We start from the raw sequence: 56475 nt of genomic DNA, 5'->3' as shown, positions 1-56475 counted from the left end.
ACGGGTTTCCGGCGGAATCACCAGCACGTCTCGGCGACCGTCGGGCAGGGAGAGGGTCAGTCTGTGCGGATCCTGGGTCTCGGTGGACCAGCCCACCTGCACGGTACGCCCGGCGACGGACACCCAGTGCGGGATGACGGGCCAGTGGGTCGGGTGCACGGTGACACCTGTGATGCGGCCCCACTGTTCGACCAGCGCGGCCGTCAGGGCGGGCAGCTCACGGGTGAGGGCACGGGAACGCGGCCACCACATGCCGTCCAGGCCGCCCGGTGCGGGCGTGAGGGACAGCCGGGCCGGCTGGGGCGGCGCGCGCCTACTCGATGTCGTACGGTCAATGGTCACGGGCATGGCGCGGACCTGTCCCCGGGCTCGTGGGTGCGGCCCGGCGTTGTCGATCACCGGAAACGGCACCCGCAGCGGAGCCGGTACGCGAAGAACTCCCGGTGCTTTCACACTACTCCGCTCACCGGCCCGAGAAGCCGGGGGTGACCAGGTATTTCCTGCCTTCGGCCTGGTCACCCGCGCCCGGCACTGGGCCGGTCAGAGCCAGTCCTTGCGCTTGAACGTCAGGTACAGCACTGCGGACAGGATCACGATGACGGCCGCCGATGTGATGAATCCGGACTGCCGGCCGAAACCGGGGTAGGGAAGATTCTGGCCGTAGTAGCCGGTGATCGCGGTGGGTACGGCGATGATCGCGGCCCAGCTCGTCACCTTCTTCATGATCAGGTTCATGCGATTGGCCTGGACCGAGAGGTTCGTCTCCATGACCGAGGCCACCAGGTCCCGCAGTGATTCCGTCCATTCGGTGGCACGCAGCACATGGTCGTAGACGTCCTGGTAGTACGGGACGAGAGGGTCGGTGATCACGTGCAGGCCGGGCCGCATGAGTCCGTTGACCACCTCACGCATCGGGAGCACGACGCGGCGCAACCGGACCAGCGATTTGCGCAGTGCGAAAACCCGGTGCTGTACAGCTTCGATCTCACGGCGCCCGGCCGCGAAGAGCAGGCCCTCCAGCTCCTCGATGCCGTCGTCCAGCTGCTGGACCGCGGCGAAGTGGCCGTCCACGAGATGGTCGAGCAGACCGTGCAGCAGGAATCCGACGCCATGGCCGGCCAGGTCCGGGCTCTCGTCCCAGCGGGCGACGACGTCCTCGATGTCGAGACCGTCGTCCTTTCGGACGGTGATCATGGCCTGACCGGTGAGGAACACGGCGATCTCGCTGTATGACAGTTCCGCACTGTCCGGGCTCACGGTCACGGAATAGGCGCTGAGGAACTCGTGGGTGCGATAGCGGTCGAGCTTCGGCCGCTGCCCACGCTGTGCGGCGTCCTCCAGAGCCAGTTCGTGGATGCCGAACTCCTGGCCGAGCATGGTCAACTCGGCAGGCCCGGGCCGGTACAGGTCCAGCCACAGTACCGACGCCGGATCGGCGAGATGCGCGGAAACGTCACTGGCGGGAAAGTCCTCCAGGACGAGAGTGCCGTCGTGATACAGCCGGGTGCGCGTCACCATGGCCCGAGGCTAGTGTCTTACACCTGGATCATGGCGCTTCGCCCGCATTGATCCTGACCGGCAATGACCGCCCCGACTTCCCGCGCCGCCGGGTCCTCACCGCACCCTGGGCGGCCTGTGCACCCCTGCGCGAGGGATCTGGCACGGGAGGGGTGGGCGGGAGCGGATCAGGCGTCCAGACGGCGTTCGGCGAGCCAGGTGACGATCTCGGGGTCGCGGTGGTCGAAGAACAGGGAACGTCCGGTGTCCAGGGTGGCGATCCGGGCCATCTGCTGGTCGGTGAGCTGGAAGTCGAAGACGCCGGCGTTCTCGGCCATGCGCTCGGGACGCACCGACTTGGGGATGGCGACGACGCCGCGCTGGATCAGCCAGCGCAGCACGACCTGCGCGACCGACTTGCCGTACTCCGTGCCGATCTCGGCCAGCAGCGGGTTGGTGAACAAGTCGTTCCGGCCTTCGGCGAAGCCGCCCCAGGACTGGATCTGCACCCCGTGCTGCCGCATGAGGTCCTGGTAGTCGGCGCGCTGGAAGAACGGGTGGGTCTCGATCTGGTTGACCGCCGGCACGATCTCGTTGTTCACGATCAGGTCGATCAGCCGGTCCGGATAGAAGTTAGCGACGCCGATCGCTTTGGCCACGCCCTCGCGGTTGAGCGCCTCCATGGCGCGCCACTGGCCGTAGACGTCGCCGAAGGGCTGGTGCATCAGGTACAGGTCGAGGTGGTCCAGGCCCAGCTTGTGCAGGGACGTCTCGAAGGCGCGGCGGGTGTTCTCCTCGGCGGGGGCGTCCTGGACCCACAGCTTGGTGGTGACGAACAGGTCCTGGCGGGCGATGCCGCTGGACTTGATGGCGCGGCCGACGGCCTCTTCGTTGCCGTAGGCGGCGGCCGTGTCCAGCAGGCGGTAGCCGGCGGCCAGCGCCTCGGAGACGGCGCGCTCGGTGTCCTCGGCGGGGATCTGGTAGACGCCGAAGCCGAGGAGCGGCATCTCGACACCGTTGTTCAAGGTCACGTACTGGATGAGGGGGATGTCCTTCGCTGTGCGGGCGTGAGCAGGGGTCAGGGGCGGATGAGGGCCTTGAGGACCTGGCGGTCGGCCATGGCCCGGTAGGCGTCCGGCGCCTGGTCGAGGGTGAAGGTCTGGTCGAAGACGCGGCCGGGGGCGATGGTGCCGTCCAGGACGTCGGGCAGCAGCTGCTCGACGTAGGCGCGGGCGGGGCTGGCGCCGCCGGTCAGGGTGACGTTGCGCATGAAGTCGGCCGGACCGATCGGCCCCTGCTCGTACTGGGGGACGCCCAGGCGACTGATGGTGCCGCCGTCCCTGACCGCGCCCAGAGCGGTACCGAGGGCCTGGCGGGTGCCGACGGCCTCGATCACCTTCTCCACGCCACCGGTCACCTCGCGGATGCGGGCGATGCCCTCCTCGCCGCGTTCGGCGACCACGTCGGTGGCGCCGAACTCACGTCCCAGGTCGGTGCGCGCCTCGTGACGGCCGGCGAGCACGATCCGCTCGGCGCCCAGCCGCTTCGCGGCGATCACCGCGCACAGACCGACCGCGCCGTCGCCGACCACGAGCACCGCGTCGCCGCGTGCGACGCCGGCGGTGACGGCGCCGTGGTGGCCGGTGGTCATCACGTCCGACAGCGCCAGCAGCGACGGCAGCAGCGCGGAGTCGGCGGACACCGGCAGCTTGACCAGGGTGCCGTCCGCGTACGGGACGCGGACGGCTTCGCCCTGCCCGCCATCCACGCCGTCGAAGCCGTACCGGCCGCCGTTGCGGCACGAGATGGGCAGGCCCTTGGCACAGTAGTCGCACGTGTTGTCGCTGTACGTGAAGGGCGCGACGACCAGGTCGCCCGGCTTGAGCCCGGTCACGTCCGCGCCGGTCTCCTCGACGACGCCGAGGAACTCGTGCCCCATGGGGCGGCCGGCGTCGGTGGCGGGCATCGACTGGTAGGGCCACAGGTCGCTGCCGCACACGCACGCGGCCAGCGTGCGCACCACGGCGTCGGTCGGCTGGACGATCTTCGGGTCGAGCCGGTTCTCGACGCGGACGTCGCCGGCTCCGTACATCACTGCTGCACGCATGAAAGGTGTTACTCCGAACGAGGGCGGGAGGGTGCCACGACAAGCGCGGCATGGCGGGGCTGGGTCAGCGTTCGAGCATCTGCGCCTGGGCCGCGTTGTGGGTGTCGCCGGCGGCGGGCGGCAGACTGCTCAGCCGGTGGAGCTGCTCGGCGGTCAGCGTGACCGTGTCGGCGGCGGTGTTCTCCTCGACCCGGGCCACGCGCTTGGTGCCGGGGATCGGGGCGATGTCGTCGCCCTGGGCGAGCAGCCAGGCCAGCGCCACCTGCGCGGGCGTGGCACCGACCTCGGCGGCCAGTGCCTGCACCTCGTCGGCGAGCGCGAGGTTGCGCCGGAAGTTCTCGCCGGTGAAGCGCGGGTTGCCACGCCGGAAGTCGTCCTCGCCGAACTGATCGGTGGAACGCACGGTGCCCGTCAGGAAACCGCGTCCCAGCGGGGAGAACGGCACCAGCCCGATGTGCAGCTCGCGCAGGACCGGCAGGATGCGCTCCTCGATGCCGCGCGTCCACAGCGAGTACTCGGACTGCACCGCGGTGACCGGCTGGACAACGTGCGCGCGGCGGATCGTTTCCGGGCCTGCCTCGGAGAGCCCGAAGGCGCGGACCTTGCCCTCGGTGATCAGCTCCTTGACAGCGCCGGCGGTCTCCTCGATCGGCGTGTTCGGGTCCACCCGGTGCTGGTAGTACAGGTCGATGTGGTCGGTGCCCAGCCGCTTCAGGGAGCCCTCGACCGCGGTGCGGATGTTGGCCGGGCCGGAGTCCAGGTTCCACGCGCCGTCGCCGCCGTGGGAGACCAGGCCGAACTTGGTGGCCAGCACCACCTTGTCCCGGCGGCCCTTCAGCGCCCGGCCCAGCAGTTCCTCGTTGGTGTAGGGGCCGTAGATCTCGGCGGTGTCGATCAGCGTGACGCCCAGCTCCAGCGCCCGGTGCACGGTCCTGATCGACTCGGCGTCGTCGGTACCCGAGCCGGTGTAACCGTGGGACATGCCCATCGCGCCCAGCCCGATCCGGGAAACCTCCAGGTCACGCAGCTTGATGTACCGCATTTCGCCCTCTCCGCATCGTGGCGTCGCCCGGCGCCCGTCGCCCGGTCTGCCACGTCGTACCGGTGGTGGCGGTGGCCGGGGCGCCGGCGCATCTTGCTCATTCACCCTCGCCCGGATCGCGTCGGTGTGGCAGGGCGGGCTCTTCCGGGGTAATGACAGGACCCCCCTCACCCCCGTGCGGCATGCACTCAGCGGGTGAGACTGGAGACATGCCATCCGAGAGCGCGAACAGCGAGGGAGCCGAGCTGGGCCGCTACCTGCGCGCCCGCCGCACCCAGACCAGCCCCGAACACGTCGGCCTCACCGTCGGCGCCGGCATACGCCGCACCCCCGGGCTGCGCCGCGAGGAGCTGGCCACCCTCGCCGGCATCAGCATCGACTACTACGTACGCCTCGAGCGCGGCAAGGAGACCCGCCCCAGCCCCACCGTCCTCGACTCCCTCGCCCGCGCCATGCACATGGACGACCAGGAACACCAGCACCTGCGTGAGCTCGCCGCCCGAGCCGCCCGCTACGCCCCCGAACCGGCGCCCGCCCCCAGCCGGACCGTGCGCCCCCACCTGAAGCTGCTGCTCGAATCACTCCGCCCCAACCCGGCGTACGTCATCAGCCGCAGCATGGACCTGCTGGCCTGGAACCCCGGCGGCCTCGCCCTCTACACGGGCCTGGACGACTGGCCCGCCAAACAGCGCAACCTCGCCCGCTACCTGTTCCTCCACCCCGCGGCCCGCGGCCTCTTCACCGACTGGGACCGGCAGATCACCGCATGCGTCGCCCGCCTGCGCGCCATCGCCGGCACCGCCCCCGACCTGACCAACCTCGTCGGCGAACTCCTCCTCAAGAGCCCCGATTTCGCCGGCCTCTGGGAACGCTACGAAGTCACCGGACGCAGACCCGCCCACAAGACCTTCCACCACCCCCAGGTCGGCACGGTCACCCTCACCTCGCAGTCCCTGCACGTGGAAGGCACACCCGGCCAGCGCATCGGCGTCTACATCGCCGAACCCGGCACCCCCGACCACGACGCCCTTCTCCTGCTCGACATGACCGCGCCGCGGCCGCCGCAACGCCCCGCACACACCCCGAGGGCCACCGGTCAACAGCCGTAAGCCGCCGTACCCGTCCCAGACCTTGCACCGCGTCGCGCGCAGGGCTGCGCCGGAAGAAGCCTCGCCCGCAGCCAGCCGGCGTCCACCCACGAACCGAGCGCATCCTCGCCGGATGTGCCTGCCCGTGCCGCCGGACGGGCCGGACCCACGCACTCAGCTCGCGAAGTGACCCTGCTCCGGCGTCAGTCCCACTGCGGACACGAGCGATTGTGCGGCCTGCTCGGTGGCCTCCGGTGGCACGACCAGCAGATCCCGGCGCCCATGGGCGGGGGCCATCAGCACGATGGTGCTGGGCGTGCGCGCCGTGGCGGTCCTGCGCAGCCGGACGACCTGGTTGCAGACGAGCATGCGGCCCGGGACCCCGGCCCACCCTGTGCCGTTCACCAGGACACTGACGATCTGGCCCCAGGCGCGGGGCAGGCCGGAGAGCAGTGACGGGAGTTCCGCCAGGAGGTCGTAGGTTCGCGGCCACCAGGCCCCGTCGATACGGCGTGGCACGGTGCTCTCGGGCGCGAGGTACAGGCGAAGGAGGGGCGGGGCCGGTGGCGGGCGCCGCAGCTGGTCGCTCATGAGGTGTCCTGTCGGGTGGTTCGGCGCGGCATGTGGTCCCCGGCCGGGCGGTGCGTCCCGGCGGCCGGCAGTGCGCTCGCGGGGAGGCGGGAGTGCGGCGTCGGCCGTTCGTCCCTCCCAGGCGTCCTGTGCGCTCGCGTAGGCGGGGAAGCGCTCGAGCAGGCCGGTGTGGCGGAAGACCAGGTCGGTCATGTGGTTGCCGTACACGATGCGTACCCAGCCGCGCCGGGCGCGGCAGTCGGACCACGCCTCGCACAGCGCAGACAGGACGCTGGAGTCGGAGAAGGTCACCTCGCTCAGGTCCACGATCAGGAAGAGCCGTCCGGGCCGGGCCGCTCGGGCCTCGGCCAGGGCGCGGACCAGTGGGGCCGCGGATTGCGTGTCCAGTTCGCCGTGCGTGCGGACGATGCGGCACTCCTCGAAGAGCGCAGAAGTGTCATTCAGAGTGGGCAACGGCTCACGCGAGGATGGTGGTTGAGGCCGGCCGGTCGTCCCTGTCGCGGGCTTCCAGGGGGCCCCGTGCCTCATTCCGCCTCCCCGGCCGCGCCCACCGGGCGACCCGCATCGGCGAGCGCCAGCATGCTCGCGGCGGTCAGTGGGTTCTCCGGGTCTGCAGCGGCGGCCAGCAGCCGGACGGCTGTTCCGGCGGGCTCCTCGGGCGGGACGACCAGGAGTACCCAGCGTCCCACGGTGCCGCAGTCCAGGGTGATGACGTGCGCGTCGCTTCCGGGTCCGGTCGGTTCCACGGCGATCACCCGGCCTGGGGCCATGACCGTGTGCGGAGCGCCGGGCCACCCGGCGGGGTCCACGGTGACCCGTATCACGGCCCCCGACTCCGGCTCCAACAAGTCGACGAGCGAGGGAAGTTCGAGCTCCAGCGCGTCGCAGCGCGGCCACCAGGCACCGTCCAGCGGGCCGTGGCTGACGTCCGAGGTGAGGGTCAGGCGGGGCAGGGGCATGCGGTACGTGTGCGCGTCGGCACCGGACACGCCTTCGGCCGGCGTACTGCTGGGTTCCATGGTCCGGTCCCGTCCGGGAGCCGTAGGACGACTGCCCGTTTCGTCCCTCGCCGGGAACGGCACCGCCGGAAGCGCTGCGCGAAAAGCTCTCGGTACGGTCAGGCTACACCTGCGCCCAGGAGAAGCGGCCTTGTCAGCCGTCCGGCGCCGTCTTCTCTGCCCTCCGCTATTCCTCTTGTTCTTCCTCCAGCTCCTCCATCAGGCAGATGCCCTCGTGCGTCAGCGAGACGGCCGCGGGGGTCCGGTGCGAGGTCCAGTCCACGCTGATCAGTCCCTCGTCGGCCAGATAGGCGCAGGCGGCGGAGAGGTCCTCGTCGGGCAGGCCCAGCTCGGCGCGGAGTACCGATCCGCTTACCTCGGGGCGATTGCGTTCGACGGCACCGTAGAGGGATCGCAGGACCGCCTCCCGGTTGTTCTTGCGTTCGCGGAGTCCTGTCATGGCTGTCGTTCTCCGGCGTCACGGCCGCGGGGGACGGACACGCCGGCGGATCCTCGTAGCCTCGCGGATCCGGGTCGTACCTCGTCGGCGTGAGCGTGCGCGTGCTCTGTCGATTTGCTGGTCGCGAGCCGGAGCGTGCGGGTTCCACGGCGTGCGCGGTGTCGAGGGTGAGATGGAGCCGGGTTCCTCCTTCGCGACCGGCGGGGTAGCTGCTCCATACGGAGCTCCGGACGGGAGACGAGTACGAGACGTACGGACCACGATTCGGGTCACTGCCCGACGCAAGCGGGCGACGGTGTGGGGGCCTGCGTCGCGTTTCCACGGCAGCCCCCTCTGCAGGGTATGCCGGGTACGGGTGGCCGTGCGTCCCATGACCGGCCGGGCGGCCGGCCGCCTGACATTCGCCCGGCCGAGCCCGGTGACCACGTGAGCCGGCCTGGACCGGAGGACAGCGACCGCACGCGGACGGTCGGCGCCGTTCCCGGTGCCGGCGACCACCGGGCCGCCGGGGCGGGCCCGGCCCGGAGTACGGTGGACACACCGAGGGCACGCCGCGCACCGCCTCAGGCACCGGTGCCGTTCTCGGGGATCGACGATGCCGGGGCGGCTTTCGTCCGTGCCCGGGGGCAGGGTTGGCGATGACCGCGCAGGTGCTCCCCCCGACGACCTTGGCCCTCCCCGCTCTCCGGCCCGCACGGGGCAGGCCGCGTACCCGCGCACAGGGCCCGCCGCAGAGGGAGCGCACGTCCTCGCCCCAGATTGCAGATCGGATCCATCGGCTGACGCGTGGTCAGGTCGCGGACCGTCTGCAGGAGCTGGGCGACCTGTACGCGGAAACCTCCGGTGGCGACCCGTGGGCGTGGAACCAGGCACGTGGCCCCTTCCTGGGCCATCTCACGGCCGACGCACGACGGCCGGGGTTCTCGCTGCTGATCGCGGAGACCACCGCCCTGACCGGTTACGCCTATGGCTTCCCCACAGGCGGCTCGGGTCCATGGTGGGCGGGCTTCGACGGGCACGTCCGGGGAGGTCTGCTCCGCCGCGCCGCCTCCGGGCGGCTCTTCGTCGTCTCCGGCATCGTCGTCCCGCCTCGCGTGCGCCGGGAGTACCGGGACCACGTCTGGAACCTCGCCCGGCGCCTGCAGCGGCGACTGCTCGCCGACCACGGCGCCGCGCTCGGCGTCGCACTGGTGGACGCCCGGGACGGCAGGACCGTCGAGACAATGCGGTCCTGGGGCTGGCGGTACGCCGGAGACGACGGCCTTCAGTCCGTGTCGCCCGGTCCGTTCCGCATTCTGGCGCTTGCTCCGGGGACGTGAACAGCCGCGCCCCGTCATGGATCACGCCTCGGCCCGGTCAGGGCACGGGCAGGCGCAGGGCGAGAAGGGCGACGTCGTCCGTGCTGCCCAGGGGCATGCGGGCCGCCAGCTGGTCGCACAAGATGTCCAGAGGTTCGTGGGCGAGGGCGAGAGCGTGGCGACGCAGTCGGCTGAGCCCTCTGGTCAAGTCGCTGCCGGGGACTTCGATCAGGCCGTCGGTGTAGAGCAGGAGCGTGGACCGCGGCGGCAGCGCGTGGGCGGCGCTCGGGCGAGGATCGCCGGCGCACGGGTCGGTTCCGAGGATGAGTCCCTGCCCGGCTTCGAGGTACTGCGCGTTCCCGTCGGGGGTCAGCAGCAGGGGCGGCGGGTGCCCCGCACTGGTCCAGTGCAGCGTCCAGGGGCCGTTGTCCGGACCTTCGACCCGGGCGAGGACGAGGGTGGCCATCCGCACGATGGTGATGGCGTGCATGGCGTCGTCGAGGCGGTCCACGACGGCACCGGTCGGCTCGGCATGGTCCCAGGCGAGGGAGCGCAGGATGCCGTGCAGCTGGGCCATGCCGGCCGCGGCGGTCAGATCGTGCCCGACGACGTCGCCGATGACGAGGGCGAGCGTGCCGTCCCTCAGCGCGAAGGCGTCGTACCAGTCACCACCGACCTGGGAGCCGGGCGGAGCGGGCTGGTACCGGGCGGCCAGCTGGAACCGGCCGTGCGCGGGCAGCGGGGGAAGGAGGTTGCGCTGCATGGCCTCGGCGACCGCGCGCTGCCGGCCGAACCGGCGCGCGTTGTCGATGACCAGACCGACCCGGCGGCCGATGTCGCCGGCCACGTCGAGATCGCCGGTGTCGAAGGGCCGGGCCGGGTCGGTGCGGACCAGCGTCAGGGCACCGGTGACCTGCCGTCTACTGCCGAGCGGCACCGTGATGGCGGATGCCGCGCCGATCGCTCCGAGGAAGGCGTCGTGCACGCTGGCCAGCGGGGAGTCGGGCGGTGCGTTCAGGTCCACCCGCTTCTGAAGCACGGGAGCGCCTTCGTTCAGTACCTGGACCAGGGGCGAGTGGGTCGCCTCCCCGACCGGGGGCAGATGACCGCGCCAGTCCTCCTTCCCGGCTGCACGGCCCTCCGGACCGGTCACGGCCACTCGGTGCACCTGACGGGAGCCGACCCGCAGGTCCACCGCTGCCCAGTCGGCGAGGCGGGGGACGAGGACGCGGCTCAACCGGGCGAGGGCCTCGTCCACATCCAAGGTCTGACCGAGCACGTCGGTGATCTCCGCGACGAGTGTCAATCGCTCGGCGAGACTCTCCAGAGCGCTCCTGTGAGCGGCTCGTTCCGCCCGTTCCACCCGTTCAGACTGCTCGGCGCGTTCCGCTCGTTCCCTACCGGCACGGCGGTCCGCCGCGGTCTCGACGATCAGCACGACCATGCCCAGGCAGACGCCGGACACGCCGTCCGCCAGGGGGGTGGCCAACCAGGAGATCGGGACCAGCCGCCCGTCACCACGCAGGCACCTGTCGTCGTCCCCGCGTGCCGCACGCCTCTCGGCCAGTGCCCGCAGCAGCGGGCAGCGCTCCCGCGGGATGAGGGCACCTCCTGGGTCGCGATGGCACAGGTCGTGCAGATCCCGCCCGTACACCGACCCTGCTGCGCGCTGCAGAAGCCGCTCGGCGGCCTGGTTGACAGCGACGATCCGCCCGGCCGGATCGATCACGGCGAGGGCCGTGCCCAGCTGCTCGACCACCTGCTGCCACAGAGCCGGCTCCACCGCGGACAGCCGCTGCTCGTGCCCTGCGCCGGACTTCAGGCCCTCCGCCACGTCGCCGCCGTCCTTTCCGCACGGACCCACCGCGGTGCGCGGCCCCCGGGCCGGCGGGTCACAGAGACCTCGGCACCCCGATGGGTTCCTCTTCCAGTACCCCGCACCCGCGAGTAGGTCGCCGCCCTCGCCCGACCGGCTTCGTCAGCCCGTGGCAGGCGAAGCGCTCGACCGCGACCGCGCACGGGTGACCCCCGGGACGAGAAGTCTGCGGCCGGCCTCCCATGCGTGGTCGCCGTCTGAACGCCCACCCACATCCAGTCGGAACTGGCCGTCGCCACCCGCCACACCATCGGCGACGCCATGGGCATCGTCGTCGGTCGCCACCACTGCGATCCTGTCAGCGGCTCCCCCGGCTCATTGGCTGAACCGGAGGAGCCTGAGTCGAGCCAGCCCCATGGATACGCTGCTGAACGCGGCCCAACCCCTGGGTGCCCCCTCCCGAGTCCCCCACACCCGAATGCCCTGCCGCGATGTACGACAGGCGCTCGATCGTATGGTCGTGAGCCGTGATCCGCTCCCGCAGGATCCTTGCAGTCCATCGGGCAGCCGCGACCATCAACCGAGCATCCGCGACCCGAGTGGTGCCGATCGTCCGAAGGGCAGGTGCACCACCGCCCGGGCCGCGTTGAACCCTGAGTCAGGTCCACACCACCGGCCGCTGCGCGCCGTGGAACGGGATGCACGAAGACAGCATCCGGGGTAAGAGTCGAATTGTCGTCTTCGCAATTCCGTACGGCACGGCGACCCGGGCGGGAGACCCGCGGTCTGGGATGTGATCATGATGGAGAACTCTCGAAACGGCACCCTCACGCGGCTCGAGGAGCACTTGCTTCCGGGACGGACACCGCTCCTGAACAAGATCAGCGAGTTGCAGACGGAAATCAGTCAGCTGCAGGAGGCCGTCGTCTCCCACACCGTGGTCGACCAGGCGATCGGCGTGGTCATCACCCTCGGTGGCCTGCATCCCGAGCAGGGATTCCAAGTGCTGCGAGAGGTCTCACAGCACACCAACACGAAACTGCGGCAGGTATCCGACTGATCGTGGACTGGGTGCACGGCGAACAGCTGCCGGACGAGATCCGCACCGCTCTGATCAAGGCACTGGCCAGGGCACGGCCATCTGAACGCAGCACAGCTCTGCCGCCCGCGTTCTGAGCCGGACGGCAGGGCGGGCGGACGAATGGAATGCCAGCTCACTTCCGAACCCGCACGCGACACGACCTCCGCCCGACGTGTCCCCGAACCCACCTGGCCAAAACGTCCCACCCCAGACTTCCGGCGGTCGCTGACCACGCCCTGGAGCTCTTGATTTCGTTCGAGTGGGTCGCGGAAGGGTTCGGGTTGCCTCTGACCCGGACGGGCAGGCCCGGACGAGCGAGCACCTGGAGCGAGATGCCGTACGTGTACGTACGCGGGCCGGTGCCGCCGAGGCCGCGTACGAGCACCGGGCGGCAGGCCGGAACGATCAGCCGCTCAGGATCCCTGGGACGCTGTGCGCTGGAGATCCTCCAGGGCGTCCAGGATGACGGTCCGTCGGTGCCATGCCAGCCAGCGGCCCACCACGTCGGCGGTTTCGTGCAGGGCCGCGAGCTGGCTGCGGGTGAATCCGGCGATTGGCCGGGCGTGGTGCGACGAGACCACTCCCAGCAACGCGCCACGCTCGTCGAGCAGCGGAACGCTGTGACAAGCGCGGCTGCCGGCGTGCAGGATCACGTGCCGGGAGTCCTCGTCGAAGACGGTTGCGGTGGCGACGTCGCGAATGGTCACCTGCCGGCGGTCCCGGGCGACCTGCGCGCATGCGGTGCCGGAGTCGTCGACGAAGGCGAAGAAGTCCGTGAACCGCCGACCGAGCCCCGAGTGCTTCTCCAGGCGCAGCAGTCCGCCCTCGGCGAGCTGCACATTGCCCATGGCGGTCTCGGTGATCTCCAGTACGCGGCGCAGCCCCGCGCCGAGGACCGCGCCCTGCGGAGCCGTCGAGCTCGTGCTGCCGGACAGCCGGAGCCCGGGAAGCCGGGGAGCGCCGGCCCGGGCGCGGTGGGGAAACCAGGCGCCGGTGTGCTCGTCCGGCCCGGCGATGCGGTTGACCGCGTCCGCGAGAGTATGGAGCTTGACGTTGTGCCGCTGGGAAGTACGGCGCAGCAGCTCGAACCCCTCCTCCAGGGAGGCTAGACGGTATCGCTCCTTGAGGATCCCCTGGGCGGCGGCCACGGCCGCGTGCGCGAGCATCCGATTGCGCAGTGCGACGTTCTCCTGCCGAAGCCGCTCGACCGGATCCGCCTGGCCGGACGGACTCGGATGCGTGCTGACGTGAATGTCGATCTCCTGGCCCACGAGTCCTCGCCCTCCTCGCTGCTCGGGCAGGCCGCCCCACATGCTCCCGGGTCTTGCATCGTCTCCTTGCCGGCGCGCGCCCACGTAGGCGTCACGGTCTCAGGAACATCGCGTACGGCGGGCATTCGACGTGGCCTCAGGGCGAGACGCCGTCGTCCGACTGTGGCAGTCGCAGGGCGAGCAGGGCGATGTCGTCGTGGGCCCCTGCCACGAGTGCGTTCATCAGCTCGTCGCTCAGCTCGTCGATGTCCTGGTCGACCAGGGCGGCAGCGTGCTGCCGGAGCCGGGTCATGCCGTGATCCATGGATTCGCCGCGCCGTTCGATCAAGCCGTCCGTGTACAACAGCAGGGTGCTGCCCTCGGGCAGGGGCAGGCAGGCACTGGGCCGTTCGGCGTGCGGGTCGACGCCCAGCAGCAGGCCGTGTGCTTCCCAGAGGTAGGTGGTGTCGCCGTCCGCGGTGACCAGCAGGGGTGGTGGATGTCCGGCACTCGCCCACTCCAGCTGGTACGGCCCTCCTTCCTGGCCCTTGAGCAGTGCGTACACGCAGGTGGCGGTGCGGTGGCTGTAGAGGGCGTCGACTGCGAGGTCCAAGCGGCGCAGGATCATGCCGGGGGGCTCCCGGCGGTCGCAGGCGATGCCACGCAGCATGTTCCGGATCTGGCTCATGGTCACGGCGGCATGCAGATCGTGGCCGGTGACGTCGCCGATGATCAGAGTGGTGTCACCGCTTTCCGTCAGGACGAAGCTGTCGTACCAGTCACCGCCGATCTGCGCGGTGGCGAGCGCCGGGGAGTAGCGGGCGGTGATGCGCAGACCCGGTACGACGGGCAGGTCCGGCAGCAAGGAGCGCTGGAGGCGCTCGGCGACGGCCTGGGTCTCGGCGTAGAGCCTGGCGTTGTCGAGGGCCAGCGCGATGCGGTGGGTCAGGTCCTCGACCAGCGCCAGGTCCGCCTCGCCCCACGGCGGGTGTCCCTCGCCCCGGACCAGGGTCAGCGCGCCCAGCACTCGCCGGCGTGCCCGCAAGGGGGCCACGATCGCGGAGTCTCCCCCGAGTCGGGCGAACGGTCGCATGGTTGCCGTGTGCAGCGGATCGGACGCCTCCTGCGCGGTCGGCAGCCGCCCGGCCGACAACAGCAGGGGGCCGGCGCCGCGAAGCACCCGGGACAGCGGCCCTCCTGGCGTCTCCGGCGCCGGCGGCAACGGTCCCGTCAGGCCGCCGGTCAGGGCGGTGTTGGGGTCACGGTGTGAGACACAGACCCGCTCGACGGCGCCGTTCTCGTCCATCAGATCGGCCGCGGCCCAGTCGGCCAGCCCCGGCACCAGCACCCGGCACACCCGCCTGAGCCCCTCGACCGCATCCAGCGTGCTCGACAGCGCCGCCGCGCTCCGGGTGGCGAACGCCAGCTGGTCGAGCGCCGCTCGCAGCGCCGCGGCCGCGTCATCCTCGTCCATGGCGACCACCTACCCGCCTGAGGGCTCTACGGCCGCTTCCGTCCTGGGAAACCACTCCTCGGGTAGTGCACTGAAGCCGTGCACGGCAGAAGGGCCCAGGCAGGTACTTACCGAGGTCCTACCGACCCTCGTGGCTTGTCTGTCGGGCACCCTCTGGACGCCTCCCGGCCCCGTTGCAGTTCAGGTCTCGGGCCTGACCGACGTCCAGTCGGCACGGCCACCCGCCCCGAGGACTTCGACATCGGCACCGAGCTCGTCGGTCGATCCCTCCCGCAGTTCGCGCCGGGTGATGCGGCCGACCACGAACGGGAAGAGCGGCCGCAAGGGCTGGCACCAGCGCAGCCACGGGGGCGCGTAGATGTTGCGGACGCGATGCGTGATGCCGGTGGCGAGCCAGTCGGCCACCTGCGCCGGACTGTGGACCCGCCGAGCGAAGGACGGCTGGTGCCGACGGAGGGCTCGCAGCACCGGGTGCTCGTCCATTCCGGCGATCATGTCGGTGCCGGTCCAGTGCAGATAGGCGATGCCGACGGCGACCCCCTCCGGGGCGACCTCACCCCGTAGGGCCAAGGCGAAGGACTCCGCACCTGTTTTGGACGCACAGTACGCGCTCATCATCGGAGCGGAGCCGAACGCTGCGGTCGAGGCGATCTGGAGGAAGTAACCTCCGGTCCGCGTGAGTTGAGGAAGGAAGGCCCTGGCGGTGTTCGCCGCCCCGACCAGGTTGACGTCGACGACGCGTCGCCACAGCTCGGCATCGGTGCGGCTGAAAGGCCCGCCTACAGCGATGCCGGCGTTGGCCACCACGACACCGGCCGCTCCGAGCCGCTCCTCGACCTGCCGCGCGGCACGGTCGAGCGCGGCCTGATCGGTCACGTCCGCCTCGATGCAGACGGTCAGGGTGGCCAGCGACGCCGCCACCTGGGACAGTGTCTCCTTCTCACGACCGAGCAGGGCGATCCGCATGCCCTCCGCGGCCAGGCGCCGCACCAGTGCCTCGCCCACGCCGCGCGCCGCCCCCGTGACCACGGCGACCCGGCCCCGCAGTGGGCTGCCGCGCAGGGCGGTAGGCGGGCGGCTGCCGACAGTACGCATGCGAACCTCATCTCTCCTGCTGCCGTGGTCGGCCGCTTCCCCGCGTACCCGAAACTCACAGCTGGTCACCCTCACACGTGGACCGGGCCACGACCACCCAGGTCTGGCGTAGTCGAACCGGGGCAATCGTGCTGGTGCAGACGACGCACAACCACGCTTCACGGGCCGCCCACACGCTGCGGCACTGCCTCCCCGCTGTCCCGGAGAACCGGGTCGGCCTCCGCGGGCAGCCGGAAGTCGACGATCTCCGTTGCTGCTGGAGAGGATGCACCCCTCGCACGGACGAGTGAGTTGGTGCGTCTGCAAATCAAGCACCCGGGAGAGCCGCAGGCACACGGACCGCACGAGGCACCGACCGCGGCGTGCGAGCCATCGCACTCGATCCCACGGCGAAGCCGCATCGGAGTGCTCCGGTGCGGCTTCGCCGTCTCACGCATCCGCGCAGAACTCCTGCCAGGGACGGACCTCGGTGGGGCTTCGCCGTATCACCCGCGTATCACACAACCATCACCAACTGGCCAGACTCTCCCGGACCAAGAGGCTCCGACCTGCAATTCTGTGCCCGCGTTGGACTGGCGTAGACGTCCCTGGACGGTCTCTGCAACCTGTGCCATGTCGTGCCCAGTGAGGGACCCAGGATCAGGACCGGAGCGTCTTCTGGCCCGTCAAAGCGGTATTGCAGGGTGTTCGGGGGTGTCTCACTCACGCCCCAGCCCCTCTCACGTCTCGCGACCGCCCCTATAACGAGGGTTGCAAGTGCACAGGTCTGACCAGGTGAAAGACCTCTCGGTCCGCGTAACGCTTCAGACTTCGGACGATTTCACGTCGGGTCTTGCCCTCCTTGCTGCGGCGTTCGTAGTAGTCCTGGGTACGTGGGTCGACGCGCAGGCGGGTCTGAACGATCCGGTGCAGGGCGGCGTTCGCCTGACGGTCGCCGCCGCGGTTGAGGCGGCGCGTGCTCCGACGGCCCGACGAATACTCGACGGGGCTGACTCCGCAAAGGGCAGCAAAGGATGCTTCAGTGTTCAGCCGCTCGGGGTTGTCTCCCATGGGGCTGGCCGGTGTCGCTGTCCAAGACCTCGCACGTCAGCACCCGGTGCTGGATGAGCCGCAGGCGGCTGGGGTCCGGCATTCTGCCCACTTATGATGAAATCATCAGATAAAGCAGCTCCATCGTCAAGTGCCTCAAGACTGATTGAATGATCACTTGATGTTGACGCGCGGGTTTCGCCGTTGCGTGGGTCACGGAGCAGTCATTCACGGTCGCCGGACCCGTCGGCGTTCTCGGGGCTGTTGTCTGCGCTCATCGGCAACCGAAGCGGCCGACCCTTGCGGTGGGCCCAGAGGTCACCGAGGACGACCTGGATGACGCCGGTGACCGGAATGGCCAGCAGGGCACCGAGGATCCCGGCGACCTCGGCGGCGATCAGGATGGCCAGCAGCACGGTGAGGGGGTTGAGTTTCACCGTCCGGGACAGGATGAGCGGTTGCAGCAGGTGGTTCTCTGCCTGCTGATAGACGATGAAGAAGACGATGGCTCCGATGCCGGCCGGCAAGGAGTGGACGAACGCCACCGCGGAGGCGACGACAGCCCCTATGGTGGCGCCCACCAGGGGAATGAGGTCGGTCACGGCGACAAAGAGGGCCAGCAGGCCGGCGAACGGCACTCCGGAAACGAGCAGCATGACGTAGGTCAGGAGCCCGCAGATCAAGCTGATCAGCAAGTTTCCGGTCAGGTAGCCGTTGACGGTACGGGCGCACGCGGCTCCGACGCTGCGTATCCGGGCCGCGGACGCCGTGTCCACCAGGGCCAAGGACCGCTCTATGGCCTTGGGGCCCTCCAGGACCATCAGATAGGCCAGGACGAAAATGGTGAGAGCGCCTGTCACTGTGGTCGCGGCACCGCGAATGAACTTCAGGGCGGGCGTACTCAGCCCGGTGACGAACGCGCGGATCTGTGCCTGATGCCGCTGGACGTACTGCAGAGCGTGCGTCCGCTGAAGCAAGTTACCGACAGGCCCGCGACCGGCCTGGGCGTCCCTGATCATGGCGGGCAGGCGACCGGCGAGCCGGCTTCCCTCCTGAGCCAGGGGGATGACGAACAGAGCGACCACCGCGCCGACGGCCACGGCGGCAGCCAGGAAGACCAGCAAGGTCGCCACCGACCGTCGGCATCGCGGCATCCGACGCTGCAGCGCCTCGACCGCCGGATGAAGGGAGACGGCCAACAACAACGCGATGACCGCCCAGATCAAGACCCGACGCGCATGCACCGCCAGTTCTAGTACGACGTAGGTGGCGAGCACCAGGCCGATGGTGGCGAGGATGGTTCGCACCGGAACCGGACGCGACGCCATGGGCACTGGGTGCCCCGCCCCAGTCACCGGAAACGGGTGAGCTCCTCGTCCGTGAGCCCTGGTGTCCTGCGCTCTCGCCACTGCCCCCCTCTGCCACTGGCGGCGGCGAGTCGGCTGTGGCGGCTGGCGACGATCACGTCCCGGGCATCGCCCCCCTCCGACCACGGCACACGCAGGTTGCGGGAACGGTGTGGCCAAGCGGTGATGGAGGCGCTGCGCAGACCGGTCCGCAGGGCGGTGGGCGTGCACGGCGATGACGGGGCCACGCCCGTCCCAGGTGCGGATGCCCAGACAGAGCTGCAGGCTGGTGCCGCAAGCCGTAACTGCCGAAGGAAGTGTCATGGTGACGCTGGCCGCAGGTGCAATCGCAGGTCCGTCGGCCCGGTGGGAGACGGCGCCGTCAGCCGCAGGCGTGATCGCTACAGTCCTGCTGTCGCCGGTGATGTGCGCCGAGCTGATGCATGCGGCCTGGCGGTACGTGCCATGAGCGAGAGCGCGTCGCGGCCGGCGACCGGCGCGCGGCGGCCCTACCTGATCGTGAATCCGCGTTCGGGGGGAGGGAAAGCCGGCCGCTTCCGGATCGCGGAACGAGCCCGGGCGTTCGGGGCTCAGGTTTTCCTGATCGATCCTTCCCTGCGCCAGGACCTGGCGGCTGTCGCCCGACGCGCGGTGGATGACGGTGCGGATCTGCTGGGGGTGGCCGGCGGAGACGGCACGCAGGCGCTTGTCGCCGCGGTGGCCGCGGAGAGCGGCCTGCCCTTCGTCGTCGTTCCGGCGGGTACCCGCAACCACTTCGCGATGGATCTCGGCCTGAACCGTGAGGACCCTTCGGCCGCGCTGGAGGCCCTCACGGACGGCGTCGAGCTGCGCGTGGACCTCGGGTACGCGGGCGACCGGGCGTTCGTCGACAACGTGTCGTTCGGAGCGTACGCCGCTCTGGTGCAGGACCCGGCCTACCGGGAGGACAAGATCGGCACCATGGTGAGGATCCTCCCGGAGTACCTGGCCCGCCACGAGGGTCCGGAGCTGGTGGTAGGCGCAGGACTGCTCACGGTGGACCGGCCGGATGCCGTGCTGGTGAGCAACAACCCCTACCAGGTCGACGACCCGGCCGGACTCGGCAGGCGGGCGCAGCTCGACTCCGGGCTCCTGGGAGTACTGGCCGCCAGGGCGGAGACGCCCGCAGAGACGGCCGCCAGGCTGCGAGGCGGGCAGACGCATGGCCTGACCCGTCTGGCGACACCCGACGACGTCGTCATCCACGCCGACGCCCCGGTCGTCCCCGTCGGGCTCGACGGCGAAGCAGTCACCCTGCCCACTCCCGTACGGTGCCGGATCAGTCCCCGGACGCTACGGGTATGGGTTCCCCGCCATCGACCGGGCGCCGTGCCCACCGGATGGCGGCCGCCGGGATGGGCCGTCGTCCGGCGGGCGGTCTCATTCGTCGGACGGTCTCACTCGTCGGACGGTCTCATGGCCGTCACACCGACTGACCCGAACGCCGCTCACCGCTGCCAGCCGGTCAGTGCTGAGGGTGCGGACGCGCGTGGAACAGAGGACGCCGCTGGGCGGCCGTGCCCGAAGCGAGATGACCGATCTCGACGCGCGTCCTGATGGCGCGGACCACCTCGGTCAGGCCCACGATGATGGCCATGACGCCCACCACCAGGGTGAGTGTCGCGATCGAGGCGAACGGCATGACGATCATCACGATGCCGGCCAGAGCTCCGACGATCCCGAAGGCGACGTGCCAGCCGCGCCCCGGCATGGCCGGGGCTGAGGCCGCCGCGGCCATCTCCGTGGTGCCGCGCAGCAGCCAGCTGAAGCCGATCCACAGGGCGAGCAGCAGAATCGACTCAAGGGTGCCCCGGAAGCAGATCAGTCCCAGCAGGATGGAGGCCGCGCCGGTGATGAAGTGCAGCACGCGAAGGTGCCGTGGGACGTGGGTGCCGAAGGCGGCGGCGAGTTGGAAGACACCGGTGACCAGTAGGTAGACACCGAAGAGAATGCCGAGGACGCGCAGCGTCGCGCCCGGCCAGACCAGGGCGATGACGCCCAGGGCGACGGTGGCGAGGCCCATCGTGAGCAGGATCTGCCAGCCCATGTTCGCCAGGGCGGCCATCCCTTCTGCCACGGGCCTCTCTTCTGGCTCGGTGCCGCGCGGGGGAACGGGGCCCGGGGAATCGGTGGGGGATGTCATGGCGCCTGCCTCCTCCTTGGAGCAGCGTTGTCGTGTCAGTGCATGTCCGTCGTCACCCGGCCACGACGCATGTGCGTGTCGGTCGCGCTGGTGTCGGTACTCATGCGTGGGGGGTGATGACGGCGCGTCCTTGAACCTGGCCGTCGTGCAGGAGCTGGTATGCCTCGTCGGCGCGTTCCAAAGGGAAGTGCTCGACCAGCATCCTGATCTTTTCCTGCTGGGCCAGGGTGATCACTTCCATCAGTTCGGGGAGGGTGCCCCAGTAGGGCGAGGCGACCGAGCACTCGTGCGGCGGGCTGGTGAAGTTGACGGGCAGGGCTCCGCCGCCGAGGCCGACCATGGTCAGGTGGCCGAGCACCCTGGCCACCTGAGCAGCCATCCGCAGAGTCGGGTCTATCCCGACCATGTCCAGCACGAGTTCAGCGCCCAGCTGTCCCGTCAGGTCCTTGATGCGCGTGATCGCCTCGTCGCCCGAGAGAAGCGCCTCGTCGGCGCCCATGTGCTTGGCGGTTTTCAGCTTGCCCGTGTCGGTGTCCACGGCGACTACGGTGGTTGCCGTGGTGAGCGCGCGCAGGATCTGGATGGTCATCTGACCCAGACCGCCCGCCCCGATCACGACCGCGGTCGACCCCGGCCCCAGCAGGTGCAGCGACCGTTTGACGGCGTGATAGCTGGTCAGTCCGGCGTCGCTGAGCGGGGCGGCCTGGCGGGGGTCGAGGGTGCCGAGCGGAATCAGGTACCGCGGCGCCGGGACGAGCAGGTACTCGGCCATGCCGCCGTCGTGACCGCCTCCAAGGCCGGGGCCCTGACCGCCGAGGTTCTGGCAGTAGTTCTCCATGCCCTGGCGGCAGTTGGCACACACCCCGCAGCCCCAGCAGCCATAGACGATCACAGGGTCCCCGGGCGTGTACCCGGTGACGCCCGCTCCCAGCCGTTCCACCCATCCCGCGTTCTCGTGGCCGAGGGTGAAGGGCAGTTCGGTGACGAGCCCGGGTGGTGGCCCGGGTGCCTCCATGATGTGCAGATCGGAGTGGCACGCACCGGCACCCGCGACCTTCACCAGCACCTGTCCCGGTCCGGGCTCGGGAACCGGCACCTCGCGCAGCTCCGGCGGATGCCGCCACCCGACCAGTCGAAAGGCCCGCATTGCGATCCCTCACACACACGCGCTCAGTCGCGGATGCCGTCGATGTCGACCAGGACGTGGCGCGGTCCGCGGAAGATCTGGTTGTGCCGGTACGGCGGCGGGTCCTCGACGAGCCGGGGGTTCTCCACCCGGCGGACGAAGTCGCCGACGGCGATCTGGACCTCGAGTCGCGCGAGCGGAGCGCCGAAGCAGAAGTGGATGCCCTGGCTGAATCCGAGGTGCTGGTTGTCGCGGCGTTCGAGGTCGAGTGCGTCGGGGTCGGTGAACCGTTGCGGGTCGCGGTTCGCCGAGCCGTACGCCAGGAAGATCGGCGCCCCCTTCGGGATGGTGGTGCCGGCGATGTCGATGTCCTCCACGGCGGAGCGGGTGTGCCAGAACTGCACCGACGACTCGAAGCGCAGCAGTTCCTCCACCCCCGGCACGATCAGCTCGGGCCGGCGGCGCAGCTTCTCGAGCGCGGCGGGGTGGCGCAGCAGGGTGAGCACGCTGTGGGCGATGAGGTTGACCGTGGTTTCGTGTCCCGCGAAGATCAGGAGCAGGGCGTTGCTCGCGAGCACACCCTTGGACATCCGTTCCTCCGGGCCGTCCTCGTTCACCATGGCCGAAAGCATGCCCGGGCCGGGCTGCCGGGCGTACCGGTCGAGCAGATCCGCTGCGAACTGCTCGAACTCCTGCACGGCCTGGCGACCCCCGGCCAGCCGGTTCTGCATCTCCTCAGAGGCGGCCTCGGGGCCGAAGTCCAAAGCGTCTAGGGCCGTCTCGATCCAGTGGTGGAAGCGTCGCTCGTCCTCCAGCGGCACGCCCAGGACCTTGCAGATCACGGTCACCGGCAGGGGGTAGGCGAAGTCGTCGACGGCGTCGATCCGGCTATTGCCTCGCATGTCGTCCAGGAGCCCGGCCACGATGCGATGGACCTCGGGTTCAAGGTCGGAGATCAGGTGAGGGGAATGGGCAGGGCCGACGAAATGCGGCATCATCATCCGACGATCTCGATCGTGCTCGGGTGGATCCTGGGTGATGATGTTCGGCTCCAAAGAGATGACCGCCTCCGTGATCGGCTCCGCCTCCGCCGCTCCCTCGGCCGGGGCTGCGGCCGGGACGGGACACTTCCGTGGATCCGAGCTGACCCGGGGGTCGTGCAGCAGCGTGACGATCTCCCGGTAGGTGCTCACGACATAGGTACCGTCCGGCTGCCGCGCCACCGGTGTCTTGCGCAGTTCCTCGTAGAAGGGGTACGGGTTGGCGCGGTTGGTGTAGCGGAGGGCCTGCTGCCAGGGGGTTTCCTCGACCACGAGGCTCCCCTCCTTCTTCATGTCGATGCTGTCCGCCTACAGGCTTGGCCCGGCGAGCGCGTCAGTGATGGCGCATCCGGAACTCGGCCGTCCGCTCGCTCGGGGCGTGGCCGGTCAGGACGACGTCGGGGATCGCCGTCGGGACCCTCGGATCCGGAAACTCGGCCGGCACCGGCTTGGCGTCGGGCGGTTGGTCCCAGCCCGGCGGCGGAGGCGGGAACGGACCGGAATGCTCGATCAGCTTCCCGTAGTACTCCAGCCACTTGCCGTGATCGAAGGTGACGGCCGCGACGATGCGGCCCCGGTGACCGTAGGCGGCGGCGAAACGGCGCTCCTCGACGGACCCCTGGGTGAAGACGATCTCGTCGCCGAAAGGCGGCACGCCGACGGACTTGATGTTCACGCCGAACTGACCGGACCAGAAGCCGGGCAGCAGCAGATGCGGGCGGTAGTGGGGCTCGAGGTTCACCATGTTGTGGGCCGCGGCCTCCGCGCCGAGCACCGCGTTGTCCCAGTGCTCCATCGCCAGGAACTGATACTCGTAGAGCACATGCGGCGCACGTGCCACATCCCCTGCCACGAAGATGCTGTCGGTGACCACGCCGTTGATGTCGAAGGCCCGTCCGCCGGCATCGCATCCGACGCCCCAGAAACCGGCCGCCAGCCCGGAGCCCTCCAACCATTCCACGTTGCGGATCGACCCCAGCGAAGCCACCACCACATCGGCGTCGACGGTCGAACCGTCCGAAAGCTGAGCACGCCGCACGTGCCCGCCGGAGTCGCCCTCCAGCGACGACACGCCCAGACCGCAGCGCAGGTCCACGCCGTGATCGCGCTGCAGCTGCGCGGCGATCTCCCCGATCACCCCGCCGAGCGCGCCGACCAGCGGCGCCGAACCCCGCTCGACGACGGTCACCGGGATGTCCAGTTCCCGGCAGACAGAGGCCACTTCCGAGCCGATGAACCCGGCGCCGATGACCAACACCCGCGACGGCGGCTCGGCCAGCTCCTTCTGCAACCGCTCCGCATCATCGCGCGAGCGAATCGTGTGGACCCCGTGCAGGGCGGCCTCGGCCGGGTTGGGCCACTGCCGCGCGCGGGTGCCCGTGGCGATCAGCAACCGGTCGTACGGGACCTGCTCGCCGTCGGCCAGGCGCACCTGCTTGGCGGCCCGATCCAGCCCGATGGCAGCCACCCCGAGTCGCCAGTCGGCATCCGCTTCCCGCATGCGGGGCAGCTTGGTGTGGTCGGCCGGCACCCAGCCCTTGAGCACCTGCTTGGACAGCGGCGGACGGTCATACGGCTCGTACGGCTCGTCCCCGATGATGGTCAGAGAACCGGTGAAGCCCTCCTCGCGCAGAGTCTCCGCGGCCCGCAGCCCGGCCAGAGAAGCACCCACGATGACGATCCGGCCGCTGGCCCGGAACGCGCGCACCAGCTCCGCGACCGTTGCCCGCAAGGTCATGACGTCTCGCCCCGCTCCTCGCCGTCCAAGCGGTCGATCACGATCGCCTGCACCGGGCACGCCGCAGCGGCTCGCTCGACCTGCAGGCGCCGCTGGTCATCAGGGTTCGGCTCGTAGGTGAGCGCCTCCTGACCGTTCATCCTGAAGACCTCGTGCGCCAGATACACGCACTGTGCGTATCCCTGGCAGCGATTCAGGTCCACGACGATCCGCATGGCCAGACTCCTTCCGCTCTGCCGACCGCCCTACGGCGGCGACCACCGACGCGGTCATGCGGCTGTGACGGAGCCCAGGCCGTCTGCAAGGTGAGCCGACCGCAGGTGTTACCCGTCAGCCCGGAACACCGGCTGAGCGGGTCCGGTCTTGTTCGCTGCGCCGCCGCTTCACAGGTGACGTCTGTCGGAGTGTCGCAGCGCGAGGGCGCGTCCCTCCTCCCATGGCGCCGGCATTCAGGGCTTGGCCCGGCCGTTGCGCCCCTAAGAAAATGCTCGCGCCGTCTTCCGACGATCGCAAACCGCCGTTCGGGGCGCAGCGCGTCTCGAGGACGGGGCAGCTCTTGGTCATTGACGGGGTGCCTGCGGGTCAGGGGCTGCCGGAGAGCAGGTCCGCGAGCAAACTGCCACCTGATCACGATGGTCTGCGGATACAACACGGGCCTCGGCCGACCGATCCCGACCCAAGCCGCTGATCACACCGGGCGGGGCCCGATCACCAACGTCGACGACACGCTCTCGCGAGAGCTGTTCAGGGGCCTGTGGTGTGTGTCACCGTCCCCATCCGCAGCATTTCCATACGCCGTATGGTAATCCTTGAGAGGTGCTTCCATACGACGTATGGAAAAGTTTGATCGAACAGGGTCCAGGCCCTGAACTCCGCCTGCACGAGAGGCCGTTGGCGCTAATCGCGCCAGCCGGAAGGAAAGATCATGAAGAAGCTCACGAAGCGGTTCCCTGTCGCTGTTTCCTCCGTGGCGATCGCGGGTGTCGTCGTCGTCGGTGCCGGGGGCACCGCTTCGGCCGCGACTCCCTCCGCCGCCCACGTCCAGCGGCCGGCCGTCGGCGTCAACCCCGCCGACTACCGTTGGGACCACGGCATCGGCTACCTGATCGAGCAGGGCTACTGCTGGGACGAGAACCGTGGCTGGCACCACGACGAGCGTGTCACCGACTCGTCCTGGCACAGCCGCGACGGTCGCTGCTACTGGAGCGACGAGGGGCGCGGGTGGAAGTCCGACAGGTCGTACCGGCACAGCTGGAACCGCTACGAGCACGACGGCCGGGACCGGGACCGCCACGGCGGGTACCACGGTGACCGGAACTATGGCGGCTGGGACCACTTCGACCGGAACCACGGTGACCGGTGAGACAGGTTCTGTCTGTGCCCATGGGCCGAGGCTGCATCCCTCGCCCGATGCCTGCCGGCGGCAGGGACACGACCGCTGTTCAAGGATCAACGGTCCCCTGACCGCCGCCCCAGGCGGGCGATTGAGCGAGGACCCGCTCCTGTCGAACCTGCCTGCCGACACCGACCTCGTGTCGCAGGCACGCGTCGCCCATCTGCCGCGACGCCACGAATCGCGCGGTCTGCCGATGCCGTCCCGGCGCCCGGGCCCTGCTGCAACACCTCTTCCTCCGATGCGTCTTTACCGCCGCGAGCGGCGGGCGCAGCCGAGGGAGGGGCGCCTTGGAGTGAATGTCGATGGAGTCTTCGAGGACTGTGGTCCAGGGACTGACCGCCCGGCTCGTCGTCGCGCGGGTCTACTCGCTGCCCCTGCGTATGCGTCTGCGGTACGAGCCCGCTGATCCCTATGTCGTTCGTGCGACCTTCTTCTCCCACAGTGACAAGCCCGTCGAATGGGTCCTGGGGCGTGACCTTCTCGCCGATGGCCTGGAGGGCTGCGCCGGTCATGGGGACGTCCGGATCTGGTCGGCCGTCGGTCGTGGCAACCAGGCGATGTACATCGCTCTCGGGTCGCGCGCGGGCGCCGCCCTGCTCGAGGTTCCCGTGCGGGACGTCAAGAGCTTCCTGGAAAGCACGGAGGCTCGGGTGCCACGGGGTACCGAGGCCGGACGCATCGACTGGGACACCGAACTGGCGTACCTGCTCTCCCAAAGTTGACCGCTGACCATCCATGCCGAGACAGAAGAGGAATGAGCGTTCATGTCCCAGTACCAGCTTCGTGTCTACACCCTGTCCGGCCCGGAAGCCCTCGTCGCCTATGAGAACGTCTGGTCCCAGCACATTCCCGGCATGGCGAAGCACCGGATCACCACGCACGGCGTCTGGACGGTGCCAGCGGCTTCCGGGAGTGAGACGCCCCAGCTGTACGCCCTCGTCTCCTACAGGGACACCGACGACGTGCAGGAGCGGCTGCGGGCGTACCTGGCCAGCCCGGACTTTCGCGCCGACATGGAGGGCTTCGACCTCAGCCAGATTGTCGGCATCGCCGAGACCGTGCTCACGCCCACCACCGACTCGCCCCTGAGCTGACTCAGCGGCTCGGCGCAACTCGGCCAGGTGACTGTCAGTCCAGCGATGGGCGTGGGCGGCGGCCGGGCCCCGCCGTGGGCACCAGTGCGCCGTGCGCCACCTGGCGGGGACGGTGTCAGGTCAGCCAGTTGTGGACGGGAGAGGTCCCCCAGCGTGGGACATGAGGTGCGGCCGGTGCAGGTGGCGCGCGGGGGTGCGTAGGTGCACGCTCCGCGCGTCGCTCGCTGTCGAGGTCGGTACGGATCGTGGACTGGTTCGGGGCGGTGCTGCTCTCCACACGCCTCTCGGTACGAGCGAGTCTGCTGTAACCGCTGACCGGGCTCGGAACGCAGGAAGCTCGGACAGCGCGGGAAACGATCTCTTCCGGCCGCAGCGCCCCGAGCTCGCCCGCCACGGACGAGCCTCAAGCCGTAGCACCTCGAGCCGCGGACTCAACGGCGGCCGGCGTCCTGGCTGTCACGGTCGGCGGTGAGCCGGCTTTCCAGGCCCGTGATCAGCGTGTCCATCACGAGACGGAACATGTGGTCCCGATCAGGGCCCGCAGTCCCTGCACCCGTGGAGCCAGGTGCCGCATCCGTGGGCCCGTCTCCGCCGTCGGTATCAGGGCCGGGGGGCTTGAGGTTCGCCCACTGGTGGAGCGCTCCGTTGAGTTCGGCGCTGAGGACACCGACGACGACGGCGACGATCAGCGCGGCGATCTCAGGGACCTCTGACAACGGCACGCCGGCAGCGGCCACGGTCGCGGTGAGGGCCGTCCAGAACGGGTCGTCGTGCTGGATGAAGTCGGGCTGGTGGCTGAACGAGTACGCCATCAGCTCGGGGTGCCGGTGTGCCAGCGTCCGGAAGTCCGTGGCGAGCAGCCGGAGGCGCTCCGGCCAGGGAGCGTCCTGAAGCGTCACGGTGCGGAACTGGGCTCCGACCATTCTCGTCACGCCGCGCAGCACGGCTTCCTTGTTCGGCACGTGGTGGTACAGCGACATCGGGTTCGCATCGAGCACGGTCGCGAGTTTGCGCATGGTGAGCGCCTCGGCCCCGTCCTCGTCGATCAGCCGCAGGGCGGCGGTGTAGATCCCGGCCTCGGTCAGAGGCACGTCTCTCTTCCTCGTTCCCCGCGGGGGACGTCTCACCTTTTTTTCCATACCTCGTACGGTATCAGCGCCCATACGGCGTACGGAAAATGACTCCGATCACGGCACCCCTCCCCTCGGCCGGGGTTGCACCGAGTTTCCATACGACGTACGGTACTAATCCATACGGCGTATGTTTCCGTGGTGCGGCGCGGCACCTACCAGCGCAGCGCGCCCTTGCCCACCCCCTCCACTCCATTCACGCAGAGGAGCACGTCATGACCACGCACGCCGCGAACGACCTTCGCCCCACCCGCCCCTCGCACGGGATTCCGGTCCTCGACCCCGCACCGCCGCTTCCGGACACCAACCCGGTCGCGTTCTTCGGCGAGCTGTCCAAGCAGTTCCCGGAGGGCATCTTCAGCCTGAACATCGCAGGCCAGGACAACGTCTTCGTCTACGACCCGGACCTGGTCACCGAGGTCAGCGACGAGACCCGCTTCGGAAAGCCGATCTTCGCCCCGCTGAGCCATGTCCGCGACTACACGGGAGCGGGCCTGTTCACGGCCCACGAGCTCGACGACGGTGACGCCTGGGGCATGGCCCACCGGATCCTCATGCCGGCCTTCAGCCAGCGCGCCATGAAGAACTACTACGGACAGATGCTGGAGATCGCCCAGAACCTCGTGGGCAAGTGGGAGAGCAAGGAGGGTGAGCCGGTGAAGATCACTGACGACTACACCCGGCTGACCCTGGACACCATCGCCCTGTCCGGCTTCGGCTACCGGTTCGACTCCTTCGCCGAGGAGGAGCTGCACCCCTTCCTCAACGCCCTGCTGGAAGCGCTGGTGGAGTCGATGCGGCGCACCCAGGAACTGCCGGAGATGACCGCGCTGCGCACGGACGACGACAAGCGCTACCGCACGAACATCCAGCTGATGCGGGACCTCGTCGAGAACGTGATCAAGGAACGCCGTCAGGGCAGGAGCAGCGGGGAGGACGACCTGCTGGGCTTGATGCTTCAAGCCACCGACCCGGAGACGGGCAGGCCGCTGGACGACGACAACGTCCGCGACCAGGTAGTGACGTTCCTGATCGCCGGCCACGAGACCACCAGCGGTCTGCTGTCGTTCGCCACGTACTCGCTGATGCGCAACCCGCACGTGCTGGCCCAGGCATACGCCGAGGTGGACCGCCTCATGCCGGGTGACACGGTCCCGGACTACGACACGATCATGAAAATGGACGTGATCCCGCGGATCCTGGAGGAGACCCTGCGCCTGTGGGCTCCCATACCGCAGATCATGAAGGCGCCGCTCGAGGACACCGTCATCGGAGGCCGGTACCAACTGAAGCAGGGCACGAAGACGAACCTGCTGATGGGTCCGCTGCACACCCACCCCAAGGCATGGGAGAGGCCGTACGAGTTCGACATCGACCGGTGGCTGCCGGAGAACCGCGCCCGGCACCACCAGCACGCCTACAAGCCGTTCGGCAACGGCCGGCGCGCGTGCATCGGCCGCCAGTTCGCCCTCACCGAGGCCCGCCTGGCGCTGGCGCTGGTGCTGCAGAAGTTCAAGTTCTCCGACACCACCGACTACAAGATGGACGTGCGGGAAGCCCTGACGCGCAAGCCCGGAGACTTCGAACTCGTCATCCGCAGGCGTCAGGAGCACGAGCGGGCCGTGTTCGGCGCCGTCGCCCCGCAGAGCGACGACGAGCGGCAGCAGGCCGCGGTGAGCGGCGTCGGGGTGAATCTGACCGTCGCCCACGGATCGAGCCTGGGTTCGTGCGAGGACCTGGCGCGCACCATCGCCGACCGCGGTGAGCGCTCCGGGTTCGGCACCACGCTGATGAGCCTGGACGAGCTCGGTGACAACCTGCCCACCGAGGGTCTGCTCGTGGTTGTTGCCGCCAGTTACAACGGCAAGGCCCCTGACAACGCGCAGCGCTTCGACGACCTGCTGGGCGCCGGTCTGCCGGAGGGCTCTCTGTCGAACGTGCGGTTCGCGCTGCTGGGCGCCGGCAACACCCAGTGGGTGGCCACCTACCAGGCGTTCCCCAAGCGGATCGAGGAAGGGCTGCTGGCCGCCGGCGCCACTCCGGTCGTCGAGCGCGGCATCGCGGACGCCGCAGGTGACTTCGACGGCATGGCCAGTCGCTGGATGGACACGCTGTGGGCCACCCTGGCCGAGGAGTACGCCGCCGACACCTCCGAGGCGAGCGGCCCGCGCTACGAGGTCCAGCTGCTCACCGAGTCCGACGTGCGTCCCGCGATCGTCTCCGAGCAGGCATATCCGCTCAAGGTGGTGGCCAACGAGGAGCTGGTGGCCGACGCGACCGGCCTGTGGGACTTCCGGATCGAGCCGCCGCGCCCGTCCGCGAGGTCCATCACCTTCGAGCTGCCCGAGGGCGTCACCTACGACACCGGCAACCACCTGGCCGTCTTCGCCAAGAACGAGCCTGCCCTGGTGAACCGCGCGCTGAAGCGGCTCGGTGTCGAGTACGACCAGGTGCTGCGCCTGGACCTGCCCGCAGGCGGCCGCACGCACCTGCCGGTCGGCGTCCCCGTCACCGCGGGCATCCTGCTCACCGAGTTCCTGGAACTGCAGGACGTGGCCACCCGCTCCCAGATCCAGACCCTGGCCGAGTACACCCAGTGCCCGTGGACCCGGCCGCAGCTCCAGGCGTACACCGCCGACACCGAGGAGGCCGAGGAGCGCTACAGCAAGGAGATCCTCGGCAAGCGGGTCTCGGTGCTGGGCCTGCTGGAGCGCTTTCCGGCGGTCGAGCTGCCGCTGGCGGTCTTCCTGGAGATGATGGGCCCGATCCGTCCGCGCTTCTACTCCATCTCCTCCGCCCCGTCGGCCAACCCACGGCAGGTGCGCCTGACCGTCGGCCTGCTGGAGGGCCCGGCCCTGTCCGGCGACGGCCACTACCGCGGCACCTGCTCCTCCTACATCGCGGGCCTGGAGCCCGGGGACGTCGTCTACGGCTACGTCCGCGTGCCCTCCCCGACGTTCGCCCCGCCCGCCGACCCCGCCACGCCGCTGATCCTCATCGGCCCCGGCACCGGCATCGCGCCCCTGCGCGGCTTCCTGGAGGAGCGGGCCTGGCAGCACGAGCACGGCATCCAGGTCGGCCTGGCGCAGGTCTTCGTCGGCTGCCGCCACCCCGAGCACGACTACTTCTACCGTCAGGAGATGCGGGACTGGGAGCAGGCCGGCATCGCGCAGATCCACACCGCCTACTCCGCGGTGACCGACCACCCGGCCCGGTTCGTGCAGAACGCCATCGTGGGCGCCGCCGACACGGTGTGGCAGGCCATCGAGGACGGCGCGTACATCTACGTCTGCGGTGACGGCCGCCGTATGGCGCCCGCCGTCCGCGAGGCCCTCGCCGCCATCCACCGTCAGAAGACCGACAGCGACGACGAGACCGCCCAGCAGTGGCTCGCCCAGCTCGAAGCGGACGAGCGCTACCAGCAGGACGTCTTCGCCTGACCGTTACAACGTCGTCAAGGCGTGTGACCTCCCGACGCCGGGAGGCGTGCGGCACTCCCCCGCTGCCAGCCGTACGCCTCCCCGCCACCACAAGTCATCGCACACCTCAGGGCACCGCTGAATCCCCAGTCATCGCACACCTCAGGGCACCGCTGAATCCCCATGATCGGTGCCGCTCACAGAAAGCAGTTCCTCATGGACACCATGCTCGCCGGACGCTTCCACGTGGACAGCAAGAAGTTCGCCATGGAGGAGGTCCCCATCCCCGTACCCGGACCTGGTGAGGTCCTCATCGAGGTGAAGGCCGCAGGCGTCTGCCTTTCCGACGTCCACCTCCTCGACGGCTCCCTGCCTCCGCTCTTCCTGGACTCCGACACGGTCACCGTCGGCCACGAGGTCTCCGGTGTCGTCCACGTCCTCGGCCCCGACCTCAAGCGGGACCTGACCGTCGGCACCCGCGCCACCCTGGAGGCGGGCAAGGCGTGCGGCAAGTGCGAGGGCTGTGTGCGCCATCGCGCCTGCGCCCAGGTCCGCACCGCCGGCATCGACTACGACGGCGGCTGGGCCGAGTACATGGTCACCCCCGAGGAGACCGTCGTCCCCATCCCCGACAGCCTGCCCTTCGACCAGGCCGCGATCATCCCCGACGCGGTCTCCACCCCCTACGCCGCCGTCGTCGCCACCGCGGGCGTCCGTCCCGCCCAGTCCGTCGGCATCTGGGGCGTGGGCGGAGTCGGCGCGCACAACGTGCGCCTCGCCCGACTGGTCGGCGCGGCACCCATCATCGCCGTCGACCCGCTGCCCAGCGCACGTGAGCGTGCTCTCGCCTTCGGCGCGGACTTCGCCCTGGACCCGGCCGCCCCGGACTTCACCGACCAGGTCCGCGCGGCCACCGGCGGACGCGGCCTCGACTTCGCCTTCGACTGCGCCGGCGTACCCGCCGTCCGCGAGCAGGCCGCTTCCGTCCTCGGCCTGGGCGGCTCGCTGATCCTGGTCGGCATCACCCCGAGGCCGCTGACCATCACCGAGGGGCTGACCTTCAACTACATGCAGAAGCAGGTCCGCGGCCACTACGGCGGCACGCCCGACGGCGTCTACGAGCTGGTGCAGCTCGCCGCAGGCGGACGCCTCGATCTGGCCCCCTCCATCACGGACCACATCCCGCTCGTCGACGCGGCCGGCGCGGTCAACCGTCTGGAGAACAAGATCGGCGACCCGATCCGCCTCATTCTCGTCCCCTGACGCCCGTCAGCAGGACAACAGCCACCCTGGGCAGGGGTGAGTGGGCGCCGGTGCGTGAGGGAGCACCGGCGCCCACGGTCTTTACCCAGCCAGAATTCGCGGAGAGGAGAGGAGCCATGCACCCGCACGATGCTCCGGGCCGCTTCGCACCGCAGAGACGCTCGCTCGAACCGCCGACGCCTTCTCGCCACCGCCCAACAGAAACTGCGCGACGACCCCGATGCGAGTCTCGACGGCATCGCTTTGGCGGCCGGCGTCGCACGGCGCACCCTCTACGGACACTTCCGCAACCGGCAAGCGCTGGTCGGCGACCTGACGCAGGAAGCGGCCCAAGCGCTGCAACAGGCGTTCGCCTCAGCCCGCATTCCGGGTGCCGATCCGTCGGCGGCGATGGCACGGATGGTGCTGGCGGCATGGTCGGTGGGCGACCAGTACCGCATGCTCCTCTCTCTGGGGCGCCGCGGTGTGGGACAGGAGGCGATCCGCACCACCTTGGCGCCGGCGCGCGAAGAGGCCGTCGCGGCCCTACGGCGTGGCCAGGACGAAGGCATGTTCGCGGACCATGTCCCCGCGCCTGTCCTCGCCCAGGCACTGGAGGCCCTGATGCCGGCCCTGGCCGAGGAGACCACCGAGTCCACGTGGGCGGATCCCAGAGGTGAGGCTGCGGCAACCGCGTTCCTCGTCGCCGCCGGCGTGGCACCGCGGGTCGCTGCGCGCCGGGTTCGGGACCTTCTGCTTGATGGAGAGGTGGGTTGCCGGTCAGTCGAGGCCGGGCAGCGGGCGACGGGTGACCTCGTGCGCGTCGTCCGCGGAGAGGCCCAGCATGCGCAGGACCATTGCGGCCATGTCGGAGGCGGTCTCGTCGCCGTCGAGGTCGGGGCGGGCCAGCCGTAGAGCCACCAGGGACAGCAGGGTCCCGCCCAGGGCGGACAGGGCCGTGGTCGGGTCGGTGCCGGTGAAGCGGCCGGAGGCGATGCCGCGTTGCAGATCACGAAGCGCTCGGGGGGACAGGCCACGCTCGGAGTGGATGTGGGCCAGGCCGCGGTCGCGCAGGATCCGCATGAGTTCGGGGTGGGAATCGGCCATCCGCGCGGTGAGCCGGAATCCCGCGGCGACCAGCTCGGCCGGGTCGTCGATCCCTTCCACACGCTCGTCGATGACCTGGCCGAACTCCTCCAGAGCGTCCGTCACCGCGGCGTCGAACAGCTCCGTCTTGGACTCGAAGTGGTTGTAGAAGGAGCCGAAACCGACGTCCGCGCGCTCGGCGATCGCCTGGATGCTGGCGCTGGTGTCCCCGGTCTCCGCGAGGATCTGCCGCGCCGCACGGATGAGTGCCTGACGGGTCTCGGCGCGGCGCCGTTCGAAGCGGTTGCGGGGCGGGGCTGACGTCGACATACGACCGAGTCTAACAACCGGATCGATGACACCCGCATGACTGATGATTTCCTCAATTCTTTGGGTCTGCTCTATTGACGGTGAGCAACGGCAAAGTTGATGATTTCCTCATTACGGCAGTGTTGCTTGGAGGGCACCATGTCCCACACCCCCGTTAACAGGGCCGATCTCCAAACGCCCCATCAAGATCTCCACAGTGAGCTTGGCGCCCTGCGCGGTGAGCATCCCGGCCGGTCCCGGAACCCCGTCATCAAGGTGGCGGACCTGGCCTGGCTGGAGTTCGAGAAGCCGGACCTGGACCGGGCCGAGGTGTTCGCCCGGGACTTCGGGTTCGCGATCGCCGCCCGCACCGAGCGGGAGCTGTGGCTGCGCGGCACCTTCGCCGGCTCACCGTGCATGGTCATCCGGCGCGGGCAGGCGTCCCGCTTCGTCGGGCCGGCGTTCCGTGCGGCCGAACGGGCCGATCTGGACCGGCTGGCCCGCGCGACCGGCAGTGACGTCCAGGGCATCGACGTCCCCGGTGGCGGACAGTCGGTCGCTCTGCTCGATCCTTCCGGCTTCCCGGTGCGGGTCGTGCACTGCGCCGAGCAGCTGCCCGCTCTGCCCGAGCAGCAGCCGCTGATCCTCAACACCGGCGCCGAGCACCGTCGTACGAACGCCACCCAGCGGCCGCCCCGCGAGCCGTCGCGCATCCAGCGGCTCGGTCACGTGGTGCTGGAGACGCGGGTGTTCATGCGGGCCCTGGACTGGTATCTGGACACCCTCGGGATGATCGTGTCCGACTTCCTGTTCCTGGACGGGCAGCGCGGGCGCGGGCCGACGATGGCGTTCATCCGCTGCGACCAGGACAGCACGCCCGTGGATCACCACACGCTGGCCCTGCATCTGGGGCCCGGTACCGGTTACGTCCACTCGGCCTACCAGGTGACCGACCTGGACTCGATCGCGGCCGGCGGGGAGTACCTGGCCGAGCGCGGCTACCGGCGCAGCTGGGGGATCGGCCGGCACATCCAGGGCAGCCAGCTCTTCGACTACTGGCGCGACCCCGACCGCTTCATGCTGGAGCACTTCGCCGACGGCGACCTGTTCTCCCGCGACCTCGAACCCGGCTGGGCTCCGATGTCCGCGAGCGGCCTGGCCCAGTGGGGCCCGCCCGTCACCCGCGACTTCCTCGGCGCCAACCCGTCCCCCGCCAAGCTGCGCGAAGTCATGCATGCCCTGCGCGGCGAAAACGAACTCGACCCCGCACGCCTGCTGGGCCTGATGAAAGCGATGAGCTCATGAGCACCAACGTTCTGCGCACCCCCGACGGCTGGTGGACCGTACGCGACGAGCGCGCCATCCGCATCGAGACCAAGGCCGTCACCACCGCCGAGTTGCTCGCCGACCGGGAGGCGGTCCGCGAGGCCGCCGCCTCCGGCGAAAGCGGCACGCCGGTCGCCGACCTGGTGGCACTGCCCCCGGTCACCACCCCCTGCCGGGTGGTCGCCCAGATGGTCAACTACCGCAGCCACGCCAAGGATTCCGGCTTCACCGGCGACATCCCGCCCACCTTCTTCCGCAAGGCCTCCGGCTCGGTCAGCGGCCCGCACGACACGATCGTCCGCCCGGCGCACGTCAACTTCCTCGACTACGAGGTGGAACTCGGCCTCGTCATAGGCGCGACCCTGCCCGTAGGCACCGTCGTGGAAGAGCGGGACCTACCGCGCTACGTCGCCGGGCTGGTCCTCACCAACGACGTCAGCGCACGCGACGTGCAGCTGACCAAGACCCAGTTCTACGAGAGCAAGTCGTACCCGACCTTCACGCCGACGGGTCCGTACCTGGCGCTGCTGGAGCCCGAGGACTTCGCCCACCTTCTGAACCTGCGGCTGCGGCTGAATGTCAATGACGCCCCGCGCCAGGACCGCACCCTCGCCGACATGATCGTACGGCCCGCCCAGGCCCTCACCCTGCTCGCCCGCTTCCAGACCCTCGACCCAGGTGACCTGCTGCTGACCGGCACACCCGGCGGCACCGCGCTTAAGGCCCCGCCCAAGCCGGTCGCGAAGATCAGTGCGCTGCTGCCGCCCGCGGTCAGGTGGAAGGCGTTCTTCAAGGGGCAGGCCAAGAACCCCCTCTACCTGCGCGACGGCGACCTCATCACCGCCACGATCGCCACCCCGGACGGGCGGATCGACCTCGGCGAGCAGCGGAACGCCGTGGCGGACGCGAGGTGAGCGCCGCAGCAGCCCGCAGACCGGTGGTGATCATCGGCGCGGGACCGGTCGGGGTCACGGCCGCCCTCCTGCTCGCACGACACGGAGTGCCCAGCCTGCTCCTCGAACGCCACCGGGACATCTACCCCCTGCCACGGGCCGTCGTCGCGGACGACGAGATCTGCCGGATCCTGCAGAGCGTCGGCGTCCACGAGGAGTTCGCCGCCGTCGCCCGCCCGGCACCGGGCCTGCGGCTGCTGGATCCCCGGCGCCGCGTGATCACCGAGTTCCCGCGCTCCCCGCACGGCCACCACGGCTTCGCCCAGACCAACATGTTCGACCAGCCTGAACTGGAACGCCTGCTGCGCGATGCCCTGAAGCGCCGCCCCGAGTGCGAGCTGTGGAGCGGCGCCGAGGCCGTGTCCGTCACGCAGCCCGCCGACGGCACGGCTCCGGTACGGGTGGCCTTCCGCCGCGACGGCAGCGAAGAGGAGGAGTACCTGTGGGCCGACGCCGTCCTCGGCTGCGACGGCGCGGGCAGCATCACCCGGGAGGCCATCGGCGCCGTCTGGGAGGACCTGCGCTTCGAGGAGAGCTGGCGGGTCATCGACGTGCGCACCAGCCGCCGGGTGAGCAGCTGGGACGGCGCCGAGCAGATCTGCTGCCCCACCCGTCCGGCCACCTACATGCGGGTCGGCGAGGACCGCTACCGCTGGGAGTTCCGGCTGGACGACGACGAGCACCTGGACGGCCCGCAGGGGCGGGCACGCCTGCGGGAGCTGGTAGCCCCCTGGGTGGATCTGCCGTCCGACGGGTCGGAGGACGACGACTTCGAGGTGATCCGGCAGGCGCAGTACACCTTCCGGGCCCGCCTCGCCGACCGCTGGCGCCGCGGACGCGTCTTCCTGCTGGGCGACGCGGCCCACCTCACCCCGCCCTTCATCGGGCAGGGGCTGTGCGCGGGCCTGCGCGACGCCCGCAACCTCACCTGGAAACTCGCCCGCGTCCTCCAGCAGGGCGCGGACGAACGGCTGCTGGACACCTACGAGCTGGAGCGCAAGCCGCACGCCCGCCACATGATCCGCCTCGCGGTCGCCGTCGGCTGGGCCATGACCGGCGGACAGGACCGCGGCGCGGCCATCCGCCGGGCCGTCGTGGGCGCGGCCTGCCGCATCCCCGGCGTGACCGCGACCGTCAGCCGCGACCTCAGCCCCGCCCTGACCGCCGGTCCACTCATACGGCGCCGCCCCCGGCTGACCGGACGCTCCCTGCCCGGCACCTTCTGCCCCCAACCCTGGGTACTGCGGGGCGGCAGGCAAGTGCGCCTCGACGACGTCCTGGGCGACTCCTTCACCGTCCTGGCCGCCGTGCCGCCGACCGCGCAGATGACGGGCGTGGCCACGGCACTGGGCGCGCCCACGGTCCACGTCGGGGACCTGAGCGACGACGGCACCTTGGCCGCCTGGCTGGCCCGCGGCCGCGCCGACGCCGTCCTGCTGCGCCCCGACCGCGTCGTACTGGACACCGTCCCCACCGGTGCCGGCGGCTTCACCGACACCGCAGCCTGGGCCCCGCTGCTGCACACCACCCGCCGCCCCGCCGAAGCCCGGCCCGCCCCCTGACGAGGAACACCACACCATGACCACCCCGCACTCCACGCCCTATCCGGAGCCCTTCCTGCCGCCCGACCCCCAAGCGGCCGCCGGCAGCCGCATCGCGGACTTCGCCCGCTGGGCCGCCCGGCACCATCACGCCGAAGGGCTCCAGGACCCCACCGACTACCAGGCCCTGCACCGCTGGTCCGTCACCGACCTGGAAGGATTCTGGGCCGCGGTGTGGAAGTACTTCGACGTCGACGCCACCACCGCGTACGAGCGGGTGCTGGCCGAGGAAGCCATGCCCGGCGCCCGCTGGTTCCCCGGCGCCACCCTCAACTACGCCCACCACGCACTGCGCAACCTGCACCCGGACGCCCCCGCGATCACCGCGCTGGACGAGACCGGCGCCTGCTACGAGATCACCGGCCGGGAACTGCGCGGCCGGGTCGCCTCCGTCGCGGCCACCCTGCGCGACCTCGGCGTCGGACAGGGCGACCGGGTGGTCGGCTACCTGCCCAACACCCCGCACGCCGTCATCGCCTTCCTCGCCACCGCAAGCCTGGGCGCCGTGTGGTCGGTGTGCGGCCAGGACTACGCCCCCAAGGCCGCAGCCGACCGCTTCGCCCAACTCGCACCCACGGTGCTCATCACCGCGGACGGCTACCTCTTCAACGGCACCCGCCACGACCGCCGCGCAGCCTCCCTCGACCTGGCCGCCGCCCTGCCCACGCTCAAGGCCACGGTACTCGTGGATCACCTGGGCCTCGCGTGGCCCGCGACCCGGGCCGCGAGGCTGACGGTTCCCTGGGAGGACGCGGCCGGCCGCACCGAGTACCTCGCCATCGCCCCGGTTCCGTTCGACCACCCGCTGTGGATCGTCTTCTCCTCCGGCACCACCGGCCTGCCCAAGGGCATCGTCCACGGTCACGGAGGCGTCCTGCTGGAACACCTCAAGACCCTCGGCCTGCACTGCGACCTGGGCGTCGGGGACCGCCTGCTGTGGTACACCACCACCCACTGGATGATGTGGAACCTGGCCGTCTCCACCCTGCTGACCGGTGCCGCCACCTGCACCTACGACGGCAGCCCCGCGCCGGTCGCGCGCCCGGACATCCTGTGGGAACTGGCGGCCCGCCACAAGGTCACCGTCTTCGGCACCAGCCCCCAGTACCTGCTGGCCATGGCCAAGCTCGGCATCGAACCCACCGCGCACGACCTGTCGGCGATCCGCGCCATCGGCTGCACCGGCTCCGCCCTGCCCGCCTCCGCCTACCCCTGGGTCCGCGACCACGTCGGCGCCGACATCCAGCTGGCCTCCACCAGCGGCGGCACGGACGTCGTCTCCGGCTTCGCCGGCAGCGCCCCCACCACCCCCATCTGGGCGGGTGAACTGTCGGCCCCCAACCTCGGCGTGGCGCTCGCGGCGTACGACGACGCGGGACGGCCGGTCACCGACCAGGTCGGCGAACTGGTCGTCACCCGGCCCATGCCGTCGATGCCGCTGTACTTCTGGAACGACCCGGACGGCAGCCGCTACCGCGACACCTACTTCAGCGCCTACCCGGGTGTGTGGCGCCACGGTGACTGGGTCACCGTCACGGGTCACGGCTCGGTGATCGTCCACGGCCGCTCCGATGCCACCCTCAACCGCAACGGCGTACGCCTGGGCAGCGCCGACATCCACGACATCGTCGAACGCCTCCCCGAGATCACCGAGGCCCTCGTCATCGGCGCGGAGGAACCCGACGGCGGCTACTGGATGCCGCTCTTCGTCGTCCTCGCCGACGGGGTCGGTCTGGACGAGTCCCTGTGCGAGAAGATCCGAGACGCGATCCGCACCGGCGCCTCACCCCGCCACGTTCCCGACGAGATCCTCGCCGTACCGGCCATCCCGCACACCAAGACCGGCAAGAAGCTCGAGGTCCCGGTCAAACGCCTCCTCCAGGGCGCCCGCGTCGACCAGGTCCTCAACCCCTCCGCGGTCGACAACCCCGACCTGATCGCCTACTTCGCCGGCCTGGGCGCCGAACGCCGCCAGGCCCACCGCCCGCACACCCCCGAAGGCGCCTCGTGATCCTCTCCGCCTCGCTGACCTGTCTCCTCGCGCTGATCTTCGCCCTGCTGGGCGCGGCCAAGATCCTGGCCCTGGGGCCCATGCCCGGGTTGGCCGCCCACGCCGGCTTCACCACCGCGGCCTACCGGGTCATCGGCGGGCTGGAGCTGGCGGGCGCCATCGGCGTGGCCCTCGGCCCGGTCGTACCGCTGTGCGGCGGCCTGGCCGGCATCGGACTGCTGACGCTGCTCGCCGGTGCCGTGACCACGCACGTGCGCAAGGGCGACGGGCTGCCCAAGCTCATCCCGGCGGTGGCGTGCGCGGCCCTGGTCGCGTGGTATCTCGTGCTCCTTGCCGCCCTGTGAACCGTTTCGGGGGATGGTCGGCGTCCACTCGTCCTGTTAGCGAGCCCATGATGGGGCTGGCAGACTGAGTCTGTGGTTCCGCTGACGGTCGCGGCGGATCAGATCGCGTCCTCATCGCTCACCGGCGCCAGTGTGGTGTCAGCCTGCGCACTGCTCTTCACCGTCGCGTCGTTCTGGTGGCTCCACGCCCGACAGGGACGCCTGAAGGCGTGGGAGCCTCATGCCTTCGCGGCGATCGTCCACGGTTCCACGGCACGTCTACGGCTGCCGCTCATCCTGCACAACACCGGTCCCAAACCGATCGTCGTACAGGACATCATCCTGACCTTCCCCGATGAGCCCGCCTCCCATCTGCCACTGCTGTGGGTGTCCTCGTCGTCCCGGCTCCAACCGGGGCCGGACGAGGAGGCGAAGCTGCCCGCCGGATTCGTCGTGCCCGGCAGAGAAGCGCAACAGCTCTTCCTCGAGTTCGAGGCACCGTTCTCCGGATTCCTCCCGGAGGCCCGTGACTACAAGGCCCAGCTACAAGTTCGGGTCGGCCACCGCAAGGGTTGGCGCCGTCTGCTGACGTTCAGCTTGAGGGCCGCCAACATCATCGATCCAGATCGCTACACCGTCTACGACAACGCACCGGTCGAGCTGACGAAAGAAGACCAGAAAAGAGCGGACGCCGCGCTTCTCGAGCTGCTGGAAGAGCACGGGGACGGCTCTCCTCCGGGCGGCAGGAGACAGGGAGACCCTCCGGATGACGAAGGTGACGCCGACACGAGCCGCTGACATCGCCGTCCTTCCTCTGACGTGGACAGCGGTGGCACCGGCCCGCCGGGCCGCCACAGCCACCGCACCGCGACGAGCTGATCCACATCGCCGACCGGTTCCGGGAGAAAGCGACGGTCCGGGCCATCGCCGCTGAGCTGGGCCGCAGCCCGTCCACAGGCAGCCGGGAGATACGCCGCAACGGCATGCCCCTGCGCGGCAACCGCTCCCGCTGGGCCTACCGACCCCATGCCGCCCAGCGCCGGGCCGAACAGCGCCGCCCGCGCCCCAAGCCCGGCAAGATGGGCCAGAACCCCGAGCTGCGCGACTTCATCCAGGACCACCTCACCAGGCGGTGGAGCATCGAGCAGATCTGCCACGCTCTGCGCAGGCGCTTGCCCGACCAGCCGGAGATGCATGCACCGCCAACCCGGTGAAGCGCGCCGGCGCGGGGGTGCCGCTGCCGCACACCGTCCCGGTGCCCTTCGACGACCCCTCGGACGACGACGAGCGGTCGGTGGCGCGGCCGGCCCGGTCGCTGGACGACGCCGACGAGCACGGACCGCTCGCGGCCGTGGTGGTGGAGACCGTGCAGGGCGAAGGCGGGGTCAACCCCGCTCGCCCGGCGTGGCTGCGCGCCCTGGTCTCATGGGCACGGGAGCACGGCACGCTGGTCGTGGTGGACGACATCCAGATGGGCTGCGGGCGCACCGGACCGTTCTTCTCCTTCGAATCGGCCGGAATCGTCCCTGACATCGTCTGCCTGTCCAAGTCCATCAGCGGGTACGGGACGCCCATGGCTCTGACGCTGATGCGCCCCGAGTACGACGTGTGGAAGCCGGGCGAGCACAACGGCACCTTCCGCGGCTACAACCCCGCGTTCGTCACCGGCGCCCGCGCGCTGGAGGTGTTCTGGTCCGACGGCGCGCTGGAGGCCCGGACCACCGCACTGGGTGAACGCGTGGGCCGTGCCCTCGCCGGGAGCGCCCGCCGGTACGGGCTGCCCGCCCCGCGCGGGCGCGGTCTGGTGTGGGGCCTGTCCTTCGACCGTCCGGGCGCGACCGGCGAGGTGTGCGGCGCCGCGTACCGGCGCGGTCTGCTGTTGGAGACGGCCGGGCCCCATGACGAGGTGGTCAAGGTCCTGCCGCCGCTGACTGTGACGGACGAGCAACCGGCCGACGGCCTTGGGAACCTCGACGAGGCCGTCGCCTCCGTGGCCGGCCGGCGGACGCTCGCGGCCTGAGCGGGCCGTCCACCAGCCCCTTGACGAACGATCCCTGGACCACGAGCAGTCCCCAGGGCCAGCGAAAGGGAGAGCGGATGTCGGTCGACCTCGTCGGCTTCCTCGGTGTGGTACTGGTGGCCTATGTGGTCCCCGGCCCGGACTTCCTCGTGGTGGTCAGATCGGCCACCGAGCATCCCGCCAAGGGGCGGGCGGCGGCGCTGGGCGCCCAGAGCGGACTGTGCGTGCACATGCTCGCCGCCGCCATTGGGCTGTCGCTGATCGCCGCTCGCTCGCCGCTGGTCTACGACGCCATCAAGCTGCTGGGCGCTGCCTACCTCGTCCACCTGGGGATCCGGGCGGTGCTGGCCGCCCGGCGGGCCGGACGCGAGCGGCGCGCCGGACGCGAGGTGAGCAACGATCCGAAGGGTGTCGCCACCCCGCCGAGTGAGGCGGAGGGCGGACCGGGCCGCGGCCGGTGGCGGTCCGGTTTCACCCAGGGCTTCCTCACCAACGTGCTCAACCCGAAGGCGGCGCTGTTCTTCCTCAGCATCCTGCCGCAGTTCGTCCACGGCGGCGGCTCCACGGCACGGCAGATCTTCTTCCTCGGCATCCTCGACATTCTGATCGGCGTCGCCTACTGGTTCGCCCTGGTCGCCGTCGCCGCACGGTTGCGCGAGCTGCTCGCCCGCCCGAAGGTCCGCCACCGCTGGGAACTGACGACCGGCTGGCTGTTCATCGCCATCGGCATCGGCGTCGCCGCGGCCGCTTGAGCCTGACGTGGCGGACGACCCACCGCGTCGGGCGTCACCTCACGCCTCACCGGGGACGCCCAGGCCCGTCAGCGCGCCGACCGGATCCGGGTCGGGTGTGCCGCGCGGCCACCAGTCGTCGTGGTCCGGCTCCGACTCGTAGGCGTACCACAAGCTGTCGCGGCCGAACCGGAGTTGGACGTGTCCCCGGGGGTGGGTGAGGCGGTTGCGCCAGGGGCGGAAGGCCGGGAGGTCGGCGGCCAGCAGGAGTGGGCGGGCCCGGTCGAAGCGGCCCGCGGGCGGGTCCCAGGGCTCCTCGAGGACGGTGAGCCCCTCCAGCCCGCCCTGCCGCCAGGCGGCGACCGCGCGCGCCAGCTCGGCCGGGGTGCGGCCCGCGGCGGCGGCCAGCGCGGCGTAGAGCGCGCGGGTGCCGGCGGTCAGCCCGGAACCGGGGCGGGCCGCGGCCTGGCGCACCGCGTCCTGCCAGAGGGTGAGTTCGCCGACCGGGTCGCGGCCGGTGGTCAGCAGGGTGTGGGCGCGGGCGGCGGCGTCGGTCGCCAGCTGGTCCAGCGCGAAGGGGTCGGGGCCGCCCGGTGCCGCCGGGTACACCGGGGGCTGCTGGGGGTGCGGGGGCGCGGGCAGCGGCGGCGGGAGCGGCGGCAGGCCGCGTGGGGCGAGGGCGTCGGTGGCGCGGACGCCGGGCGGGGACGCCGGCTGCCGTTCCCGGTCGGCGCGGGCCGCGCGGGCGGCGCTGCGGCGGGACAGCGCGTCCAGCAGGTCGCGCTCGCCGCGGCCGCGCAGCAGGAGCAGCACGAAGGGGTCGGCGTCGAGCAGACGGGCCGTCTGGTAGCACAGGGCCGCCGCGTGCTTGCAGGGGTAGCCGGAGTCGGGGCAGCTGCACCGGGGCGCCAGGTCGCCGGGGCCGGGCAGCAGGGGGACGCCGCAGTCGGCGAGGGAGTGGGGCAGCTCCTTGTCGAGCAGCGCGGCGATGTGTCCGGGCCGGTCGGCGGCCGTGTCCAGGAACCGCTCCCAGTCGGCCTCCTCCAGCGTGCGCAGCCGCACCTGGACGCGGTACGGCCGGGGGCGGCTGCCGCGCACGTACGCCAGCACCAGCCCGGGCGTCACGGTGATCGCGTCCACGTGCCCCTGCTCGGCGTAACCCCGCCCGCGCGCCAGCCGCTTCACGTCCAGCGCACCCTGCTCAAGGGCGTCGACCCAGGCATTGCCCCACCAGGTCTCGGCGAACCGGGCCTCTTGCGCCGGGCGGGGCGGGTAGGCGGGGAAGGTGCGGCGCAGGTCGTGGTCGCGGTGGGGGGTGGCCATGGTGTGGGGGACGGTCGGGAGGGGCGCGGCCGGGAAGGGCTGTGCCGTCTTCGAGGGGGGCGTGGTGGGCGGTGCCGGGGTGTCCGGGGGTGCGGCCGCGGTGGGCGGGCGGTCCGGCGGGCCGGGTACGGTCGCCGGCGGCGGGTCACCGGCGTCGGCCGTCCCGCTCGGCTCGCCCGACATGGAGGGCATCCGGAAGGCGGTCGCGAGGAACTCCCTCATGTCCTGGGCCACCTTGCGCCGATCGACGTGCTGCGGCGCGGCGGCGCGGGCCGGGGCGGCCGGTCGGCCCGGGGAGCCGACGGCGTTCGCGGGCTCCGCCTCGCGAGTCGCGCGGCGAGCGGCTCGCAGGGCTTCCCGGGCGATGTCTCCCGGGCGTCCGCCCGGCTCGGCCGGACCACGGTTCGTCGGTGCCGCCTGCGGAGCCGGACGGTCTGCCACGGAGTCCGGTGCCGGGTCCTGCGGGGGACTCGCCGGCTCGGCGGGCGCGGCGGGCGCGGGGACGGGCGCGGCGGGCGCGGCCGGTCCGGAGCCGTACTCGGCGGCCGCGCCCGCACCCCGGCGGGCGGCGACGGCCGACCGGAGCGCCGCGCGGGCGGCATCGCCGGGCCTCGGCGCGTCGCACCCGGGCGCGGACCCCGCCCGGTCGGCCGCGCCTTCCGGTGACGGCTTCTCTTCCGGGGCCGCGCCCCGCGGCGACGGCTCCTCGTCGCGGGCAGCCGCCACCTGAACACCGAGTCCGAGCCTCCGACCCTGGTCGCCGGCCCCGGGCCCGGTTTCGGACACGGTCCCGCCCTCACCCTCGGCCGCCACGGCCCCGTCCTCGCTCCCCGGCAGAGCGCTCCCCGGCGGACCGCTCCCCCGCTCCCGGGCGTCCAGCGCCTCCCGCAGGGCCCGTCGCGCCACGTCCGCCGGGCGCCCCTCCCCGCCCGTCACGACGGCCTCCTCAGCGACACCAGGTCGGACAGCTCACGGTCGGTCAGTTCGGTCAGGGCCGCCTCGCCGGAGCCGAGGATCGCGTCGGCCAGGGCGCGCTTGGCGGCGAGCATCTCGGCGATGCGGTCCTCGACCGTGCCCTCGGTGACCAGGCGGTGGACCTGGACGGGCTGGGTCTGGCCGATGCGGTAGGCGCGGTCGGTGGCCTGTTCCTCGACGGCCGGGTTCCACCAGCGGTCGAAGTGGATGACGTGGCCCGCGCGGGTGAGGTTCAGGCCGGTCCCGGCGGCCTTGAGGGAGAGGACGAGCACCGGGGTCTCACCGCTCTGGAAGCGGTCCACCATGCGTTCGCGTTCGGGGACGGGCGTGCCGCCGTGCAGCAGGTCGACCGGGACCGCGCGGGCGGCGAGGTGGGCGGTGATGAGACGGGCCATGCCGACGTACTGCGTGAAGACCAGGGCCGAGCCGTCCTCGGCGAGCAGGGTGTCCAACAGCTCGTCCAGGAGCGCGAGTTTGCCGGAGCGGGCGGCGAGCCGGTCGTCGCGGGCCTCCTCCTTCAGGTACAGCGCGGGGTGGTCGCAGATCTGCTTGAGGGCGCCCAGCAGCTTCAGCACCAGGCCCCGGCGCGCGATGCCCTCCGCGGTCTCGATCGCCAGCATCGACTCGCGCACCACCGCCTCGTACAGTGCGGCCTGTTCGCGGGTGAGGGGGACGGGGTGGTCCGTCTCGGTCTTGGGCGGCAGTTCGGGCACGATGCCGGGGTCGGACTTCTTGCGGCGCAGCAGGAAGGGGCGGACCAGGCGGGCGAGCCGCCGCACCGCTTCCTCGTCCTCGCCGTTCTCCACGGCGCGGGCGTGCCGGGCGCGGAAGGCCTTCAGGGGGCCGAGGAGTCCGGGGGTGGTCCAGTCGAGCAGGGCCCACAGCTCGGAGAGGTTGTTCTCCACCGGGGTGCCGGTGAGGGCCACGCGCGCGGGGGACGGGATGGTGCGCAGCGCCTTGGCGGTCGCCGAGTACGGGTTCTTGACGTGCTGGGCCTCGTCCGCGACGACCATGCCCCACGGCTGGTCGGCCAGGCGGGTCACCGTCGAGCGCATGGTGCCGTACGTGGTGAGGACGAAGCCCGCCTCGAGGCCGTCCAGGGTGCGATCCGGGCCGTGGAAGCGGCGGACGGGGACGCCGGGCGCGAACCGGGCGATCTCGCGCTGCCAGTTGCCCAGCAGGGAGGCGGGGCAGACGACGAGGGTGGGTTCGGTGCGGGCCCGCTTCAGGTGGAGGGCGATCACCGTGATGGTCTTGCCCAGGCCCATGTCGTCGGCGAGGCAGCCGCCGAGGCCGAGGGAGGTCATCAGGTCGAGCCAGGCCAGGCCGCGCAGCTGGTAGTCGCGGAGCGTGGCGTCGAGGCCGGTGGGCGGCTCGGCGGGCCGGATCCCGGCCGTGAGGCGGTCGCGCAGGGCGGCCAGCGCGCCGACGGGCACCGCTTCCACGGTCTCGCCGTCGACCTCGGCGCTGCCGGTGAGCGCGACGGACAGGGCGTCGACCGGGTCGAGCAGGCCCAGTTCGCGTTTGCGGGCCTTGCGGACGAGGGCCGGGTCGACGAGCACCCAGCGGTCGCGCAGCCGGACGACCGGGCGGTGGGCCTCCGCGAGGGCGTCCATCTCGCCCTCGGTGAGCGGGTCGCCGCCGAGCGCGAGCTGCCAGCGGAACTGGAGCAGTTCCTCGCTCTCGAAGAAGCCGGTGCCGTCGGTCGCCGAGCCCGGCGCGGGCCGGACCACGGCGGCGGCGCTCAGATCCTGCGCCAGGTCCCGCGGCCAGTGCACGGCGACCCCGGCCGCGGCGAGTCTGCCGGCCGCCACGCCGAGCAGTTCGCCGAGCTCGTCCTCGGACAGGGCGAGTACGTCGGGCACCTCCCGCTCGGCGAGCCGGTCCAGCGGCGGCCACACCCGGGCGGCGCGGCGCACCGCGAGAGCCGCGTCCACGCGCGCGCGTGGTCCGAACGCGGCGTCGGCCTCCCCTGCCCACAGGGCCGCGGCGTCGGCCATCAGGGTGGGGTCGGCGAGGCTGTGCACCTGGACGATCGCCGCGCCCGCGCCGCGCGCCCCCGTGTGGTCGGCGTCGCCGTCGAAGAGGTCGTACGCGGTCAGGTCCAGGCGCAGTGAGATCCGTACGCCCGCGTCCATGCCGGCGGCGACCTCGGCGGCCCAGTCGTGGGCGTCGGGCAGCGACTGGGGTTCGCGGGCGGCGAAGGGCCTGCCGGAGGTGTGGGGCGCGGCCGGGGTGCGGGGCAGGGTGTCCGCGACCGCGTCGAGGAAGGAGCGGATCAGCGCCTCCGGTTCGGGCAGCCGCAGCGGGCCCGGTCCGGGCAGCGGCACGGCGTGGCCCTCGGCGGGCAGGGCGGCTGCCACCGCGCGCAGGTGGGCGATGTCGTCGGGGTCCAGGGGGCCGGCGCGCCAGGCGTCGTGCCCGGCGGGGGTGAGGCCGGGCAGCAGGCGGCCGCGGGCGGCGAGGCGGAGCGCGTGCAGGGCGGCGGCGCCCCAGCAGGCCGTGGCCGGGTGGGCGGCCGGGTCCCGGCGGGCCCGCACCAGCAGTGGGAGTGCCTGTTCGAGCGGCAGGGAGAGGGCGGGCACCTGCCTGCGGCGCACGCCCGGGCCGTGCCGCCGTACGACCGTCAGCTCGTCCCGGCGCACGTCCGCCGGTGCCCGGGCCGCCTCGGGTGTGGCCGGTGTGTCGTCGGGGTCCCAGAAGGCGATCCGGCCCTCGCGCGGCAGGGGCGCGGGCAGGTAGACGGCGGCGAGCCGCAGCGGGACGGCCTCCCCGTGCTCCGGGGGTCCTCCCGCGCGTCCGGCCGTCGCAGCCGTGCCGCTCATACGTTCTGCCACCTCCCGCCCGTGTGTCGGATCAGACGTCTCCGACTGTACGGGCGGGGTCTGACAATCGGCCCCGGCGACCGTCCGGGGTCCGCTGTCAGGGGACGGTGCGGGAGACGACGTAGACCATCGGGAAGTTCGGATCGGCCAGGTTCACGATCACGTCCTCGGTGGGCGCCGGGTTCTTCTGCTTGTGGGTGAGGCCCCACCAGGGCCCGGGGCCGGTGAAGGTCCAGCCGGTGATCTTCTGGTCGCGGGCGCTGATGCTGACGTCGCCCTTCTTCAGGTCGTCCCGGCTGACGTCCATGCTCTCGAGGAAGCTGTCCAGGCCGGCGCTGTTGGTCCGGAACTGCACGTAGAGGCGGCTGGTCTTCCAGTTGTTCGTCTCGTAGTAGGCGATCTGGTCGGCCGGGTGCGGGACGGGCACCCGGTAGAGGCGGCGCTGCACCTTCGACGGCCAGCCCGCGGTGAGGCCGGTCGCCGAGTACTTCAGCTCCTTGTCCTTGCCGCTGTTGCGGCTCTGGTTGGCGGAGATCACCAGGTAGCCGGCCGGGACGCCGATGAGCAGCACGATGATCAGCAGGGTGAGCGCCCTGCGTTTCGCCTTGTGGCGCGGGTCCTCGGCCGGACGGTGCGACTGCTCGTCCGGCGGCGTGGCCTGGCGGGGCAGCGAGGCGGTCACGCGGTGTCCTGGGTGCGGCGGGCCTCGGCGTACCGCTCGTAGCGCTCGTAGCGCTCCACCCGGCGCCGCTTGGCGCGCCGGAAGCGGCGGGCGACCAGGCGGGCCAGGTCGGCGGCGCCGACCATGCCGGCCTCCGGGCCGAGCTGGGCGCGGGTGATGCGGGCCTCGGGGCGGTAGCCGCGGCCGGTGAGGTGGCGCTTGAAGGCGTCGCGGGCCGGGCCGATCAGCAGGTCGTCGGCGGCGCTGACGCCGCCGCCGATGACGAAGCAGGACGGGTCCAGGGCGGCGGCCAGGTTGGCGATGCCGACGCCGAGCCACTGGCCGATGTCCTGGAGCAGTTCGACGCACATGGCGTCGCCGTCGCGGGCCAGCTCGGTGATCATCGGACCGGTGATGTCGCCGATGTTGCCCTTGACGTGCTCGATGATCCCGTAGGCGACCGGGGAGTCGGCGGCGGCCAGTTCGCGTGCCTCGCGGACCAGCGCGTTGCCGGAGCTGTACTGCTCCCAGCAGCCGCGGTTGCCGCACGGGCAACGGTGGCCGCCGGGCACGACCTGCATGTGCCCGAACTCGCCGGCGACGCCGTACTTGCCGCGCTTGACCTGGCCGTCCTCCAGGATCGCGCCGCCGATGCCGGTGCCCAGCGTGATCATGACGAGGTGGTCCTCGCCCCGGCCGGCGCCGAAGCGCCACTCGGCCCAGGCGGCGGTGTTCGCGTCGTTGTCCACGAGGACGGGGACGGACAGGCGTCCCGACAGGCGGTCGCGCAGGGGCTCGTTCCGCCAGGACAGGTGGGGGGCGAACAGGACGCGGTTACGGTCGGCGTCGACCCAGCCGGCGGCGCCGATGCCGACCGCGTGCACGTCGTGCCGGTCGGACAGGTCCAGGACCAGTTCCGCGATGGTGTCCTCGACGACCTTCGGGCTCTTGGACTTGTCCGGGGTCTCCGTGCGGACCTTCTCCAGGATGTTGCCGTCGGCGTCCACGACGCCCGCCATGACCTTGGTGCCGCCGATGTCGATGCCGACCGTGGGCACGCGGGGCGCGGTCAGGAGTGACCGGCGCTCTCGTGTGCCCACGGTGCGCAGCACGGTGGCCCGGCGGGAGCCGATGGGGGCGGTGAGGTCGCGGTAGGTGCTCATCGGCCCCGATTCTGCCTCACCCCGCGGGGCGGTGCCGTATGGGGGAGATAAGGACGGTGCGCGGCCGTCGCCGGGCGCCGGTCACCGCCCGGTGCGGGTCGGCGCGTCCCTCAGGCCCGCCGGAGTTCGTGCCCTAGATCGTCCAGATCGGTTCCGCCCGCCATCTGCCGGGTCAACTCGTCCAGGGTCGTCTCGTCCCGCGTGTGGCTGCCCACCATCGTGCCGCGCTCGAGGAGCACGAAGCGGTCGCCCACGAGGTGGGCGTGACGAGGATTATGGGTGATCAAGACAACACCCGGTCCCTCGTCCCGTGCCGCCGCCACGCACGGGCGCGCGCCGCCGGAGAGGGTGCCGATGGGCTGGTCGACGTCGCGATGCCCATGAAAAGACGCCTCAGGGCGGGGAAGAACTTTCGGTCATATTGTCCGGACATATAGCGGAGACGGACGATGCAGACGAATGGCGGCCGATGCGGCCGTCCCGGTGTCAGGGCCGTACGAGGAGCTGGAACTCGAAGGAGTAGCGCGTGGGCCGGTAGGTGTGGTCGCCGAACTCGACCGCGCGACCGGTGTCGTCGAAGGTGGTGCGCTGCATCGTGAGCAGCGGTGCGCCCTCCGTCTCGGCCAGCCGCTCGGCCTCGGCGGCCGTGGCGCCCCGGGCGCCGATGGACTGCCGGGCGCTGTGCAGGGTGATCCCGGCGGAGCGCATCAGACGGTACAGGCCGGTCGCCTCCAGCTGGGCGGTGTCCAGGTCGAGCAGGCCGGGCGGCAGGTAGTTGATCAGGTACGCCATCGGCTCCCCGTGCGCCAGCCGCAGCCGCTCGATGCGGTGCACGTCACTGTCCTCGGCGACGCCGAGCGCCGCCGCCACCGCGGCGGACGCCGGGACGACGGTGTTGACCAGCACCTTCGTCGCGGGGCGCTGCCCGGCCGCCTCCAGGTCGTCGTAGAGGCTGCTGAGCTCCAGCGGACGCTTGACCTGGCTGTGCACGACCTGCGTGCCGACGCCGCGGCGGCGGACGAGGAGGCCCTTGTCCACGAGGGACTGGATGGCCTGGCGGACGGTGGGCCGGGACAGGCCGAGCCGTCCGGCGAGCTCGATCTCATTGCCCAGAAGGCTGCCCGGGGTGAGGTCGCCGTGCTCGATCGCGGCCTCCAGCTGCTGGGAGAGCTGGAAGTACAACGGCACCGGCGAACTCCGGTCCACACTGAGGTCGAGCGACACTGTGGGGTCCACATCTGGTTTCGGCACGGGCCGAGCGTAGCTCCGTGGCTGGTTGACGGGAAGTTGTGTAGTCCGATTGTCCGGACATACGCATTGACAGCGTACGGGGTCGGCCCTCACTTTGTTTCCATGCGCATCGGGGTCATCGGGACGGGCCGCATCGGCACCATTCATGCGAACACGCTCAGCCGCCACCGCGAGGTCGGTTCCCTGATCCTCACGGACACGGAACCGGCGCGGGCACAGGAGCTCGCGCACCGCCTCGGCGAGACGGCGGCGCCGGGAGTGGACGAGATCTTCAGGTGGGGTGTCGACGCCGTGGTGATCACTACGGCCACCTCCGCCCACGCCGACCTGATCGGCCGGGCGGCACGTTCCGGCCTGCCCGTCTTCTGCGAGAAGCCGATCGCCCTGGACCTGCCGGGCACGCTGCACGCGCTGGCCGAGGTCGAGGCGGCCGGCACCGTCCTCCAGATGGGGTTCCAGCGGCGCTTCGACACCGGCTACGCGGGCGCACGCGAGGCGGTCCGCTCGGGACGGCTCGGGCGGCTGCACACCGTACGGGCGCTGACCTCCGACCAGTCCCCGCCGCCCGCCGCCTGGCTGCCGCTGTCCGGCGGGCTGTACCGGGACACACTGATCCACGACTTCGACGTGCTGCGCTGGGTGACGGGGCGGGAGATCGTCGACGTGTACGCGACCGGATCGGACGCCGGGCCCGCGATGTTCCGGGAGGCCGGCGACGTCGACACGGGCGCGGCCCTCCTCACCCTGGACGACGGCACCCTGGCCACGGCGACGGCGACGCGGCTGAACGGCGCCGGCTACGACGTCCGCATGGAGCTCGCCGGGGAGCTGGACCAGATCGTGGTCGGCCTGGACGACCGCACACCCATCGCGTCCACCGAGCCGACCGGGCCGCCGGCCGCGGACAAGCCGTGGACCGGCTTCCTGGAACGCTTCGGCCCCGCCTACGAGACCGAACTGTGCGCCTTCGTCGACGTCGTCCGCGGCGAGCGCGCCAACCCCTGCGACGGCCGTGAGGCCCTCCAGGCCCTGCGGGTGGCCGAGGCCTGCGAACTGTCCCGGCGGGAGCGGAGGCCGGTACGGCTGGCGGAGATCCCGGGCGAACGGGAGTGGGCGTCGGGCTGACCCGGTCGCGGTGACCGCCGCGCCCATATGATCCTTCGTATGTAACATTTCGGACATATCCCCGGCGAAGGGCATGACATGAAGGTCGCAGTCATCGGCGGTACGGGGCTGATCGGATCGCAGGTCGTCAAGAAGCTGGACGCCGCCGGGCACGAGGCGGTGCCGCACTCGCAGTCCACCGGGGTCGACGTCATCAGCGGCCAGGGGCTGGACGAGGCGGTGGCGGGGGCCGACGTCGTCGTCAACCTGACGAACTCCCCGACCTTCGACGAGGCCTCGCTGTCCTTCTTCCAGACCTCGATGGACAACCTGCTGGCCGCGGCCCGCGAGGCCGGCGTCGGTCACTTCGTCGTCCTGTCGATCGTCGGCGTGGACCGGGTGCCGGAGCTGGACTACTACCGGGCCAAGGCACTCCAGGAGAAGATCCTCGCGGCCGGGCCGATCCCCTACTCGATCGTGCGGGCCACGCAGTTCATGGACTTCATGGACGCGGTGCTGTCCTGGACCGCTGACGCCGACACCGTCCGGCTGCCCGCCACGCCCATCCAGCCCATCGCCTCCAGGGACGTGGCCGCCGCGGTGGCGGAGGTCGCCGCCGGCGCCCCGCTGAACGGCATCCGCAACGTCGCCGGACCCGAGATCCTCACCCTGGACGAGGTGGGCCGGATCACCCTGGCCCACAAGGGCGACAACCGTACGGTCGTCGTCGACCCCACCGCCGGCATGTTCGCCGCCGTCAAGGGCGACGTCCTCACCGACAAGGATGCCCGCCTCGCCCCCACCCGCTACACCGACTGGCTCGCCTGATCCCCGTCGTCCAGCAGTCCCGCGTCATAGGCCAGCAGGGCGATCTGCACGCGGTTGTTCAGGTCGAGCTTGGCCAGGATGCGGGAGACGTGCGTCTTGACGGTGGCGATGCTCATGAAGAGCCCGGCGGCGATCTGGGCGTTGGCGAGCCCGCGGCCGACCGCGACGGCGACCTCGCGTTCGCGGTCGTTGAGGGCGGCGAGCCGCGCACGCGCGCGTGCGCGCCGCGTGTCGGCGGCCGAACCGGCCGCGTGCGCCATCAGCTGGCGGGTGACGGTGGGCGACAGCACCGGATCGCCGGCCGCGACCCGGCGGACCGCTTGGACGATCTCGGCGGGCGGGGTGTCCTTGAGGACGAACCCGGCGGCGCCCGCGCGCAGCGCCCGCAGCACCTGTTCGTCGGCGTGGAAGGTGGTCAGGACGACGACCTGCGGGGCGTCCTCGCGGGTACGCAGCCGCTCCGTGGCGGTCAGTCCGTCCACCGCGGGCATGCGGATGTCCATCAGGACGATGTCGGGACGGGTGCGCTCGACCAGCGCCTCGACCTCGGCGCCGTCGGCGGCCTCCCCCACGATCTCGATGTCGTCGGCGCCCCCCAGCATCAAGGACAGGCCCGCCCGCACCAGGGGGTCGTCGTCGACGAGCAGCAGTCTGATCGCAGCCATGGCCGTCACGAAATCACAGCTCTGCCCACGGCAACCAGGCCCGCACCTCGAAGCCGCCGCCCCCCGTCGCCCCGTGCTCCAGCCTTCCCCCGGCGAGTGTGGCCCGCTCGGCCAGACCGATCAGGCCCTGGCCCGAGCCGGGAACGGGCGGCACGTCGGCCCCGGGAGCCGGATTGCGTACGGTGACCGCCAGGCCGTCGCCCGGGGCGCCCGCGACGGTGACGGTGACCTCGGTGCCGGGGGCGTGCTTACGGGCGTTGGTCAGGCACTCCTGGGCTATGCGGTAGGCGGTGCGGCCGACGGAGGCGGGAACGGCGGCGGAGTCCGTGACCCGGGCGTCGAGGGTGACCCGCATGCCCGCCGCGCGTGACTCGGCGACGAGGGCGTCCAGCGCGCCGAGCGTCGGCTGGGGCCGGCCCGCGTCGTCCCGCTCGCCCGCCCGCAGCACCCCGATGATCTCCCGCAGGTCCTGAAGGGCCTCGTGCGCGCTCTCCCGGATGACACCGGCGGCCCGGGCGACCTCCTCGGTGGGCGCGTCCGGGCGGAACTCCAGGGCGCCCGCGTGCACGCTGAGCAGCGTGAGCCGGTGGGCCAGCACGTCGTGCATCTCGCGGGCGATGGCCTCCCGCGCGAGCCGCTGGGCCTGTTCGGCCCGCAGCCGCGCCTCGGTCTCCGCGCGGCGGGCACGGTCGCGCAGACTGAGCATCAGCTGCCGTTTGGAGCGGACGAACATGCCCCAGCCGATGACCGAGAGGGTGAGCAGCACGCTGAACGCGACGATGCCCGCGAAAGGCATGTCGGGGTCGGGGCGCAGCCAGAAGAAGACCGGGTCGAGCGCGAGTTCGATGCCGCCGATCCAGGCGACGTACCGGAAGGGCCGGTGCACGGTGAGGGTGAACAGGGCGACCATGGCGGCGCCGCCCGCGGTGTCCGACAGGAAACCGCCGGGAACCATGGCGACGGCCAGCCCGACCGGCCACCGGCGGCGCAGCCAGATCGCGGCGCAGGCGAGCGCGCCGAGCAACTGGTCGACGACGGCGAGCGCGTGGGGCGTGTGGGGGTCGTGCCGCAGGGTGTCCGCCGCGGCCAGGCCCACGGCGACGGCGAGCAGGAAGCAGCAGAAGTCGACGAGCCAGTCGCGCGCGGTGCGCCGGGGCCGCCGCCCGGCGGCGGCGGGGTCCGGGTCCAGCTCGTGGATCAGGGCGGACGGGAACAGCCAGCGGCGGCCCGCGAACGCCCGCGGTGCCCCGGCCGGCATCTCAACCTGCGCCGTCGACGACTTCACGGTCGGCAAATCTATGCGGCCACGGGACGGGCCACCGCCCGGTGCGCGGGATCGGCGACGAAAGTCGGACGAGCGTGGACTTTCGGCGGCCCGCCGCGGCGGCGGCGCAGTCCTCCGGCGGGCCCTGCCCGCCCCGCGGCCGATGCGTGCGGGGAGTCCACGGGGCCAGGATCGGGGCATGAAACAGGTGCTGGAGATGGTCGGATTCATCGCCCTCGTCCAGGGCGTGCTGGGCCTGGTGCACGAGTTCACCCACTGGCACGTGGGTCTCGTGCAGCGGGTCGGCTTCCTCGACGGCTACGAGGTCTTCGCGAGCATCGCGCTCCTCGTGCTCGCGTTCGCCCTGTTCGCCGCCGCGGAGAGCCGGAGCTCCGGCTGAGCGGCGGCCGACGCATGTCGCCGGTGGGAGCAAAGGTGCCCAGCGGGTCAGGCGCCGCGGTGGAGCGGGCCGCCGTGCAGGGCGACCGCTCGCTGTCCAGAAGCCGGGAAAAGGTCTGAGCGAGGGCCGGTTTTGGACGCCGTCGGCCAAGCCGGTGCGAGCGCCCCGACCAGGCCGCGAAGGGCCCGATTGAGCGGACCGGGACGGTCCCGGTCACCGTCTGGTGGCAGTACGCCGGGAGCCACCCGCGTACGCGGGCCCGGGCACTGCCGCGCGACTGCGCCGCCGAGGTCGCCGGGGCATCCCCGGCCGGCATCCGCGTCGGACTCCTCCTACGCCGCCGGACAAGGCCCTGGTTGGCGACGTCATCGCCGTCCTTTTGGCCGCATCCCGGGAGGGTGGGCCGCCGCCCCGGGAAGAGACACAGTGCGCGATCACCATCCATCTGATCCCGAGGAGACTGAGCCATCGTGCGCAAGGTGCTCATCGCCAACCGTGGCGAAATCGCTGTCCGCGTGGCCCGGGCCTGCCGGGACGCCGGGATCGCGAGCGTGGCCGTCTACGCCGACCCGGACCGGGACGCGTCGCATGTCCGCGCCGCGGATGAGGCGTTCGCTCTGGGCGGTGACACCCCGGCCACCAGCTACCTCGACATCGGCAAAGTGCTCGGTGCCGCCCGTGAGTCCGGCGCGGACGCCATCCATCCGGGCTACGGCTTCCTGTCGGAGAACGCCGAGTTCGCCCAGGCCGTACTCGACGCCGGCCTGATCTGGATCGGCCCGCCCCCGCAGGCCATCCGCGACCTCGGCGACAAGGTGGCGGCCCGTCACATCGCCCAGCGCGCCGGCGCCCCCCTGGTCGCCGGCACCCCCGACCCCGTCTCCGGCGCGGAGGAGGTCGTCGCCTTCGCGGAGCAGCACGGCCTGCCCATCGCGATCAAGGCCGCCTTCGGCGGCGGCGGCCGCGGCCTGAAGGTCGCCCGGACGCTGGAGGAAGTGCCCGAGCTGTACGAGTCGGCGGTCCGCGAGGCGGTCGCCGCCTTCGGCCGCGGCGAGTGCTTCGTCGAGCGCTACCTCGACCGGCCCCGCCACGTCGAGACGCAGTGCCTGGCCGACAC

The 56475-nt window shown here is 71.3% G+C and carries 48 protein-coding genes and 5 pseudogenes (1 of these 53 only partly in view); 23 read left to right on the top strand and 30 right to left on the bottom strand.

Going from position 1 to position 56475, the window contains the following annotated elements; all coding sequences use genetic code 11:
• The 5 genes from ACFY01_RS25170 to ACFY01_RS25150 all read right to left on the bottom strand — a co-directional run.
• A protein-coding gene (locus ACFY01_RS25170) for a DUF5994 family protein (protein ID WP_390737993.1) crosses the window boundary here: on the bottom strand, positions 1-348 show its 5' portion. It extends 201 nt beyond the left edge of the window; the window shows 348 of its 549 coding nt (coding positions 1-348); the start codon lies at positions 346-348; the stop codon falls past the left edge of the window.
• A gap of 192 nt (positions 349-540) precedes the next feature.
• On the bottom strand, positions 541-1518 hold the full coding sequence (locus ACFY01_RS25165) for a magnesium transporter CorA family protein (RefSeq protein WP_390737992.1): 978 nt from the start codon (positions 1516-1518) through the stop codon (positions 541-543).
• 167 nt (positions 1519-1685) lie between these two features.
• The gene (locus ACFY01_RS25160; RefSeq protein WP_390738249.1) at positions 1686-2537 is read right to left on the bottom strand and encodes an aldo/keto reductase; all 852 of its coding nucleotides are present in this window, start codon (positions 2535-2537) and stop codon (positions 1686-1688) included.
• Positions 2538-2575: 38 nt separating this feature from the next.
• Complete coding sequence (locus ACFY01_RS25155; protein WP_390737991.1) at positions 2576-3604, bottom strand: zinc-binding dehydrogenase; 1029 nt, start codon at positions 3602-3604, stop codon at positions 2576-2578.
• 64 nt (positions 3605-3668) lie between these two features.
• Positions 3669-4646: an aldo/keto reductase gene (locus ACFY01_RS25150; protein WP_390737990.1), complete on the bottom strand. Its 978-nt coding sequence runs from the start codon at positions 4644-4646 to the stop codon at positions 3669-3671.
• A 209-nt stretch (positions 4647-4855) separates the two neighbouring features.
• Between ACFY01_RS25150 and ACFY01_RS25145 the strand changes: the two genes are divergently transcribed.
• Positions 4856-5755 (top strand): helix-turn-helix transcriptional regulator, encoded by a 900-nt coding sequence (locus ACFY01_RS25145; RefSeq protein ID WP_390737989.1) that lies wholly within the window; start codon positions 4856-4858, stop codon positions 5753-5755.
• 153 nt (positions 5756-5908) lie between these two features.
• Here the strand turns inward: ACFY01_RS25145 and ACFY01_RS25140 are convergent, their stop codons facing one another.
• From ACFY01_RS25140 to ACFY01_RS25130, 3 genes are all read right to left on the bottom strand, one after another.
• Positions 5909-6778 carry a DUF5994 family protein gene (locus tag ACFY01_RS25140; RefSeq protein ID WP_390737988.1) on the bottom strand — a complete coding sequence of 290 codons (870 nt, stop codon included), beginning with the start codon at positions 6776-6778 and terminating at the stop codon, positions 5909-5911.
• Between the two features lie 71 nt (positions 6779-6849).
• Entirely contained in the window at positions 6850-7344 is a 495-nt protein-coding gene (locus ACFY01_RS25135) for a DUF5994 family protein (protein WP_390737987.1), read from the bottom strand.
• A 166-nt stretch (positions 7345-7510) separates the two neighbouring features.
• Complete coding sequence (locus ACFY01_RS25130) at positions 7511-7783, bottom strand: hypothetical protein (RefSeq protein ID WP_390737986.1); 273 nt, start codon at positions 7781-7783, stop codon at positions 7511-7513.
• A 638-nt stretch (positions 7784-8421) separates the two neighbouring features.
• Between ACFY01_RS25130 and ACFY01_RS25125 the strand changes: the two genes are divergently transcribed.
• On the top strand, positions 8422-9102 hold the full coding sequence (locus tag ACFY01_RS25125) for a hypothetical protein (protein WP_390737985.1): 681 nt from the start codon (positions 8422-8424) through the stop codon (positions 9100-9102).
• Between the two features lie 37 nt (positions 9103-9139).
• Here the strand turns inward: ACFY01_RS25125 and ACFY01_RS25120 are convergent, their stop codons facing one another.
• The gene (locus tag ACFY01_RS25120; protein ID WP_390737984.1) at positions 9140-10915 is read right to left on the bottom strand and encodes a SpoIIE family protein phosphatase; all 1776 of its coding nucleotides are present in this window, start codon (positions 10913-10915) and stop codon (positions 9140-9142) included.
• A gap of 781 nt (positions 10916-11696) precedes the next feature.
• Here ACFY01_RS25120 and ACFY01_RS25115 point away from each other — a divergent pair.
• On the top strand, positions 11697-11957 hold the full coding sequence (locus ACFY01_RS25115; RefSeq protein WP_390737983.1) for an ANTAR domain-containing protein: 261 nt from the start codon (positions 11697-11699) through the stop codon (positions 11955-11957).
• Positions 11958-12391: 434 nt separating this feature from the next.
• On the opposite strand, the gene ACFY01_RS25110 is transcribed toward ACFY01_RS25115, so the two are convergent.
• The 6 genes and pseudogenes from ACFY01_RS25110 to ACFY01_RS25085 all read right to left on the bottom strand — a co-directional run bounded on the left by ACFY01_RS25110 (position 12392) and on the right by ACFY01_RS25085 (position 18154).
• Complete coding sequence (locus tag ACFY01_RS25110) at positions 12392-13249, bottom strand: GAF and ANTAR domain-containing protein (RefSeq protein WP_390737982.1); 858 nt, start codon at positions 13247-13249, stop codon at positions 12392-12394.
• Positions 13250-13385: 136 nt separating this feature from the next.
• On the bottom strand, positions 13386-14702 hold the full coding sequence (locus tag ACFY01_RS25105) for a PP2C family protein-serine/threonine phosphatase (protein ID WP_390737981.1): 1317 nt from the start codon (positions 14700-14702) through the stop codon (positions 13386-13388).
• Between the two features lie 180 nt (positions 14703-14882).
• Positions 14883-15797: an SDR family oxidoreductase gene (locus tag ACFY01_RS25100; protein WP_390737980.1), complete on the bottom strand. Its 915-nt coding sequence runs from the start codon at positions 15795-15797 to the stop codon at positions 14883-14885.
• A gap of 595 nt (positions 15798-16392) precedes the next feature.
• A pseudogene (locus ACFY01_RS25095) lies at positions 16393-16503 on the bottom strand (3-oxoadipate enol-lactone hydrolase); the annotation flags it as partial.
• Between the two features lie 32 nt (positions 16504-16535).
• A pseudogene (locus tag ACFY01_RS25090) lies at positions 16536-16844 on the bottom strand (transposase); the annotation flags it as partial.
• A 206-nt stretch (positions 16845-17050) separates the two neighbouring features.
• Complete coding sequence (locus ACFY01_RS25085) at positions 17051-18154, bottom strand: AI-2E family transporter (RefSeq protein WP_390737979.1); 1104 nt, start codon at positions 18152-18154, stop codon at positions 17051-17053.
• A gap of 483 nt (positions 18155-18637) precedes the next feature.
• Between ACFY01_RS25085 and ACFY01_RS25080 the strand changes: the two genes are divergently transcribed.
• Positions 18638-19768 carry a diacylglycerol/lipid kinase family protein gene (locus ACFY01_RS25080; RefSeq protein WP_390737978.1) on the top strand — a complete coding sequence of 377 codons (1131 nt, stop codon included), beginning with the start codon at positions 18638-18640 and terminating at the stop codon, positions 19766-19768.
• On the opposite strand, the gene ACFY01_RS25075 is transcribed toward ACFY01_RS25080, so the two are convergent.
• The 5 genes from ACFY01_RS25075 to ACFY01_RS25055 form a co-directional block, all read right to left on the bottom strand.
• Positions 19677-20354, bottom strand: coding sequence for an HdeD family acid-resistance protein (locus ACFY01_RS25075; RefSeq protein WP_390737977.1), 678 nt, complete (start codon positions 20352-20354; stop codon positions 19677-19679). The two genes, ACFY01_RS25080 and ACFY01_RS25075, sit on opposite strands and share 92 nt — an antisense overlap.
• A gap of 100 nt (positions 20355-20454) precedes the next feature.
• Positions 20455-21501, bottom strand: a complete 1047-nt coding sequence (locus tag ACFY01_RS25070) for an NAD(P)-dependent alcohol dehydrogenase (RefSeq protein ID WP_390737976.1) — start codon at positions 21499-21501, stop codon at positions 20455-20457.
• A gap of 23 nt (positions 21502-21524) precedes the next feature.
• The gene (locus tag ACFY01_RS25065; protein WP_390737975.1) at positions 21525-22814 is read right to left on the bottom strand and encodes a cytochrome P450; all 1290 of its coding nucleotides are present in this window, start codon (positions 22812-22814) and stop codon (positions 21525-21527) included.
• Between the two features lie 40 nt (positions 22815-22854).
• Positions 22855-24258 carry an NAD(P)/FAD-dependent oxidoreductase gene (locus ACFY01_RS25060; protein ID WP_390737974.1) on the bottom strand — a complete coding sequence of 468 codons (1404 nt, stop codon included), beginning with the start codon at positions 24256-24258 and terminating at the stop codon, positions 22855-22857.
• Positions 24255-24473, bottom strand: coding sequence for a ferredoxin (locus tag ACFY01_RS25055; protein WP_390737973.1), 219 nt, complete (start codon positions 24471-24473; stop codon positions 24255-24257). Before ACFY01_RS25055 ends, ACFY01_RS25060 begins: the two co-directional genes overlap by 4 nt.
• 710 nt (positions 24474-25183) lie before the next feature.
• Here ACFY01_RS25055 and ACFY01_RS25050 point away from each other — a divergent pair.
• The 3 genes from ACFY01_RS25050 (at position 25184) to ACFY01_RS25040 (ending at position 26748) form a co-directional block, all read left to right on the top strand.
• Positions 25184-25621 (top strand): hypothetical protein, encoded by a 438-nt coding sequence (locus ACFY01_RS25050; protein ID WP_390737972.1) that lies wholly within the window; start codon positions 25184-25186, stop codon positions 25619-25621.
• 335 nt (positions 25622-25956) lie between these two features.
• Positions 25957-26376, top strand: a complete 420-nt coding sequence (locus tag ACFY01_RS25045; RefSeq protein ID WP_390737971.1) for an SsgA family sporulation/cell division regulator — start codon at positions 25957-25959, stop codon at positions 26374-26376.
• Positions 26377-26418: 42 nt separating this feature from the next.
• Complete coding sequence (locus tag ACFY01_RS25040) at positions 26419-26748, top strand: NIPSNAP family protein (RefSeq protein ID WP_390737970.1); 330 nt, start codon at positions 26419-26421, stop codon at positions 26746-26748.
• 431 nt (positions 26749-27179) lie between these two features.
• Here ACFY01_RS25040 and ACFY01_RS25035 read toward each other — a convergent pair whose 3' ends face one another.
• Positions 27180-27839, bottom strand: coding sequence for a TetR/AcrR family transcriptional regulator (locus ACFY01_RS25035; RefSeq protein ID WP_390737969.1), 660 nt, complete (start codon positions 27837-27839; stop codon positions 27180-27182).
• Between the two features lie 254 nt (positions 27840-28093).
• On the opposite strand from ACFY01_RS25035, the gene ACFY01_RS25030 reads away from it, so the two are divergent.
• The 3 genes and pseudogenes from ACFY01_RS25030 to ACFY01_RS25020 form a co-directional block, all read left to right on the top strand.
• Positions 28094-31318, top strand: a complete 3225-nt coding sequence (locus ACFY01_RS25030) for a cytochrome P450 (protein ID WP_390737968.1) — start codon at positions 28094-28096, stop codon at positions 31316-31318.
• 195 nt (positions 31319-31513) lie between these two features.
• Positions 31514-32560, top strand: coding sequence for a zinc-binding dehydrogenase (locus ACFY01_RS25025; RefSeq protein WP_390737967.1), 1047 nt, complete (start codon positions 31514-31516; stop codon positions 32558-32560).
• Positions 32561-32689: 129 nt separating this feature from the next.
• Positions 32690-32854 (top strand): annotated as a pseudogene (locus ACFY01_RS25020) (TetR family transcriptional regulator); the annotation flags it as partial.
• Between the two features lie 465 nt (positions 32855-33319).
• Here ACFY01_RS25020 and ACFY01_RS25015 read toward each other — a convergent pair.
• Positions 33320-33955, bottom strand: a complete 636-nt coding sequence (locus tag ACFY01_RS25015) for a TetR/AcrR family transcriptional regulator (RefSeq protein ID WP_390737966.1) — start codon at positions 33953-33955, stop codon at positions 33320-33322.
• Positions 33956-34093: 138 nt separating this feature from the next.
• Between ACFY01_RS25015 and ACFY01_RS25010 the strand changes: the two genes are divergently transcribed.
• The 9 genes and pseudogenes from ACFY01_RS25010 to ACFY01_RS24970 all read left to right on the top strand — a co-directional run bounded on the left by ACFY01_RS25010 (position 34094) and on the right by ACFY01_RS24970 (position 42920).
• Complete coding sequence (locus ACFY01_RS25010) at positions 34094-35239, top strand: VOC family protein (RefSeq protein ID WP_390737965.1); 1146 nt, start codon at positions 34094-34096, stop codon at positions 35237-35239.
• Positions 35236-36174, top strand: a complete 939-nt coding sequence (locus ACFY01_RS25005; protein ID WP_390737964.1) for a fumarylacetoacetate hydrolase family protein — start codon at positions 35236-35238, stop codon at positions 36172-36174. Before ACFY01_RS25010 ends, ACFY01_RS25005 begins: the two co-directional genes overlap by 4 nt.
• Entirely contained in the window at positions 36171-37775 is a 1605-nt protein-coding gene (locus tag ACFY01_RS25000) for a bifunctional 3-(3-hydroxy-phenyl)propionate/3-hydroxycinnamic acid hydroxylase (protein ID WP_390737963.1), read from the top strand. The genes ACFY01_RS25005 and ACFY01_RS25000 overlap by 4 nt, the downstream gene beginning before the upstream one ends.
• A gap of 16 nt (positions 37776-37791) precedes the next feature.
• Complete coding sequence (locus ACFY01_RS24995; protein WP_390737962.1) at positions 37792-39825, top strand: acetoacetate--CoA ligase; 2034 nt, start codon at positions 37792-37794, stop codon at positions 39823-39825.
• Entirely contained in the window at positions 39822-40169 is a 348-nt protein-coding gene (locus tag ACFY01_RS24990) for a DoxX family protein (protein WP_390737961.1), read from the top strand. The genes ACFY01_RS24995 and ACFY01_RS24990 overlap by 4 nt, the downstream gene beginning before the upstream one ends.
• Positions 40170-40241: 72 nt before the next feature.
• Positions 40242-40946, top strand: coding sequence for a hypothetical protein (locus ACFY01_RS24985; RefSeq protein WP_390737960.1), 705 nt, complete (start codon positions 40242-40244; stop codon positions 40944-40946).
• Between the two features lie 44 nt (positions 40947-40990).
• Positions 40991-41344, top strand: a pseudogene (locus tag ACFY01_RS24980) (transposase); the annotation flags it as partial.
• A 14-nt stretch (positions 41345-41358) separates the two neighbouring features.
• Entirely contained in the window at positions 41359-42168 is an 810-nt protein-coding gene (locus tag ACFY01_RS24975; RefSeq protein WP_390737959.1) for an aminotransferase class III-fold pyridoxal phosphate-dependent enzyme, read from the top strand.
• A 77-nt stretch (positions 42169-42245) separates the two neighbouring features.
• A complete protein-coding gene (locus tag ACFY01_RS24970) occupies positions 42246-42920 on the top strand; it encodes a LysE family translocator (RefSeq protein ID WP_390737958.1) in 675 nt (224 codons plus the stop codon).
• Between the two features lie 39 nt (positions 42921-42959).
• On the opposite strand, the gene ACFY01_RS24965 is transcribed toward ACFY01_RS24970, so the two are convergent.
• From ACFY01_RS24965 to ACFY01_RS24940, 6 genes and pseudogenes are all read right to left on the bottom strand, one after another.
• A complete protein-coding gene (locus tag ACFY01_RS24965; RefSeq protein WP_390737957.1) occupies positions 42960-45158 on the bottom strand; it encodes an SWIM zinc finger family protein in 2199 nt (732 codons plus the stop codon).
• Complete coding sequence (locus ACFY01_RS24960; protein ID WP_390737956.1) at positions 45155-48022, bottom strand: SNF2-related protein; 2868 nt, start codon at positions 48020-48022, stop codon at positions 45155-45157. Before ACFY01_RS24960 ends, ACFY01_RS24965 begins: the two co-directional genes overlap by 4 nt.
• Positions 48023-48119: 97 nt before the next feature.
• Positions 48120-48704 carry a sugar kinase gene (locus ACFY01_RS24955; protein WP_390737955.1) on the bottom strand — a complete coding sequence of 195 codons (585 nt, stop codon included), beginning with the start codon at positions 48702-48704 and terminating at the stop codon, positions 48120-48122.
• A complete protein-coding gene (locus ACFY01_RS24950) occupies positions 48701-49846 on the bottom strand; it encodes an ROK family glucokinase (protein ID WP_390737954.1) in 1146 nt (381 codons plus the stop codon). The genes ACFY01_RS24955 and ACFY01_RS24950 overlap by 4 nt, the downstream gene beginning before the upstream one ends.
• 110 nt (positions 49847-49956) lie before the next feature.
• Positions 49957-50220, bottom strand: a pseudogene (locus ACFY01_RS24945) (sugar ABC transporter ATP-binding protein); the annotation flags it as partial.
• 112 nt (positions 50221-50332) lie between these two features.
• Positions 50333-51070 (bottom strand): GntR family transcriptional regulator, encoded by a 738-nt coding sequence (locus ACFY01_RS24940; protein WP_390738248.1) that lies wholly within the window; start codon positions 51068-51070, stop codon positions 50333-50335.
• Between the two features lie 129 nt (positions 51071-51199).
• On the opposite strand from ACFY01_RS24940, the gene ACFY01_RS24935 reads away from it, so the two are divergent.
• Positions 51200-52222 (top strand): Gfo/Idh/MocA family oxidoreductase, encoded by a 1023-nt coding sequence (locus ACFY01_RS24935; protein WP_390737953.1) that lies wholly within the window; start codon positions 51200-51202, stop codon positions 52220-52222.
• Positions 52223-52300: 78 nt separating this feature from the next.
• Entirely contained in the window at positions 52301-53029 is a 729-nt protein-coding gene (locus ACFY01_RS24930; RefSeq protein WP_390737952.1) for an SDR family oxidoreductase, read from the top strand.
• Here the strand turns inward: ACFY01_RS24930 and ACFY01_RS24925 are convergent.
• Positions 53008-53694 carry a response regulator gene (locus ACFY01_RS24925; protein ID WP_390737951.1) on the bottom strand — a complete coding sequence of 229 codons (687 nt, stop codon included), beginning with the start codon at positions 53692-53694 and terminating at the stop codon, positions 53008-53010. The genes ACFY01_RS24930 and ACFY01_RS24925 overlap by 22 nt on opposite strands.
• Before the next feature lie 13 nt (positions 53695-53707).
• Entirely contained in the window at positions 53708-54952 is a 1245-nt protein-coding gene (locus ACFY01_RS24920; protein WP_390738247.1) for a sensor histidine kinase, read from the bottom strand.
• Positions 54953-55157: 205 nt separating this feature from the next.
• Here ACFY01_RS24920 and ACFY01_RS24915 point away from each other — a divergent pair, with 205 nt between their 5' ends.
• Positions 55158-55358, top strand: a complete 201-nt coding sequence (locus tag ACFY01_RS24915) for a hypothetical protein (RefSeq protein WP_390737950.1) — start codon at positions 55158-55160, stop codon at positions 55356-55358.
• A 470-nt stretch (positions 55359-55828) separates the two neighbouring features.
• Positions 55829-56475: biotin carboxylase N-terminal domain-containing protein (locus tag ACFY01_RS24910; RefSeq protein WP_390737949.1), on the top strand; the 647-nt coding region annotated here is incomplete at its 3' end.

This window comes from Streptomyces sp. NPDC001480 (assembly GCF_042894725.1).
Taxonomy (GTDB): domain Bacteria; phylum Actinomycetota; class Actinomycetes; order Streptomycetales; family Streptomycetaceae; genus Streptomyces.
The sequence above is the reverse complement of the archived record's forward strand: the minus strand, read 5'-3'. Positions and strand labels throughout refer to the sequence as shown.

Excerpts from the sequence above, each read along its gene's own strand:
- ACFY01_RS25165 (WP_390737992.1), bottom strand. The coding sequence starts at position 1,518 with ATGGTGACGCGCACCCGGCTGTATCACGACGGCACTCTCGTCCTGGAG.
- ACFY01_RS25155 (WP_390737991.1), bottom strand. The coding sequence starts at position 3,604 with ATGCGTGCAGCAGTGATGTACGGAGCCGGCGACGTCCGCGTCGAGAAC.
- ACFY01_RS25150 (WP_390737990.1), bottom strand. The coding sequence starts at position 4,646 with ATGCGGTACATCAAGCTGCGTGACCTGGAGGTTTCCCGGATCGGGCTG.
- ACFY01_RS25145 (WP_390737989.1), top strand. The coding sequence starts at position 4,856 with ATGCCATCCGAGAGCGCGAACAGCGAGGGAGCCGAGCTGGGCCGCTAC.
- ACFY01_RS25135 (WP_390737987.1), bottom strand. The coding sequence starts at position 7,344 with ATGGAACCCAGCAGTACGCCGGCCGAAGGCGTGTCCGGTGCCGACGCG.
- ACFY01_RS25130 (WP_390737986.1), bottom strand. The coding sequence starts at position 7,783 with ATGACAGGACTCCGCGAACGCAAGAACAACCGGGAGGCGGTCCTGCGA.
- ACFY01_RS25125 (WP_390737985.1), top strand. The coding sequence starts at position 8,422 with ATGACCGCGCAGGTGCTCCCCCCGACGACCTTGGCCCTCCCCGCTCTC.
- ACFY01_RS25115 (WP_390737983.1), top strand. The coding sequence starts at position 11,697 with ATGATGGAGAACTCTCGAAACGGCACCCTCACGCGGCTCGAGGAGCAC.
- ACFY01_RS25105 (WP_390737981.1), bottom strand. The coding sequence starts at position 14,702 with ATGGACGAGGATGACGCGGCCGCGGCGCTGCGAGCGGCGCTCGACCAG.
- ACFY01_RS25100 (WP_390737980.1), bottom strand. The coding sequence starts at position 15,797 with ATGCGTACTGTCGGCAGCCGCCCGCCTACCGCCCTGCGCGGCAGCCCA.
- ACFY01_RS25085 (WP_390737979.1), bottom strand. The coding sequence starts at position 18,154 with ATGGCGTCGCGTCCGGTTCCGGTGCGAACCATCCTCGCCACCATCGGC.
- ACFY01_RS25080 (WP_390737978.1), top strand. The coding sequence starts at position 18,638 with ATGAGCGAGAGCGCGTCGCGGCCGGCGACCGGCGCGCGGCGGCCCTAC.
- ACFY01_RS25075 (WP_390737977.1), bottom strand. The coding sequence starts at position 20,354 with ATGACATCCCCCACCGATTCCCCGGGCCCCGTTCCCCCGCGCGGCACC.
- ACFY01_RS25070 (WP_390737976.1), bottom strand. The coding sequence starts at position 21,501 with ATGCGGGCCTTTCGACTGGTCGGGTGGCGGCATCCGCCGGAGCTGCGC.
- ACFY01_RS25065 (WP_390737975.1), bottom strand. The coding sequence starts at position 22,814 with ATGAAGAAGGAGGGGAGCCTCGTGGTCGAGGAAACCCCCTGGCAGCAG.
- ACFY01_RS25060 (WP_390737974.1), bottom strand. The coding sequence starts at position 24,258 with ATGACCTTGCGGGCAACGGTCGCGGAGCTGGTGCGCGCGTTCCGGGCC.
- ACFY01_RS25055 (WP_390737973.1), bottom strand. The coding sequence starts at position 24,473 with ATGCGGATCGTCGTGGACCTGAATCGCTGCCAGGGATACGCACAGTGC.
- ACFY01_RS25050 (WP_390737972.1), top strand. The coding sequence starts at position 25,184 with ATGAAGAAGCTCACGAAGCGGTTCCCTGTCGCTGTTTCCTCCGTGGCG.
- ACFY01_RS25045 (WP_390737971.1), top strand. The coding sequence starts at position 25,957 with ATGGAGTCTTCGAGGACTGTGGTCCAGGGACTGACCGCCCGGCTCGTC.
- ACFY01_RS25040 (WP_390737970.1), top strand. The coding sequence starts at position 26,419 with ATGTCCCAGTACCAGCTTCGTGTCTACACCCTGTCCGGCCCGGAAGCC.
- ACFY01_RS25030 (WP_390737968.1), top strand. The coding sequence starts at position 28,094 with ATGACCACGCACGCCGCGAACGACCTTCGCCCCACCCGCCCCTCGCAC.
- ACFY01_RS25025 (WP_390737967.1), top strand. The coding sequence starts at position 31,514 with ATGGACACCATGCTCGCCGGACGCTTCCACGTGGACAGCAAGAAGTTC.
- ACFY01_RS25015 (WP_390737966.1), bottom strand. The coding sequence starts at position 33,955 with ATGTCGACGTCAGCCCCGCCCCGCAACCGCTTCGAACGGCGCCGCGCC.
- ACFY01_RS25010 (WP_390737965.1), top strand. The coding sequence starts at position 34,094 with ATGTCCCACACCCCCGTTAACAGGGCCGATCTCCAAACGCCCCATCAA.
- ACFY01_RS25005 (WP_390737964.1), top strand. The coding sequence starts at position 35,236 with ATGAGCACCAACGTTCTGCGCACCCCCGACGGCTGGTGGACCGTACGC.
- ACFY01_RS24995 (WP_390737962.1), top strand. The coding sequence starts at position 37,792 with ATGACCACCCCGCACTCCACGCCCTATCCGGAGCCCTTCCTGCCGCCC.
- ACFY01_RS24970 (WP_390737958.1), top strand. The coding sequence starts at position 42,246 with ATGTCGGTCGACCTCGTCGGCTTCCTCGGTGTGGTACTGGTGGCCTAT.
- ACFY01_RS24960 (WP_390737956.1), bottom strand. The coding sequence starts at position 48,022 with ATGAGCGGCACGGCTGCGACGGCCGGACGCGCGGGAGGACCCCCGGAG.
- ACFY01_RS24950 (WP_390737954.1), bottom strand. The coding sequence starts at position 49,846 with ATGAGCACCTACCGCGACCTCACCGCCCCCATCGGCTCCCGCCGGGCC.
- ACFY01_RS24935 (WP_390737953.1), top strand. The coding sequence starts at position 51,200 with ATGCGCATCGGGGTCATCGGGACGGGCCGCATCGGCACCATTCATGCG.
- ACFY01_RS24930 (WP_390737952.1), top strand. The coding sequence starts at position 52,301 with ATGAAGGTCGCAGTCATCGGCGGTACGGGGCTGATCGGATCGCAGGTC.
- ACFY01_RS24925 (WP_390737951.1), bottom strand. The coding sequence starts at position 53,694 with ATGGCTGCGATCAGACTGCTGCTCGTCGACGACGACCCCCTGGTGCGG.
- ACFY01_RS24920 (WP_390738247.1), bottom strand. The coding sequence starts at position 54,952 with ATGCCGGCCGGGGCACCGCGGGCGTTCGCGGGCCGCCGCTGGCTGTTC.
- ACFY01_RS24915 (WP_390737950.1), top strand. The coding sequence starts at position 55,158 with ATGAAACAGGTGCTGGAGATGGTCGGATTCATCGCCCTCGTCCAGGGC.